The 57,671-nt window shown below is 72.1% G+C and carries 44 protein-coding genes (1 of these 44 running past the window's edge); 14 read left to right on the top strand and 30 right to left on the bottom strand.

Features of this window, described 5'->3' with window-relative positions; genetic code table 11:
• A protein-coding gene (locus K7G60_RS17690; protein WP_225801886.1) for a ParB/RepB/Spo0J family partition protein crosses the window boundary here: on the top strand, window positions 1-870 show its 3' portion. It extends 72 nt beyond the left edge of the window; 870 of the gene's 942 nt are visible here — the last part of the coding sequence; its start codon lies beyond the left edge, outside the window; it ends in the stop codon at window positions 868-870.
• Between the two features lie 46 nt (window positions 871-916).
• A complete protein-coding gene (locus K7G60_RS17685; protein ID WP_374115641.1) occupies window positions 917-1,747 on the top strand; it encodes a response regulator transcription factor in 831 nt (276 codons plus the stop codon).
• Between the two features lie 29 nt (window positions 1,748-1,776).
• On the opposite strand, the gene K7G60_RS17680 is transcribed toward K7G60_RS17685, so the two are convergent.
• From K7G60_RS17680 to K7G60_RS17665, 4 genes are all read right to left on the bottom strand, one after another.
• Window positions 1,777-2,781 (bottom strand): beta-ketoacyl-ACP synthase III, encoded by a 1,005-nt coding sequence (locus tag K7G60_RS17680; RefSeq protein WP_225801885.1) that lies wholly within the window; start codon window positions 2,779-2,781, stop codon window positions 1,777-1,779.
• A 314-nt stretch (window positions 2,782-3,095) separates the two neighbouring features.
• Complete coding sequence (locus tag K7G60_RS17675) at window positions 3,096-4,220, bottom strand: DegT/DnrJ/EryC1/StrS aminotransferase family protein (protein ID WP_225801884.1); 1,125 nt, start codon at window positions 4,218-4,220, stop codon at window positions 3,096-3,098.
• 72 nt (window positions 4,221-4,292) lie between these two features.
• Window positions 4,293-5,519, bottom strand: coding sequence for a 3-deoxy-7-phosphoheptulonate synthase (locus tag K7G60_RS17670; protein WP_225801883.1), 1,227 nt, complete (start codon window positions 5,517-5,519; stop codon window positions 4,293-4,295).
• 364 nt (window positions 5,520-5,883) lie between these two features.
• A complete protein-coding gene (locus K7G60_RS17665; protein ID WP_225801882.1) occupies window positions 5,884-7,482 on the bottom strand; it encodes an FAD-dependent monooxygenase in 1,599 nt (532 codons plus the stop codon).
• A gap of 198 nt (window positions 7,483-7,680) precedes the next feature.
• On the opposite strand from K7G60_RS17665, the gene K7G60_RS17660 reads away from it, so the two are divergent.
• Entirely contained in the window at window positions 7,681-8,439 is a 759-nt protein-coding gene (locus K7G60_RS17660; protein WP_225801881.1) for a DUF6081 family protein, read from the top strand.
• Here the strand turns inward: K7G60_RS17660 and K7G60_RS17655 are convergent.
• The 9 genes from K7G60_RS17655 to K7G60_RS17615 form a co-directional block, all read right to left on the bottom strand.
• Window positions 8,432-9,133 carry an SDR family oxidoreductase gene (locus tag K7G60_RS17655; RefSeq protein WP_225801880.1) on the bottom strand — a complete coding sequence of 234 codons (702 nt, stop codon included), beginning with the start codon at window positions 9,131-9,133 and terminating at the stop codon, window positions 8,432-8,434. The two genes, K7G60_RS17660 and K7G60_RS17655, sit on opposite strands and share 8 nt — an antisense overlap.
• Before the next feature lie 52 nt (window positions 9,134-9,185).
• A complete protein-coding gene (locus K7G60_RS17650) occupies window positions 9,186-9,824 on the bottom strand; it encodes an isochorismatase family protein (protein ID WP_308081408.1) in 639 nt (212 codons plus the stop codon).
• Window positions 9,825-9,858: 34 nt separating this feature from the next.
• Complete coding sequence (locus tag K7G60_RS17645) at window positions 9,859-10,644, bottom strand: 2,3-dihydro-2,3-dihydroxybenzoate dehydrogenase (protein ID WP_225801879.1); 786 nt, start codon at window positions 10,642-10,644, stop codon at window positions 9,859-9,861.
• Between the two features lie 2 nt (window positions 10,645-10,646).
• Window positions 10,647-11,834: an FAD-dependent monooxygenase gene (locus tag K7G60_RS17640; RefSeq protein WP_225801878.1), complete on the bottom strand. Its 1,188-nt coding sequence runs from the start codon at window positions 11,832-11,834 to the stop codon at window positions 10,647-10,649.
• 10 nt (window positions 11,835-11,844) lie between these two features.
• Window positions 11,845-13,161, bottom strand: coding sequence for a phenylacetate--CoA ligase family protein (locus K7G60_RS17635; protein ID WP_225801877.1), 1,317 nt, complete (start codon window positions 13,159-13,161; stop codon window positions 11,845-11,847).
• On the bottom strand, window positions 13,158-13,928 hold the full coding sequence (locus K7G60_RS17630) for an amidohydrolase family protein (protein WP_225801876.1): 771 nt from the start codon (window positions 13,926-13,928) through the stop codon (window positions 13,158-13,160). Before K7G60_RS17630 ends, K7G60_RS17635 begins: the two co-directional genes overlap by 4 nt.
• A gap of 26 nt (window positions 13,929-13,954) precedes the next feature.
• Window positions 13,955-15,058: a 3-dehydroquinate synthase II gene (locus K7G60_RS17625; protein ID WP_225801875.1), complete on the bottom strand. Its 1,104-nt coding sequence runs from the start codon at window positions 15,056-15,058 to the stop codon at window positions 13,955-13,957.
• Between the two features lie 89 nt (window positions 15,059-15,147).
• Window positions 15,148-15,933, bottom strand: a complete 786-nt coding sequence (locus K7G60_RS17620) for a 2-amino-3,7-dideoxy-D-threo-hept-6-ulosonate synthase (protein WP_308081403.1) — start codon at window positions 15,931-15,933, stop codon at window positions 15,148-15,150.
• Between the two features lie 54 nt (window positions 15,934-15,987).
• A complete protein-coding gene (locus tag K7G60_RS17615) occupies window positions 15,988-17,262 on the bottom strand; it encodes an aspartate kinase (RefSeq protein ID WP_225801873.1) in 1,275 nt (424 codons plus the stop codon).
• Between the two features lie 229 nt (window positions 17,263-17,491).
• On the opposite strand from K7G60_RS17615, the gene K7G60_RS17610 reads away from it, so the two are divergent.
• Both K7G60_RS17610 and K7G60_RS17605 read left to right on the top strand, forming a co-directional pair.
• Window positions 17,492-19,498, top strand: a complete 2,007-nt coding sequence (locus K7G60_RS17610) for an anthranilate synthase family protein (RefSeq protein ID WP_225801872.1) — start codon at window positions 17,492-17,494, stop codon at window positions 19,496-19,498.
• Window positions 19,495-19,899 (top strand): DoxX family protein, encoded by a 405-nt coding sequence (locus tag K7G60_RS17605; protein ID WP_225801871.1) that lies wholly within the window; start codon window positions 19,495-19,497, stop codon window positions 19,897-19,899. Before K7G60_RS17610 ends, K7G60_RS17605 begins: the two co-directional genes overlap by 4 nt.
• A 46-nt stretch (window positions 19,900-19,945) precedes the next feature.
• Here the strand turns inward: K7G60_RS17605 and K7G60_RS17600 are convergent, their stop codons facing one another.
• Window positions 19,946-21,937, bottom strand: coding sequence for a multicopper oxidase family protein (locus tag K7G60_RS17600; protein WP_225801870.1), 1,992 nt, complete (start codon window positions 21,935-21,937; stop codon window positions 19,946-19,948).
• On the bottom strand, window positions 21,934-22,371 hold the full coding sequence (locus K7G60_RS17595; protein ID WP_225801869.1) for a DUF6220 domain-containing protein: 438 nt from the start codon (window positions 22,369-22,371) through the stop codon (window positions 21,934-21,936). Before K7G60_RS17595 ends, K7G60_RS17600 begins: the two co-directional genes overlap by 4 nt.
• Window positions 22,372-22,660: 289 nt before the next feature.
• Here K7G60_RS17595 and K7G60_RS17590 point away from each other — a divergent pair, with 289 nt between their 5' ends.
• Entirely contained in the window at window positions 22,661-23,338 is a 678-nt protein-coding gene (locus K7G60_RS17590) for a response regulator transcription factor (protein ID WP_225801868.1), read from the top strand.
• A gap of 70 nt (window positions 23,339-23,408) precedes the next feature.
• Here K7G60_RS17590 and K7G60_RS17585 read toward each other — a convergent pair whose 3' ends face one another.
• Complete coding sequence (locus K7G60_RS17585; RefSeq protein WP_225801867.1) at window positions 23,409-25,112, bottom strand: cation acetate symporter; 1,704 nt, start codon at window positions 25,110-25,112, stop codon at window positions 23,409-23,411.
• Complete coding sequence (locus K7G60_RS17580; protein ID WP_225801866.1) at window positions 25,109-25,444, bottom strand: DUF485 domain-containing protein; 336 nt, start codon at window positions 25,442-25,444, stop codon at window positions 25,109-25,111. Before K7G60_RS17580 ends, K7G60_RS17585 begins: the two co-directional genes overlap by 4 nt.
• A 347-nt stretch (window positions 25,445-25,791) precedes the next feature.
• Between K7G60_RS17580 and K7G60_RS17575 the strand changes: the two genes are divergently transcribed.
• Complete coding sequence (locus K7G60_RS17575; RefSeq protein ID WP_225801865.1) at window positions 25,792-26,187, top strand: VOC family protein; 396 nt, start codon at window positions 25,792-25,794, stop codon at window positions 26,185-26,187.
• A gap of 78 nt (window positions 26,188-26,265) precedes the next feature.
• Here the strand turns inward: K7G60_RS17575 and K7G60_RS17570 are convergent, their stop codons facing one another.
• The gene (locus K7G60_RS17570; protein ID WP_225801864.1) at window positions 26,266-26,649 is read right to left on the bottom strand and encodes a DUF6223 family protein; all 384 of its coding nucleotides are present in this window, start codon (window positions 26,647-26,649) and stop codon (window positions 26,266-26,268) included.
• A 91-nt stretch (window positions 26,650-26,740) separates the two neighbouring features.
• Window positions 26,741-28,918, bottom strand: coding sequence for an MMPL family transporter (locus tag K7G60_RS17565; RefSeq protein WP_225801863.1), 2,178 nt, complete (start codon window positions 28,916-28,918; stop codon window positions 26,741-26,743).
• Between the two features lie 235 nt (window positions 28,919-29,153).
• Between K7G60_RS17565 and K7G60_RS17560 the strand changes: the two genes are divergently transcribed.
• Together K7G60_RS17560 and K7G60_RS17555 are read left to right on the top strand one after the other, a co-directional pair.
• Entirely contained in the window at window positions 29,154-30,392 is a 1,239-nt protein-coding gene (locus tag K7G60_RS17560) for a sensor histidine kinase (RefSeq protein WP_225801862.1), read from the top strand.
• Window positions 30,393-30,738: 346 nt separating this feature from the next.
• On the top strand, window positions 30,739-32,208 hold the full coding sequence (locus tag K7G60_RS17555) for a DUF6851 domain-containing protein (RefSeq protein ID WP_225801861.1): 1,470 nt from the start codon (window positions 30,739-30,741) through the stop codon (window positions 32,206-32,208).
• A 91-nt stretch (window positions 32,209-32,299) separates the two neighbouring features.
• Here the strand turns inward: K7G60_RS17555 and K7G60_RS17550 are convergent, their stop codons facing one another.
• The 9 genes from K7G60_RS17550 to K7G60_RS17510 form a co-directional block, all read right to left on the bottom strand.
• The gene (locus K7G60_RS17550; RefSeq protein ID WP_225801860.1) at window positions 32,300-33,949 is read right to left on the bottom strand and encodes a prenyltransferase/squalene oxidase repeat-containing protein; all 1,650 of its coding nucleotides are present in this window, start codon (window positions 33,947-33,949) and stop codon (window positions 32,300-32,302) included.
• A 140-nt stretch (window positions 33,950-34,089) separates the two neighbouring features.
• Entirely contained in the window at window positions 34,090-34,977 is an 888-nt protein-coding gene (locus tag K7G60_RS17545; protein ID WP_225801859.1) for an aromatic prenyltransferase, read from the bottom strand.
• Between the two features lie 9 nt (window positions 34,978-34,986).
• Window positions 34,987-36,162: a hydroxymethylglutaryl-CoA synthase gene (locus K7G60_RS17540; protein WP_225801858.1), complete on the bottom strand. Its 1,176-nt coding sequence runs from the start codon at window positions 36,160-36,162 to the stop codon at window positions 34,987-34,989.
• Window positions 36,163-36,164: 2 nt separating this feature from the next.
• Window positions 36,165-37,226 (bottom strand): hydroxymethylglutaryl-CoA reductase, encoded by a 1,062-nt coding sequence (locus tag K7G60_RS17535; protein ID WP_225801857.1) that lies wholly within the window; start codon window positions 37,224-37,226, stop codon window positions 36,165-36,167.
• The gene (gene fni / locus K7G60_RS17530) at window positions 37,223-38,341 is read right to left on the bottom strand and encodes a type 2 isopentenyl-diphosphate Delta-isomerase (RefSeq protein ID WP_225801856.1); all 1,119 of its coding nucleotides are present in this window, start codon (window positions 38,339-38,341) and stop codon (window positions 37,223-37,225) included. Before fni ends, K7G60_RS17535 begins: the two co-directional genes overlap by 4 nt.
• The gene (locus K7G60_RS17525; RefSeq protein WP_225801855.1) at window positions 38,338-39,444 is read right to left on the bottom strand and encodes a phosphomevalonate kinase; all 1,107 of its coding nucleotides are present in this window, start codon (window positions 39,442-39,444) and stop codon (window positions 38,338-38,340) included. The genes fni and K7G60_RS17525 overlap by 4 nt, the downstream gene beginning before the upstream one ends.
• Window positions 39,441-40,490, bottom strand: a complete 1,050-nt coding sequence (gene mvaD / locus K7G60_RS17520; RefSeq protein WP_225801854.1) for a diphosphomevalonate decarboxylase — start codon at window positions 40,488-40,490, stop codon at window positions 39,441-39,443. The genes K7G60_RS17525 and mvaD overlap by 4 nt, the downstream gene beginning before the upstream one ends.
• Window positions 40,480-41,577, bottom strand: coding sequence for a mevalonate kinase (gene mvk / locus K7G60_RS17515; protein WP_225801853.1), 1,098 nt, complete (start codon window positions 41,575-41,577; stop codon window positions 40,480-40,482). The genes mvaD and mvk overlap by 11 nt, the downstream gene beginning before the upstream one ends.
• Window positions 41,577-42,665, bottom strand: a complete 1,089-nt coding sequence (locus K7G60_RS17510) for a polyprenyl synthetase family protein (RefSeq protein ID WP_225801852.1) — start codon at window positions 42,663-42,665, stop codon at window positions 41,577-41,579. Before K7G60_RS17510 ends, mvk begins: the two co-directional genes overlap by 1 nt.
• Before the next feature lie 447 nt (window positions 42,666-43,112).
• On the opposite strand from K7G60_RS17510, the gene K7G60_RS17505 reads away from it, so the two are divergent.
• Complete coding sequence (locus K7G60_RS17505) at window positions 43,113-45,800, top strand: LuxR family transcriptional regulator (RefSeq protein WP_225801851.1); 2,688 nt, start codon at window positions 43,113-43,115, stop codon at window positions 45,798-45,800.
• Between the two features lie 205 nt (window positions 45,801-46,005).
• Here K7G60_RS17505 and K7G60_RS17500 read toward each other — a convergent pair whose 3' ends face one another.
• Together K7G60_RS17500 and K7G60_RS17495 are read right to left on the bottom strand one after the other, a co-directional pair.
• A complete protein-coding gene (locus K7G60_RS17500) occupies window positions 46,006-48,051 on the bottom strand; it encodes a LuxR C-terminal-related transcriptional regulator (RefSeq protein ID WP_225801850.1) in 2,046 nt (681 codons plus the stop codon).
• 833 nt (window positions 48,052-48,884) lie between these two features.
• The gene (locus tag K7G60_RS17495; protein WP_225801913.1) at window positions 48,885-50,426 is read right to left on the bottom strand and encodes a M4 family metallopeptidase; all 1,542 of its coding nucleotides are present in this window, start codon (window positions 50,424-50,426) and stop codon (window positions 48,885-48,887) included.
• 1,491 nt (window positions 50,427-51,917) lie between these two features.
• On the opposite strand from K7G60_RS17495, the gene K7G60_RS17490 reads away from it, so the two are divergent.
• The 4 genes from K7G60_RS17490 to K7G60_RS17475 form a co-directional block, all read left to right on the top strand.
• Window positions 51,918-54,011 carry a PBS lyase gene (locus tag K7G60_RS17490; protein ID WP_225801849.1) on the top strand — a complete coding sequence of 698 codons (2,094 nt, stop codon included), beginning with the start codon at window positions 51,918-51,920 and terminating at the stop codon, window positions 54,009-54,011.
• A gap of 304 nt (window positions 54,012-54,315) precedes the next feature.
• Entirely contained in the window at window positions 54,316-55,050 is a 735-nt protein-coding gene (locus tag K7G60_RS17485; protein ID WP_225801912.1) for a hypothetical protein, read from the top strand.
• The gene (locus tag K7G60_RS17480) at window positions 55,047-56,324 is read left to right on the top strand and encodes a HAMP domain-containing sensor histidine kinase (protein WP_225801848.1); all 1,278 of its coding nucleotides are present in this window, start codon (window positions 55,047-55,049) and stop codon (window positions 56,322-56,324) included. Before K7G60_RS17485 ends, K7G60_RS17480 begins: the two co-directional genes overlap by 4 nt.
• Window positions 56,325-56,474: 150 nt before the next feature.
• On the top strand, window positions 56,475-57,671 hold a 1,197-nt coding region (locus K7G60_RS17475), incomplete at its 3' end, for an FtsW/RodA/SpoVE family cell cycle protein (RefSeq protein ID WP_225801847.1).

Raw genomic sequence — 57,671 nt, 5'->3', positions numbered from 1 at the left:
GAGTTGCTGGCCGCGGCCCGGGGGCTTCCGCCGATTCTCGTGCAGCGGAGCACGATGCGGGTGATCGACGGCATGCACCGGGTGCGGGCCGCGCTGCTGCGGGGCGAGGAGAGCATCTCCGTCACGTTCTTCGAGGGGGACGACAGCGAGGCGTTCCTCCGAGCCGTCGAGGCCAACATCAAGCACGGGCTGCCGCTCTCCCTGGCGGACCGCGAGGCCGCGGCCGGCCGGATCCTCGTGAACCACCCGCAGTGGTCGGACCGGACCGTCGCCGCCGCCACCGGGCTGTCCCACACGACGGTGGGGGTGATCCGGCGTCGTTCCCGCGTCCCGGCCGCGCAGGAGATCAGCCGGGTGGGGAGGGACGGACGGGTCCGTCCGCTGGACGGTGCGGCGGGCAGGCGGCGGGCGAGCGAGGTCATCGCCATGAATCCCGACGCGCCGCTGCGGGCCATCGCCCGGGAGGCCGGCGTCTCGGTGGGGACGGCCCGGGACGTGCGGGAACGCCTGCGAGCGGGCCGGAGCCCGTTCCTGGGCGCGCGGCGCGGCGCCGACCAGGAGCCGGATCCGTCCGAGTCGCAGCGGCACGGCGCGGGCAGGGCCCCGGAGAGCGCGGACTGGCGCTCGGTGCTGGGCAGTCTGAGCAGGGATCCCGCGGTGCGGTACGCGGAGAACGGCCGCGCCTTCGTCCGGTGGGTCGACGGCCATGTGATCGAGCCGGTCGAGTGGGGCGAGCTGATCGATGCCGTGCCACCGCACTGGCGCGACTCCGTCGCCGAGTTGGCCCGGTCGTGCGCCGGGGCGTGGCTGGAGTTCGCACAGGAGCTGGAACAGCGGTCGGGGACGACACCCGAGCCGGGAGCGGCGTGAGCGGGTCCGCCGGATTCCCGCGCGGCAATCCCGACGAGGGGGAAGCGTGAACACTGTCGGCAATCGTCCACACCTGACGCTGACGGGCGACGGGCCCGAACGCCATCGGCCGGAGCAGCCGGAACACCCGTGGGCCTTCACCGCGGAGCACGTCGCACGGTCGGCCGTCGCCTGGCGCATCCTCGTGGTGGACGGCGACGCGGCGTGCGCGGACGCGCTGGTGAAGAACCTGCTGCGGCAGGGGCACGAGGCGGAGCGGGTCGCCACGGGCATGGCCGCCCTGGACTCGTACGGGCGCGCCCACATGGTCCTCATGGATCTCGACCTGCCCGATCTCGACGGTCTCGAGATCTGCCGGCGCATCCGCGCCGACAGCGCCGTCCCCCTCATCGCCGTCACCGGACGCGGCAGCGAACTCGACCGGGTCCTGGGCCTGCAGGCCGGAGCCGACGACTACCTCGTCAAGCCGTACGGCTTCCGCGAGCTCATGGCGCGCATCGAAGCCGTGATGCGCCGCAGCCGGGGCCACACGCCACCGGCGACCCCGTCGGTGATCTCGCACGGGCCCCTGCTCATCGACGTGTCCGCGCGTCAGGTCAGGCTGGACGGCCGCCCCGTCGACCTGACCCGCAAGGAGTTCGACCTGGTGCGCCTTCTCGCCTCGCAGCCCGACGCCGTCGTGCCGCGGAAGCGGATCATGCAGGAGGTGTGGGGCGGCGCTTGGTCTCGGCGGACCGTCGACACCCACATCAGCAGCATCCGCAGCAAGCTCGGCTCCCCCGGATGGATCATGACCGTGCGCGGCGTCGGCTTCCAGCTGGGCCGGTACGGCGCCGCGTACGCCGAACCGGAGTCCGGCGCCGCGTCGGAGGGTTGACGTCCCTGCTGCGCCGAGCGGCGGGCCGGCTACGGAAGGACGGCGACGGTCGCCGCGTAGCACAGGCCCGCCCCGTACCCCACGAGCAGGGCGAGGTCTCCGCTCCGGGCCTGCCCCGACGCCAGCACCGCTTCCAGGGCGAGCGGGATGGAGGCGCCCGAGGTGTTGCCGGCCGTCACGATGTCCTTGGCGACGACGGTGCTCTCCGGCAGGCCGATGCGCTTCGCGATCGTGTCGATGATGCGGACGTTCGCCTGGTGCGGAATGAAGACGTCCAGGTCGGACGCCGTCACTCCCGCGGCCGCCAGCGCCTGCTTCGAGACCTCCGCCATCTCGTAGGCGGCCCAGCGGAACACCCGCTGGCCCTCCTGCCGCAGATACGGGAACTCGTGCTCGTCGGCGCCGTTCCTGAGCGCGTCCCACGGAACGCTCTGCTCGATCGCGTCCGCCTGGGACCCGTCCGCGCCCCAGACCGCCGGACCGAAGCCGGGGGTCCGGGCGGGCCCGATCACGACGGCGCCGGCACCGTCCCCGAAGATGCAGGCGGTGGAGCGGTCGCGCAGGTTCAGCAGGTCCGTCATCCGCTCCACGCCGACGACCAGGACGTGTCCGCCGCGACTGCGGACGGAGTCGGCCGCGAGCACGACGCCGTGGACGAAACCGGCGCAGCCCGCCGACACGTCGAAGGCCGCCGCTCCCTTGGCGTCGATCCGATGGGCTATCTCCGTCGCGATCGCCGGCGTCTGCTTGAGGTGGGTGAAGGTGGCGGCGATGACGCAGGTGATGTCCGCGGGGCTGAGACCCGCGGCCGCGACGGCCTTGAGGGCGGCCTGCTCCGCCATCACCCCCAGGGTCTCGTCCGGACCCGCCCACCGCCGGGTGACGATCCCGGTGCGGGAACGCACCCACTCGTCCGAGGAATCGATGAGTCGGCATGCCTCCTCGTTGTCGACGATCCGACGCGGGCGATACGCGCCCACACCCATGATCTGTGCGTAGGGGGCGCCTTCGGATGCGCTCAGTTCTCGGTTCACCGTGCTCCTCCACGAACGGTTTACTGAAGTTCTTCTTCGCGGGCCGGCTTGTCTTTACATTCTCATTCGCATTTCTGAAGCGGGCAAGATTCGAACATTCAGGTCGAGGTCAGGGAACGTCACTTTTATGCGCGGCGCCCGACGAATATCCGGGAAATGTCAGAAGAGCGTCAACTCTTCGACAAGTCGCGCGCCGACGCGTAGCCTGGAAAACCACTCCGTGTACCCGCACCTCGGCGGTGTCGCCCTCCTTGGCGCGACATGGGAATTCCAGGGAAAAGTCCCCGGCCTCCGTATTTCCTGGCCATGCTTCTTCACCCGGAAGACGGGCGGGGCGGGTGGGCGCGCCCGTGGCCGCGCAGCGCCGTTCTCAGAGCGGCCGCGACGCGTTCGGCCTGGTCCGGGGTGAGTTCGGCGTGCATGGGGAGGGCGAGGTTGCGCCGGGAGAGGTCCGCCGAGACGGGGCAGGCGTGCTTCGTCTTCGCGTACACGGGCTGCAGATGGGTCGCCCACGCGCCGGGTCCGCAGCCGATGCCCCGCGCCCTCAGCTCGGCGGCGACCGCCGCGCGGTCCACACCGGGGTCCAGCGTCACCAGGTAGGACTGCCAGGCGTGGCAGCGGTTCTGCGGCACGTACGGCAGCGAGACGAGCTCGTCGTCCACGAGCAGGTCGGCGTAGCGCGCCGCGACGGCGCGCCGGCGCCGCAGCAGCTCGTTCGTCCGGGCCAGCTGTACCCGCAGGATCGCGGCGGCGACGTCGGACAGCGTGTGGTCGTGGCCGGTCCCGGTGAACTCCGGCTGGTCGGAGGGGTTCTCGATGCCGAGTGCCGCCCGGGTCCGCACGGTGGCGGCGAAGTCCGGATCGCACATGAGCAGTGCCCCCTGGTGGCCGTGGAAGGACAGGCGGGCCACCGGTGCGAGGGTGCCCGCTTCGCGTCCCTTGTAGCTCGCGCCCACCGCGCAGGCGGCGTCCTCGACGAGGAACAGACCGTGGCGGTCGGTGATCCACCTCAGCTCCGTGTAGTCGGCGGGCAGTCCGGCGGTGTCGGCCGCGATCACGCCCACCGTCCGGGGACCGATCAGATCCGCGACCGTCCACGGGTCCACGGTGGCCGTGTCGGAGCGTACGTCGGCGAAGACGGGGACGGCGCCGGCCCGGCGCACCGCGTGGGCGGGCACGGAGAACGCGTAGTCGGCGACGATCACTTCGTCGCCCGGCCCGACGCCGAGCCCGAGCAGGGCCAACCGGAGCGCATCCCCGCCGTCGTTCACCGCGACCGCCTCGCCGGTCCGGATCCGGAGGCGGCGGGCCAGCTCCGCCTCCAGCGCCCTTGCCTGCGGGCCCCGGCCCGCGGGTCGGCCGGAGGAGAACACCTCGGCGGCGGCGGCAAGTTCCCGCTCGCCCAGACTCGCGCACACCAGGGGAATCGATTCCGTCATCGCCGCCTCCTATGTCGAACGCGCTGCTTCCGGAGATGGATCCGGTCGGTGTGGCAACCCGGCGGGGCTCCTTCAGGAACGAACCGTCTCCGCTCCCTTGGCCCACGCCTCGATGAGCTCGGTGGCCTGGTCGGCGTTGAGCCTCGGATCGCACAGCGTGGTGTAGTGCCGCTGCAGTCCGTCCTCGTTCTCCACCGGTCCACCGATGCATTCCGTCACGTCGTCGGCCGCGACCTCGAGGTGGAGTCCGGCGGCGTGCTGCCCGAGCCCCTCGACGATGTCGCGGAACCTCAGCGCCTCGGTGATCACATCGGTGAGATGGCGTGTCTTGAGGCCGAAGCCGGTCTTCACCGTGTTGCCGTGCATGGGGTCGCTCAGCCACACCACCGGGTGCCCGGCGTTCGCCACCGCGCGGACGACGGGCGGCAGGGCCTGCTGGATGCGGTGATGGCCCATCCGCGGTATCAGGACGAGGCGGCCGGGCTCACGCCGCGGGTCGAGCGCCTCGCACACGCCCAGGACGTCGTCGATGCTCGCGGTCGGCCCGATCTTGCACCCCACGGGATTGACGACGGCGGAGAGCAGGGTGACGTGCGCCTGGTCCGGGCGGCGCGTCCGCTCCCCCACCCAGGGCAGATGGGTCGAGCCCAGGTACAGCTCGCCCGTGTCCGGGTCGCGGCGGACCAGCCGGGACTCGTAGTCGACGACCAGGGCCTCGTGGCTCGACCACGGTCCGTCGGTGGCCGGCGGCCGCCCGTCTCCCCGGCGGTGCGCCCGCATCGTCTGCTGCACGGCGGCGGCGGCCTCGTAGGCCCACACCATGCGCCGGGGGTCGGGCTGCCGCGTCTGCGGCACGGCGAGCTCGGAATTGATCATGTGCCCCCGGAACGAGGGGATCACCAGTTCGCCGTGGTTCTCGGTCGCCTGCGACCTGGGTTTGGCGAACTGTCCTCCCATCCGGCCGACCTGGATGACGCGCCGGCCGGTGAGCTCGCTGAACCGGCCTCCCAACCGGTCGATGACCTGGAGTTTCTGCGCCGTGTGTCGGGGCGTGCACTCGTAGAGGCTCTCCGCGCAGTCGCCCAGCTGGAGCAGGAGGGCGTCGGTCGTCAGCAGGTCCGCCAGCGACCACCGCAGCTGCCGGATCTCCGCGGCCGGCACCAGGGGCGGAGCCGATTCCAGGGTCCGGCAGGACGCGTCGTACGCGGCGTGGTCCCGCCACTCCGGTTGCTGTGCCGCCGGTCGGCCCTCCCACGGCCCGCCGTGGGTGACGTCCGCCGTAACGCCTGATGGCTGCATGTGTGCTCCTGTCGAGGATCAGCACCGCCCGGTGGAGGAGTGCGGATGGCGTGTCCCGGCGGCCGGCGCCCGCACATCACGTCTTCGCGCTGTGTGTGCGGGCGGCGAGGCCGGGTGAGGCAGGGCGACGGCGCGTGGTGAGCCGCCGTCGCCGGCGATCGTGTGTGCCGGGCGGGCCGGATCCGACGGCGATGGTCGGACAGGCCCTGGGCGTGCGTGCGGGCCGGGCGGGCCGGACCCGACGGGAACGGTCGGGCGGGCCCTGGGCGCGCGGACGGGTCCTAGGCGCGTCCGCGCGCCGTCGGGTCGCCGGCCGGAGGCCGGGGTGCGGCGCGGACGCGGGACGGGGCGGTGGTCGAAGGCCTCACCCGGCGCCCCTCACCCGCCGGATCACGGCGGCCGGGTCCGGGTGCGGCTCGTTCCCGCGCCAGGCCACGTGGTGGTCGGGCCGGAGGAGGACCAGGTCGCGTTCCCAGATCCGCCGGGCACCGGCGTCGGTGACCACGGTGTGGGCGACCGGCAGCCCCTGGGCGGCCGCCGCGTCGAGGAGGGGTCGCGCGCGGCCGTCGCCGGCGAAGTCGACCAGCGTGAAGGACGGTCCGAAGCGGTCGAGGATCGGCGTGCCGTCCTCGACGAGGAGACCGGGCGGGCGGCTTCCGGGCCAGGTCGTCGGCGTGTACTCCCGGGGGCTCCACGCGGGTTCGGGACCGTCCTCGTGGCAGATGACGGGCGAGTCGCGGTAGCGGTAGCCGAGTTCGATCCCCCGGTACTCGTTCTCGCCCCGCTCGGCGTCGAGGTGGGCGGCGACGGCTTCCGGCGGGGCGCCCTCGCGCAGGAGCGTTCCCGCCTTCAGGTGGACGCCGAGGTGCCGGTGCGAGGTGTGCATGTTGAGCAGGCCCACCGGGCGGCGTTCGTCGTGGTAGCTGTCCAGCAGCGCCGGGCCGCCGAAGCCCTTGACCAGGGCGGCGATCTTCCAGGCCGCGTCGATCGCGTCGCCGATGCCGGTGTTCATCCCATAGGCGCCGGTGGGGAACATGCGGTGGGCGGAGTCGCCGGCGAGGAGGACCCGTCCGGCGCGGTAGCGGTCCGCGATCATGAAGCCGGGTCGCCAGCGGGAGGTCAGCAGCACCTTGTCGATCTTCAGCTCGGTGCCCAGCGTCTCCAGCAGGAAGGCCTCCGGATCGGCCGGCGGGGTGTCGAACTCGGCCGGGTCCTGCCCGTTGACGTGGACCGTCCAGGTGTCCACCTCGTCCTGGGCGATGATGACGTACCGGAAGGCGAAGTAGTGCCAGAACCGGCCGTGCCGGTGCAGGGTGTCCAGGTCCCGGCTCTTGAAGTGCACCATGAAGGCGCCGGGCAGCCCGGGGACGTCGAAGCCCTCCTCGCCGATGCCCACGACGTCGCGGACCCGGCTCGACGCGCCGTCGCACCCGATCACGTACCGGGAGCGCAGCGGGACCTGCTCGTCGGTCATCGTGTCGACCAGGGTGCTGGTCACGCCCTCGTCGTCCTGGGTGAGCGTGTCGAACCGCAGGCCGCAGCGCAGCTCGACCAGGGGCTCGCGCCGGCAGTGCGCGCGCAGCACCGGCTCCAGCTCGATCTGGGAGATGCGCTGGCCCGGCTCGGCCGGCTGGGTGCCGTCGTTCCGCTCGGTGATGCGCCGCCGTTCCTCGGCCACCGAGGGAAGGTCCCAGGTGGTGATCGGCTCGCCGGCGAGGCCGGTCGACCAGATCACGTCGGCCCGGTGCTCGGGGGCGACGCCGGCCGCGCGGATGTCGTCGGCGATGCCGAGCCGGCGGAGGAACTCCATGCTGCGGCTGTTGACGTAGTCCAGCTTGGGATGGACGGAGGTCTCGACGCCCTGGTCGACGAGGACGCAGGGGACGCCCTGCCGGGCGAGCGCCAGGGCGGCGATCATCCCGATGGGGCCCGCGCCCACGATCAGTACCGGTACCGGCTCCACGATTGCCCCTCCAAGAGCGCTGGGTCGGTTCGAACCGCCCCACGTGGGGCGGTCAGTACGCAGTCTCGGTTCGAACTCCCGTACCGGCATGACCCATTCACGGGATTCCCGGGAGCGGTGAAGACATGGCGCGCGTCCCCGGCCGAACGGCGTGAACGGGTGATGGCCGGGGGCCGCGCCGGGAACGATGGTGGCGGCATGACGTCGCTGCCTCAGACCGAGTCACTGCCTCAGACCGATGCGTGGACGTACGACGACTTCACGCGCGCGGAACTCGACCCCGGCCGCTGGACGGTCATGTCGATCACCGGGGCCGACGGCGAACGGCACCAGTACCGGGACCGCAACGCCCGGATACGCACCGGAGACGGGCGACTGGAGCTGACCGTGAACCCGTTCACCCGGTTCCACGACAGGGACCCGCGGCAGAACAACGCCAAGCAGATGTACCGGTCGGTGCGGCGCTTCGCCGTGCCGCCGGCGGGCCGGCTGTCGTTCGAGGTCACGATGGGGGTGCGGACCTACGGTCAGGTCCCCTACGACCTGCTCGACGCCTTCGGCACCGTGAACGTCTTCGACATGGAGACCGGCGTCGTGCTCAACGCCGCCGCGACCAACGACACCGTGTACGCGGTGATCGAGCGCCTGGCGCTGCCGGGCGTGACCCAGCCGCACGAGCGCTTCATCCACCGGGTGGTGCTGGACGTGCCGACGGAGCCGGGACAGGAGCACCGGTACGCCATCGGCTACCGGGCCGACACGTCGGAGGCGGAGTTCCACGTCGACGGCCGGCTCGCCTACGGGACACGGCTTCCGGTAGCGGTGACGGGCTTCGAAGCCGGCATGGCCCTGTTCTCGGCCCGTGACCTCTCCCGCTACACGCGCGCGGAGCGGGAGCACGGACAGGGCGCGACCGGCTGGTGGGGGCCGTGGCGCGTCACGACCGACGTCAGATGAGCACTTCCCCGCCGTCGATGTTCAGGTTGATGCCGTTGATCGCCCGGTTCTCCAGCAGGAACCTGATCGCGTGGGTGCAGTCGCGCATCGTCACCGGCCGCTTGGAGAGCGCACGCGCCCCGGCGGCCTCGCGTGCGGCCGGCTTGTCGCTCCAGAACGGCGTGTCCGCGACGATGGCCGGGTGCAGGGCGTTGATCCGGATCGGCGAGAGTTCCACCGCCAGGGTCCGGACCAGCGCGCCGATGCCGCCGTTGGCGGTCGTCACGGACGTGGAGCCGGGGTAGGGCCGGTGGCTGGCCAGGCCGCCGATCAGGACGGCGGCGCTGTCGTCGGTCATCCGCGGGGCGAGGGCGTGCATCACCTCCGTGTAGCCGATGAGCTTCGCCGTCAGCAGCCGGATCGCGTCGGCCGGCCGGTACGCGCGCACCGTGTTGTGGTCCCGGTCGACCGCCGCGAGCACCAGCTGGTCGACGGGCCCCACGTCGGCCAGCGCGGCCGCGATCCCCTCCGGGTCGGCCAGCTCCAGGGCGATTCCGCGGGTCCGCCCGCCGATCTCGTGGGCGATGCTCTTGGTCCGCTCCTCCGAGCGGCCGGTGATGATCACGTCGTCACCCCGTTCGGCGCAGGACTGGGCGAAGTGCCGCCCGATTCCCGAGGTTCCGCCGATGACGACGACGTGCGTGCGGTCGGACATGCTGTGTTCCTCCATGGATGGGTGGGGGTCGGGCCGGGCCCGGGGGCCCGGCTCAGACCGTGAGCGCGGCCAGCGCGTCGGCCGCGGTCAGCGGCACCGCGCAGCGGTCCGCGGCGTAGCGGAGCGCCATGAGGTGGTCGTCGAGGGAGAGGTCGGCCAGGGCGTCCGCCACGAGGAACGGCTGGATGTCGCGGCTGAACGCGTCGCAGGCGGTGATGAGGCAGCCCATGTGCGCGTAGACGCCGCAGACGACGAGCTGGTCCCGTCCCGCGCTCCGCATCCGCTCCTCCAGATCGCTCCGGAAGAACGCGCTGTAGCGCCACTTGGTCAGCACCGTGTCGCCCTGTTCGGGGGCGACGTCGTCGACGATGCCGCGGTCGGCCTCGTCGGCCCCCATGCCGGGGCCCCAGAAGTCGTGCAGCAGCCCGCGGTCCCGGGGGCTCATCCCGCCGGGCTGCGCCGTGTACGTCACCGGCACTCCGGCCGTGCGGGCCGCGGCGAGCAGTTTGGCGACGTTGCCGACGAGTTCGGTCAGCGGCGACTGCCCGGCGGGGAACGGGCGGAGGAAGTACCGCTGCATGTCGTGCACCAGCACGACGGCGCGGTCCGGGTCCGGGCGCCAGGGCACCGCCGGGGTCGGCAGGTCGCCCTGGCCGGGCATGCGGTACGGCTTGATCGGGTTCATGGCCATGGTGGGTAGGTCTCCTGGGGTCCGTCGGCCGGCGTCACACGTGGAGGGCGGCGCCGCCGTCCACGTAGAGGTCGTGCATCGTCACGTGACCGGCCTGGTCGGACACGAGGTAGGCGACGGCCTCGGCCACGTCCTGCGGCCGGGCCAGCTTCCGCAGCGGGATGCCGACGCGGTACGCGCCCGGCGAGCCCTCGATCACCTGCCGGGTGTCGCCGCCCTCGCCGAGCATCGCGCGCAGCATGGGCGTGTCCGTCGAGCCGGGCGAGACGACGTTGCAGCGGATGCCGTGATCGGCGAGCTCCAGCCCCAGGCAGCGGGTGAACTGGGCGGACGCCGCCTTGGAGGCGGCGTAGGCGGACATCTCCGTGCGCGGCACGCCGGCGGCGTTGGACGCCACGGTCACGATCGCTCCGCGGCGGCGGCCGATCATCCGCCGGGCCACCGCGCGGGACATGTGGAACACCCCGCCGGCGTTGACCGAGAAGATCTCGTTCCACTGCCGGTCCGACAGGTCGACCACCCGGCCGGTGTGCAGCACGCCGGCCGCGTTGACGAGGATGCCGACGGGCCCCAGTTCGTCCTCGACGCGCCGCACGAGCGCGTCCACCGACTCGCTGTCGCACACGTCCGCCTCGTAGCCGCGGACGGTCGTGCCCTCGGCTTCGAGCTTGGTCACGACGGTGGTGAGCGCCTCGGGGTCGCGGTCCACGGCCGCGACACGGGCCCCCGCGCCCGCCAGGGTGGCCGCCACGGCGGCACCGATGCCTCGGGCCGCACCGGTGACCAGGGCGACCTTGGATTCGATTCCGGTCAGTTCCATCATCAACTCCTGCTGGTGGTGGCGGCCTGCTCGGCGTCGTATCCGAACAGCCACTCATGCCGCTCCAGACCCGAGGAGGTCTGTGCGGACGCGTCGCGACGGCGCTGTTCGGCTCCGTCGGTGAGGTGGAAGGTCGTCGCGTTGGCGCGGGACTGCTGCTGGATCCGGGCGGTGCGGGGCAGGCGGATCCGCTCGTAGCGGCGCAGGGCCGTGCCGAGGCCGCCCTTGCCCCCCTTCGCCAGGCAGACCGCGAGCACGACGGCGTCCTCGATCGCCTGGTTGGCGCCCTGCGCCTGGAAGGGCAGCATCGGATGCGCGGCGTCGCCGATGACGGTCACGCGTCCGGCGCTCAGCCGGTCGAGGCTCTCGCGGTCGTACAGCGCCCATCGGGTGACCGTCTCCGCCGCGCCGATCAGCCGGGTGACGTCCGGATGCCAGGCCTGGTACGCGGCGGCGAGCTCGGCGGGGTCGCCCTGCGTCGACCAGGACTCGTCGCGCCAGTCGGAGGCGGAGAGGGTGGCGCCGAAGCTCACCTGCCGGCCGGAGGACACCGGGTAGCTCACGCAGTGCTGGTCCGGTCCGAGCCACAGCCGCACCCGGGGGGCGGCGGTGAGGAAGGGCACCCGGTCGGCCGGGACCAGGCCCCGGAAGATCGTCTGCCCGGAGTACCGCGGCCGGTCGGCCATGATCTGCTCTCGGGTGACCGAGCGGATGCCGTCGGCCCCCACGACGAGTTCCGCCGTCACCGTCGTGCCGTCGGCCAGGTGCAGCCGTGCTTCCTCGGCGCTCTGCGTCACCGCGGTGATGCGGGCGCCGAGGTGCACCCGGTCGGGCGGGACGAGGGAGAGCAGGGCGTCGTGCAGATGGGCGCGGTGCACGGCGTAGTAAGGCGCCCCGAAGCGCCGGCGGACGAGGCCGCCCAGCTCCGTGTGCTGGAGCAGGCCGCCGTCGTCCCAGCGGCGCATCTCGATCGCCTGCGGCGCCACCGCGACGGTGCGCAGGCGGTCACGGAGCCCCAGCCGGTGCAGCAGCCTGGTGGCGTTGGGCGTGATCTGCACGCCCGCGCCCACCTCGGCCAGCTGCTCCGCCTGCTCGTAGAGGTGGCAGTCGATGCCGGCCCGGCGAAGGGCGAGGGCGAAGGCGAGGCCGGCGATTCCGGCCCCGGCCACGGCCACCCGTATCTGTGGCATGTCGTCCGCCTCAGTAGTAGAGGAGCGCTTTGCCCCAGTCCTCGTCGGGCCCGAACAGGCTGCGCGGTTTGACCACGTCGGGCATGGCCGTCAGCGCGTCGTGGGGGATCAGCGTGCCCGGGGGCAGGCCGGTGACCTCGCTGTCGACGCCGAAGGCGGCACGTATCGAGGCGGTCAGTTCCGCCACGGCGGCGGTCCGGTGCTCCTCGGCCACCTCGATCTCGACGCGCAGGGCCGCCGGTTCGGCCCGTGCCCGCCAGAACAGCACCCCGTAGGACTCCGGGAGGGAGAAGACGAGCTCCTCCAGCCGGTGCTGGGTGATCGTCGCGCCGCCGACCCGGTAGCCGAAGGCCGACCGGCCGAGCACCCGGACGGTGGGCAGGTTCCAGCCGCAGTCGCAGTCGTCGTAGGAGACCGACACGTTGTCCTCGAGGTTGTAGCGCAGCAGGGGCATCGCCTCGCGGAACAGCGGCGTGACCACGAGCTGGCCCTCGCCCTCCGTGCCGACCCCGCCGGTCTGCGGGTCGTACACCTCGAACAGCGCCCGGTCCGCCCACAGGTGCATCCGGCCGTTCGGGCACTCGCCGGCGAGGCTGCCGGTCTCGGTGGAGCCGTACTCCTCGATCACCGGCACCCCCCACAGCCGGCTGATGCGGCGGCGGCGGGCGTCGGTGAGCGGCTCGCCGCCGACGAACAGCGCGCGCAGCGAGGGGAAGTCGGTGTCCGGCCGGTGTCCGGCCGCGGTCGCCGCGACGGCCCAGATGAGGCATTCGGTGGGCACCGACCAGGTGAGCGTGACCCCGAGGTCGTGCATGGTGCGGACCACGCGGGCGTACGGCATGGCCAGCGACCGGTTGTCGCCGGGCACCACCGTGGCCCCGGTCAGCCGTCCCGCCGCGTGCGCGAGGTGCCCCGTCAGCAGCAGCGCGTACGGGGTGCGCACCAGGAAGACGTCCTCGTCGGACATCCCGATCCACTTGCGGGCGAAGCGCTCGGCGAGGTCGGTCCAGTCCTCCGCCGTGTAGTACGAGGGGGTCGGCCGGCCGGCGGTCCCGCTCGACTCGTGGTACGTGGCCAGGCGCGCCTTCGGGACGGCGAGCATCCCGAAGGGGTAGTTGTCCCGCAGGTCCTGCTTGGTCGTCAGCGGCAGGCCGGCGAGATCGGCGGCGGTGGCGGGCAGGGCCGCCGTGTCCAGCCGCCCGCGGTAGAACGGTGAGCGGGCGGCCCAGGACACCGTCTGCGACAGCTGCTTCTCCTGGATGCGCTGCAGCTCCTCCGGCCCGTGCCACTGGCCGAGCCGGGGCAGGCTCGAACTCGGGTCGTTCACGGTTTTCCCTCTCCTAGCAGTCGATGCGCGTTGTCCCAGGCGATCTGCCGCCACTGCTCGGGCGACAGCGGCAGCACCTGGAACTTGGCCAGCTCCACGGACGGGTGCTGGAGCGGGAACTCGGTGCCGAACACCACCCGTTCGGCGCCGAGGCGGCTCACCGCCGCCTCGGCCACGCACGTGTAGCCGCCCGAGGTCTCCAGCAGGATGTTGGGTTCGTCCCGGATCAGGGTGAGCGCGTGGAAGTCGATGTTGCCGATGCCGCTGTGCCCGAGGACGAAGCTCACCCGCGGGAACCGGCGTGCGAGGGCGACCAGGTCGGCCACCCCGGCACCGGGCCGGTCGATGCAGACCACGTACACCGGATGGTCGGACTCCGCCGCCACGGCGACGAGTCCGGCCACCCGGGCGTCGGCCAGGCCGACGCCGTGGACCGCGGGCGAGATCTCCAGGCCGCGGAATTCGGCGGCCCTGGCCCGGTACGCCTCGGGCGGGCGGTGCGGGTTGGCGAAGAAGAACGGCACCAGGCGCCCGTCGGTGCCCGCGCAGGCGGCCAGCACCGCGTCGTTGTCGGCGTCGGTCTCGACGTGTCCGCCCTCGACGAGCTGGCGGGACAGCCGGTCCAGGTCGATGGTGCCGCCCGCGCACACCACCGCCCGTGTCAGCCCGCACTCGTCGAGCGTCGCGAGGAGCCGCTCCGCGGCCCCGGGCCGGGGAGCGAGACGGACGTGGAAGTCCAGCACGGGCTGTGCGGCCGTCGCGGTCATCTCTCGCTCCCCTTCGTGCCCCTCGCTCACTTCTCGATGCAGAACTCGTCGATCGGGTAGCCGACGTGCCGCTGCTCGACCGGCAGGCAGCCGAGCACCTTCGTGCCCTCGGTCAGCTCCGTGACGTTCAGCACCTCGCCGCCCGGCCCGAGCACCCGGACGTGCCAGTCGTCCTGGACGATGAGGTTGACCTTCACGCCCGAGGGCGCGACCGCGTCGATCGCGAGCAGCGGCCGCGTCTCGATCTTGACCCGGCCCACGGTGACGATCCGGGACTTGCCCTTCGAGTCGACGGCCAGCACGCGGCCGCCGGAGCGGAGCTCGCTGAGGTAGTTGGTGCGCCCGTCGGCCGACAGCGTGTACGAGTGCAGCGCGCCGGCGTTGACCCGGAACGGCCGGGTCGGCATGTACGGGAGCGGGTGGGTCTCGCTGCAGCTCAGGATCATGCCGGTGGAGTGCGAGCCGACGAGGATGCCCTCGTCGAGCCGGAAGTTGGTGCAGGTGTCGACGCAGGCCCGCTCGCCCATCCCGACCCGGCGTATCCCGGTGACCGTCAGCTCCACCAGGTCGAGGTCGGCGGCCTGGCTGACCGCGGCGGCCTTCAGCTCGGTGGCCTCCCCCACCCGGCGCGGGGCGAGCATCACGCCCTCGGAGCCGTGCTCGAGGACGCCGAAGACGATCTCCGCCTCCTCGACGTCGGCCACCTGCGTGATGATGTTGCCGTCCGCCCCGGCCGCGGCGGCCAGCACGATCTCCAGCGGGATCTTGGTGGGGTCGCGGAAGTACAGCAGGCTCCACTTGTCGTGGCGCGCGGCGCGGCAGGCGTCCTCGAGGCTGTCGGCGTCCGTGATCTCCACGTAGCGGCCGAACTCCACGTCGGGGTACTGCTGGGCCAGCTCGGCGGGCTCCCCGTGCCGGGCGGGCTCGACGATGACGAGGTCGGCGGGCGCCAGCTTCTCGGGCAGCGGCTGGTTCTGCGGGAACAGGACCCTCTTCACCGTCGGGGGCAGCGTCTCCAGGTCCGCCGGATCGGCCGCCACGACGGCGTCCACCCGCTGGTGGACGGCCTCCTCGACGATGGCCTCCTTGGCCGCGGTGACGTTACGGATGTCCAGCCAGCACAGCTTCACAGATGTCTCCTCAGCGGAAGGTGGTGGAAAATCGCGGAAGTTCGCGGAAGTTCGCGGAAGTTCGCGGAAGTTCGCGGAAGTTCGGGGATTCAGGACAGGAGGGCGAGCCGGTCGTCGACGCCGTCCCGGTCCGGGAGGTGCGACGAGTCGTGGATCAGCCGCGCGATCGTGGCCGCCATCCAGCCGGGCCGGTCCGCCTGGAAGACGTTGCGTCCCATGGCCACGCCGACCGCGCCGCCGCGCAGGACGTCGGACACGTAGGACCGCACGGTGTCGGTGTCGGTCGAGCGCGGGCCGCCGGCCACGATGAGCGGGATCGGGCAGGCCCGGACCACTTCGGCCATCTGCTCGGGCGTTCCCGCGTAGTCGGTCTTGACGACGTCCGCGCCCAGGTCCGCGGCGAGCGTCGCGGCGTGCGCGACCAGATCCGGCGCCCGGGAGTCGCTGATGTGCGGTCCGCGGGCGTACACCATGGCCAGCAGGGGGACGTTCCAGCGTTCGCACTCCCCCGCCACGGCCGCCATGTCGGCGATCTGCCGTGCCTCCTGGGGCGACCCCATGTTGACGTGGACGCTGACCGCGTCGGCGCCCAGTCGCAGCGCCTCGTCCACCTCGGCGACGAGGTACTTCGCGTCCGGGTCGGGGGCGTGCCTGGTGCTCACGCTCAGGTGCACGATGAGCGCCATGTCTCGGAACCAGTCGTGGTTGATGTGGCGGAGGCTGCCCTTGTGCAGCACCACGGCGTCGACACCGGTGCCGGCTATCTCACCGAGCAGGGGGTCCAGATGGCCGTGGCGGAGCGGTCCGTCGGTGACGGAGTGATCGAGTGGTACGACGAACAGCCGCCCGTCGCCCTGTCGGAAGAGGCGCCGCAAGCGCAGACTCCGAGCGAACGGCGCGTTGTGTACAGCCACTGTGCCCTGCCTCTCTCAAGCGATCGCGGAATGACCGGGGCTCGTCGCGGACGTGACGTCCGCCGGCTCGGGTCGGTCGAGCTGGAACTCGCGGTGCAGGGTCTCGACGGCGTCGACGACGCGTTCCCGTGGCACGACCACGGAGAGCCGCGTCTGGCAGGTGGAGATCCAGCTCGTCGGAATCCCGGCGCCGGCCAGCGCGGACATCAGGCGGGCGGTGTACTCGGGACGGCTGAGCAGGCCCATCCCGACCACCGACACCTTGCCGACGTTCTCGTCGAAGTGCACGCCACCGCCGAAGGCGGCCGCCAGCTCGTGCAGTGCGTCCCGCACGGGTCCCGCCTGGCTGCGGCGGATCGTGAACCCCATGCGGAACTCGTTCTCGTGGGGTCCGGACCTGGCGACCAGGTCCACCACCGTGCCCTGGGCGGCCAGCGTCTCGAACACTTCGGGAGCCATGTCCCGGTGGGGGTCCCGGCAGTGCACGAGCACGCGGGCGACGTCGGTGTCGTGGGTCACCGCCACGACGGCCCGGCGGGTCTCCAGCGGCACGGCGTCCTGCCGCTCGACGACGATCGTTCCCGGCGCCTGCGTCGCCGCGTTGCGTACGTGCACTTCGACCCCTTCCATGGCGGCCAGTTCGATGCAACGGGTGTGCAGCACCCTCGCGCCCGCGAAGGCCATCTCCGCCATCACCTCGGGTGAGACCCACGGCAGGCGGCGGGCCGCGGGCAGGATGCGGGGATCGGCGCTGAAGACGCCGTCCACGTCCGTGTAGATCTCGCACACCGACGCGTCCAGCCGCGCCGCCAGGGCCACCGCCGTCGTGTCGGAACCGCCGCGGCCGAGCGTGGCGACGTCCCCGGTGCGGGCCACGCCCTGGAACCCGGTGACCACGGCGACCTTGCCGGCGTCCAGGGCCGACCGCACCCGGTCGGCCCCGATGCTCGTGATGAGCGCGTCGCCGTGCCGGTCGGTGGTCCGGACCCCGGCCTGGTGCCCGGTCAGCGAGACCGCCGGCACCCCCATCCCGTTGAGGGCGAGGGCCATCAGCGCCGCCGACTCGGACTCGCCCACGGACAGGAGCTGATCCAGCTCCCGGGACGGATCGGCGGCGCCGACGTCGGCCGCCAGCCGCAGCAGGTCATCGGTCCGGCTGCCGCGCGCCGAGACGACCACGGCCACCGCCGAACCCTTCTGCCGCGCCGCCGAGATGCGCAGTGCGGCGCGACGGACGCGGTCGAGCGTCTGGAGGGAAGTACCGCCGAATTTCTGGACCAGCACGTCCACGGTCGATTTCACCACCTCTCGCCGAACGTCGAATCGGAACGGGCTCGACAGTAGGCGGGCCGTCACGGCGGGGCCCACTACTCGCCCGAGTAGTGCCGTCTCATTCAGCAGTTCACGCCATGCCGCGGGCGTAACAGGAATCACGCGATGGCGGCTTCACGTCATGTCCGGCGCCTTCCGCCCCCGCAATATCCAGAGGTGATGTGATCTCACGCGATTGGGAGCGGATATGCACGGGACGGATTCGAGTACTGCCAACTCCCCAGGCGCTCCGGACGACCCCGGCGAGGCGCTGGCCGGCCTCGGTGCGGACGGGCGCCCCTTCGCCCTGCTCTACCGGCCCGGCTCGGTGCCGGACGCGCGTGTGGAGGTCCTGACCGGCGAGGTCCAGGCCGTGGGGAGCCTCGCCGAACTGCCCCTGCCCGAGGGGCCGGCGGGGGGCGCCCGGCACGACCTGCTCGTGGCGGTTCCGTACCGGCAGATCACCGAGCGGGGGTTCGCCTGCCGCGACGACCGGGCGCCCCTGCTCGCCATGCGGGTCGCCCGGCAGACCGCGCTCAGCCGTGACGAGGCGCTGGCCGGCCTGCCCGACCAGGACATACGCGTGTCCGATGCCGGCTTCGACATCAGCGACGAGGAGTACGCGGCGACCGTCAGACGGGTGCTGAGCGAGGAGATCGGTCAGGGCGCCGGTTCCAACTTCGTCATCAGGCGCTCCTTCACGGCACGGCTCGACGACTGCTCGGTGCGCACGGAACTCGCCGTTTTCCGGAGGCTGCTGACCGGCGAGCTCGGGTCGCACTGGACGTTCCTGTTCCACACCGGCGCGGGAACGTTCATCGGAGCGTCGCCGGAGGCGCACGTCGGCATGGCCGCGGGCACCGTCTCCATGAACCCCATCAGCGGGACCTACCGGCACCCCGCGACCGGTCCGGAGACGGCCGGGCTGCTGAAGTTCCTGAACGACCAGAAAGAAGCCAACGAGCTCTACATGGTCGTGGACGAAGAGCTGAAAATGATGGCGCGCATGTGCGCCACCGGCGGTCGGGTGCACGGCCCCTTCCTCAAGGAAATGGCGCGGCTGACCCACTCCGAATACATCCTGACGGGCGACAGCGACCACGATGTGCGCGACGTGCTGCGGGAGACCCTGCTCGCGCCGACCGTCACCGGCAGTCCCCTGGAGAACGCCTTCCGCGTCATCGCCCGCCACGAGACCACGGGCCGCGGACACTACGGCGGCGTCCTCGCCCTCATCGGCCGCGACGCGACGGACGACCGCACCCTCGACTCGGCGATCATGATCCGGACCGCCGAGATCGACGACGAGGGCCGTCTCCGCCTGGGCGTCGGCGCCACCCTGGTCCGCGACTCCGACCCCGAATCCGAGGTGGCCGAGACCCGGGCCAAGGCCGCGGGCATGCTCGAAGCGCTCGGCCTCGCCTCGCCCGGCGGCGCCGGCGGCCGGCCCGTCCCCGCGGGGGCGTACGCGTCACCCGCCGCCGACCCCCAGGTGCGCCGGGCCCTGTTGAACCGCAATGCCACGCTGTCGCGGTTCTGGCTCGCCGGTGCGCAGCGCGGCGGACCGGACCCGGCGCTGGACGGGCGGCGCGTGCTGCTCGTCGACAACGAGGACACCTTCATGGGGATGCTCGGCCACCAGCTGCGCGCCCTGGGCCTGACGACCACGATCACGCGCTTCGACCGTCCGCTGTCGCCGGAGGAGTACGACCTGGTCGTCGTCGGCCCCGGACCGGGCGACCCGCGGGACACGACCTCGCCCCGGCTGAACACGCTCCGCGCGCTCACCCGCGACCTGCTCGCCGGCTCCGTCCCGTTCCTCTCCATCTGCCTGGGCCACCAGGTGCTCGCCTCGGAGCTGGGCTTCGAGCTCGTCCGGCGCACGGTGCCCAACCAGGGCGTGCAGAAGCGGATCAACCTGTTCGGCCAGGACGAACTCGTGGGCTACTACAACACCTACACCGCCCGCTCGGAGTACGACTTCGTCGCGGGGACGGGGTGGCGCAAGCCCGTCGAGGTCAGCCGGCAGCCCGGCACCGGCGAGGTGCACGCCCTGCGCGGCACGGGGTTCCGCTCCGTGCAGTTCCACCTCGAGTCCGTCCTCACCCAGCACGGCCCGCGCATCCTGCGTGACCTGCTCGTCTCGCTGCTCGGCGAGGCGGGGGACACCGGCTTCGCGCGCGTCTACGCCCAGCACGTCGGAGGAGTGCGGTGAGCGGGCGCACGGCGTCTCCGGCGTCTCCGGGCGAGCGGAGCAGGGCCGCGAACGTGGCCCTGCTGGTGATCCAGGTGCTCCTGGTGCCGTTCTATCTGGCCGCGGGCTCCGCGAAGCTGGCCGGCGCGGAGCAGATGGTCGAGTTCTTCGACCAGATCGGCGCGGGCCAGTGGCTCAGGTACCTCACCGGCACGGTCGAGGTCCTCGGCGCCCTCGGCCTGCTGGTGCCGCGGCTGACGGGTGCGGCCGCGCTCGGGCTGACGGTCCTGATGACCGGCGCTGTGGTCACGAACCTCGTCGCCGGTACGCCCTCGGTCCTGGCGCTGGTCCTCCTCCCCCTCGTCGCCGTGCTCGCGTGGGGCCGGCGGGACCGTACCCTCGCGCTGCTGTCCGCGCGGTGACGGCGGCGGCACCGGTCACGGTGCCGCCGCCTCCGAACACCGGCTCCTACCCTCCGTGGCCGGCGTGCGCGCCGCCGAACGGGGTGGTGACCGAGTCGTAGGAGAGGAGCAGCATCATCCCCTGCTCCGCGTGGGGCAGGTTGTGGCAGTGGTTCATCCAGATGCCGGGGTTGTCCGCCTTGAAGGCCACCTCCCAGACCTCTCCCGCCCGCACGTCGAACGTGTCCACCCACAGGGGACTGCCGGACGAGGGCTTTCCGTCCCTGGACAGGATCAGCACGGGGTGGCCGTGCAGGTGCCAGGGGTGGGTCTCCAGGCTTCGGTTGACGACCTTGAACCGGACGACGTCGCCTTCGGTGACCAGCAGGTCCGGGATCGAGGGGTGTCCCCGTCCGTTGACCGTCTGCGCGTAGGCCGGGGCGCCGTCGACCATGGCGATCGCGCGGTCCAGGACGAGGGTGAAGTCCCGGTCGGCGGAGTCCGGATCGAAGGGGGCGCGGGCGGGCGTTCCGTAGGCCAGGAGGTCGAGCTCCGGCCAGTCGGAGGTGTCCTCGATCCGCGGCTCGCCGTCGACGGCCCCGTCCGGGCGCAGCAGCACCCCGGTGCCGGGGTCGTCGTCGAGCACCAGCGCGACGGCCGTGTCCGGCATGGTGAACACCAGGTCGTAGCGCCCGCCGGCGGGCATGCGCAGGCCCACGTCGCGGACCTGCCCGGGATGGTTGAGGTCCCGGCCGTCGACGGCCTCGATCCGGAACCGGGTCCCGGTGAGGGCGATCCGGTGCGGATCCGAGTCGGTGTTGATCAGGCGCAGCCGTACCGGCGCACCGGGTGCCGCGGTGTGCGTGGTGCGCCCGTCCCGGTTCCCCAGGACCGCGGTGCCGTCGAAGGTGTGGACGGGCAGCGTGAGGTCGACCTCCCGCGGGTCCGGGCCCTCACCGGCCGGGCGTCCGTCCCGCGGCCGGACGACGAGCGTCCCGTACAGCCCCTTGTGGACGGCCGGGTCCGACGACTCGTGGGTGTGGTACCAGTACGTGCCCGCCTGGTCGGCGCGGAACCGGTAGACGAACTCCCCGCCGGGCGTCACCGGACGCTGTGTCAGGCCCGGCACCCCGTCCTCGCCGCACGGCACGTCGTAGCCGTGCCAGTGGAGGGTGACCCCGTCCTCGATGTCGCCGTTGCGCAGCGTCACCTCGATCAGGTCGCCCTGGGTGGCGGTGATCGCCGGGCCCGGTACCTGGCCGTTGTACGTCCACGCGTCGATCTCGTGTCCGGACTCCAGCCGTACGGTGGCCTTCTTCGCGGTGAGCACGTGCCGGCGCGTGGCACCGCCGGGAGCCGGAGTGGTGAGGCCGCGCAGATCGGCCACCGACGTCGCCCGGTGGTGGGAGCCGGCCGGGTGGGCCGGGCCGCCTCCGGTGACGAAGGACTCGGGTGACCGGAAGAGCAGGCCGACGCCCGTGGCCCCCGCGCCCACGGCGACACCGGCTCCCACGGCGGAGCTGACGAACCGCCGCCGGGTGGGCGCGGCCTGGAGCTCCGTCTCCTCCCGCGTCCCCTCGCCGTCCGCCTCCCGCGCCATGACGCGGGAGGTCAGCACGGCGCCGGCCGACACCAGCGAGACCGCGATCAGCGCGGTCGACCAGGTGAGGGGGTATCCGGCGAGGAGGGGCACCAGGAGGGCGGCCAGCGCGGCGTAGGCGGCGGTGAGCAGCGCGACGACGCAGCGCGCCGGCAGGCGCTCGCCGTCGCCCTTGGCCGACGCCCGCAGCCGGGGCCCCGCGACGATCACCGCGGTCGCCCCGGCGACGCCGAGCAGCGGAAGTCCCAGCAGCACCTTGTCCGCGACGAACCACCAGCCGCGGCCGGCGAGGACCGAGACGGTGGCGACCCGGGCGAGCGTGACCAGGACGGCCGCGACGAGCAGGCCGAATCCGAGCCGGTGGCGCCGGAGGGCCGCCGTGACGCCCGCCCCGAACCACGACACGACGCCCAGCAGGGCGACGGCGTGGTCCAGGAGGATCAGCTGGGCGGTGGTCACTGCGCGGACCCCTGGGCGGGTCCGGTGGCCTGCGCGGCGGACGCCGGGGAGTTCGACAGCTCGCGCGCCGTGCGCTGGATCCTGACGGCCACGGCCACCATGGCCAGCGCGCCGACCGCGTGCAGGCCGAAGACGATGCGGCCCGCGCCCGAGGGGTCGTCGAACGCCTTGGCGACGACCGCGATCACGGGCTGGAGGATCCCCAGGCCGACGAGCGCACCGGCCATGCCGACGAGCCGGCCGGGCACGCGGGCCACCGCGGCGAGCACCGTCAGCACGAGCGAGAGGAGGACGATCAGATAGCCCAGCGACCGGTGCGGCTTGAAGGCCTCCTCGATGGGCGTTTCGGCGAACGCCCCACTGCCGGCCAGGTAGAACTGCACCGCGATCGCGAGCATGATGAATGCCGCCAGTCCGGCGATGGCTTTACGCATCGGAAAGCGCCTTTCGGGTTGGTGTGGTCACGGACGTGCCTGTTTCCGTCGGCGGAGTCTCGGAGGAATCGTCGCGTCGACGGACCCGCGGCGTCCTCCGGTGTCAGATGGCCGTCCGTACGCAAATCTGCGTACGGGGCCGGGGTTTGATTGCGCTCAGCGCCGTAGACGATCAGGGCCGGACGGGCACTCGCCGCCCCCGGCCCGGCAGTAGGATCTCGGGTATGCGACTCAGAGCCACGCCGTCGACGAGCACGCGATCTCCGGCGCAGACCCGAACGGCGCGGCCATGAACGCGCCGGGCGCAGCTCCCATCAGGGTCCTGCTCGCCGATGACGAGCGTCTCGTGCGATCCGGGTTCAAGGTCCTGATCGACGTCGAGGACGACATCGAGGTGGTGGGTGAGGCCACCGACGGTGCGGAGGCCGTCGAGCGGGCCCGTGCGACCCGCCCCGACGTCGTCCTCATGGACATCCGCATGCCGAAGGTCGACGGGATCCAGGCGACCGGTCAGATCGTCAGGACGCCGGGACTCCAGCAGGTCCGGGTCCTGATCCTCACCACGTACGAGACCGACGCGTACGTCTTCGAGGCGCTGCAGGCGGGTGCCAGCGGCTTCATGCTCAAGGACGCGGGACCGGCCGAACTCCTGCACGCCATCCGGGTCGTCGCCGCCGGAGACGCGCTGCTCGCCCCGCGGATCACGCGCCGGCTGATCGCCCAGTTCACCGCGCAGCGGGTCGCCACGCAGGCCGGCGAGGACCGGCTGGCGGTGCTGACCCAGCGCGAGCGCGAGGTGCTGGCTCTGGTGGGACAGGGCCTGAGCAACGACGAGATCGGCACCGCGCTGTGCCTGAGCCCGGCCACGGCGCGCACCCACGTCAGCCACGCGATGGTCAAACTGGGGGCGCGGGACCGCGCGCAGCTGGTCGTCATCGCCTACCGGACCGGGCTCGTCACGCCGTAGCCGTGACATCCGTGTGGAGTCCGGCGGCGAACCGCCGGACTCCACACGGGAGGTCGGGAGCCGTGGGGCCTCAGTGCACCGCGCCGGACGCCTGGCTCTCCCGGTGCTGCCCGTCCCCGGCGAGCGGGTCCTTGCGGGTGGGGAAGGTGATGCCCGTGAAGGCACGGACCTGCAGCTCGGCGAAGCCCGCGTCGTTGCGCTCCTTGCTGGTGACCGTTCCGACGTAGCCGAGCAGGAAGGCGATCGGCGTCGAGAGCAGTCCGGGCTCGATGTCGAAGAGCTTGAAGTCGAGGTCGGGGAACATGGCGGTGGTGGGGTCCCCGGAGATGCCGTTGGAGAAGACGACCATGAACATGGTCACCGCCATCCCGCCGTAGACCGTCCACTTCAGTCCCCGGGTGTTGAAGCGCCGCCAGTACAGCGAGTAGAGGATCGCCGGCAGGACCGTGGCGGCTCCCAGGTCGACCGCGGTCGGGATGAAGAGGTGGGTGAACAGCGGCACCATCGCCCCGCCCACGACGATCGAGACGATTCCGATCACCAGGACGTTGCGCCGGATCTCCTTCAGCTCGGCGGCCGGCGCCGGCTTGCGGCCACGCGCCGCGTTGATGTCCTTGGTGTAGGAGGTCACGCCGTTGATCAGCAGGCCCGCGAAGATCGCGGCGACCGAGATCAGGGCGAGCCCGCCGAAGATGCCGGACGCCCACTGACCGCCGAAGTAGTCCACGAGCTTGGGCAGGGTGATGTCGCGGTGCTCGGACCTCATGCCGTAGTTGCCCAGGCCGAGGATCGCGACGGCGCCGAGACCGAGGATGGCCATGCACTGGTAGAAGCCGACGGCGACGATCGACGCCCAGCCGGCCGCGCGCCGCGCGTTGCGTGCCGTGGTCGCCGCGTAGAAGCGCATGAAGACCCACGGCATGCCCATGCCGCCGACGGCGATGCAGAAGAGCTTCGACAGGTGGACCCACGGGTCCTGGGTCGACAGCGGGGTCGAGCCGTCGCCGAACTGGCGGCCCGGGCCGAGCAGGTCGAACCCGCGGCGGTCCGGCTTCGCGTTGGCCTGGGCGTCGTCGAGCAGGTCGAAGATGTTCAGCTTGTACTTGATCAGTACGGCCGCGGTCAGCAGCACCACGAAGACGCCCATCAGGATCGTCTTGAGCGCGAGCAGTCGGGTGACTCCGAGCATGCCGCCCATGTACACCCACGCGATGGCGACCGCGCCGACGACGGCGACCACGATCCCGCCGAAGGCCAGGTTCGGTTCGGCACTGGTGTCGAACATCCGGATGGCGACCTGGCCGATCGCGGCCAGCATGGAGACCATGAACATGGTGTAGGTCGTCAGGGTGATCACTGCCGACGCGATCCGCGCGGGACGCTCCTTGGCGCGCAGCACGAACAGGTCGCCCATCGTGTGCCCGCCCACGTTCCGCATCGGGCCGGCGTAGATCAGCACGCCGAGCACCGAGCCGATCGTGAAGGCCGTCATCATGAGGATCGCGTCGTAGCCGTTCAGCGCGATGTGCCCGGTGATGATGATGACGGTCGAGTACATGATGAACGCGCCGAGGTGCGCGAGGGTGTTCTGACCGGTCGGGACGTTCCGGTTCGCGAGGAGGAAGCCGTCCGGGGTGCGCGTGCTGCCGCGCGCCGATCCCACGAGGTAGAACACCACGGCCGCGAGGGCGATGGCGACCGCCGCGGCGATGCCGGGCGCCGCCCAGGTGTTCTCGACGGGGGGCAGGTGAGGGGCCGCGAGGACTCCGTTCATCGGAGGTCTCCTTCCAGGTCCGCCCGGATCCGGTCGGTCATGGGATCCAGCTGGGTACGGGCGTGTCGCAGGTACAGCGTGGAGACCGCCACCACCAGGTTGAGCGAGAGGAAGACGAAGAGCAGGCCCACGTTGATCGGGCCGACGATCTCCTCGCGGTAGAAGTCCGGAGCGAAGGCGGCGAGCAGGATGACGAGGAACCACCATCCGTAGAAGAGGCCGCTCACCCAGGAGGTGAAGGTATTCGATTTGCGTCGCAAGGCCCTGAACTGGGGGCTGTTGTGCAGTGCGACATAGCGATCACCATCCACGGATGGGTCGAGCGTGTCCATCACACCTCCGCTGTCGAGGTCGCCGGCATGACGACGTCGTCGTGTGTACGCGGTCAGCACTCTCGGCCATCCCGCCCCCGCGCACATGGCCCATTCACGGGATATCGGCACGCCCTGCCGGGATGGCGTGCCGTCCCGCTCCCGGCCACGGCGGAGCGGCGGCCCGGTCCGTACGCGGCCGCGACGTCCATCACGCGGCCGCGCCCTTTCGCGGCGGAGCGGCCGGGCGGCGACGTGGTGGGGGGAGACGGGGGCGGCCTACGCTTCGGCCGTCGACATCCGTGCGGCGCAAGGCCGTTCCGGTGCACCGCGCACGCGCCGGCCGCCGCGACGAGGAGGGATCCCGCATGACCGGGAACGAGAGCGAGGGCGCCCTGGCGAGCGTCCGCTACATCGTGGACGACGTCCGGGCCGCCATCGACTTCTACACCGTTCACCTCGGCTTCACGGTGCTCAACGCGTTTCCACCGGCGTTCGCCGATGTGGTGCGAGGGCCGCTGCGGCTGCTGCTCTCCGGCCCGCCGAGTTCCGGGGCGCGCGCCACGCCCGCGGACCTCGCCGGCAGCGGGCGCAACCGCATCCACCTCGTCGTCGACGACCTCGAGGCCGAGCGGGACCGGCTGCGCGAGGCCGGCGTAGTGCTCCGCAGCGACATCGTCTCGGGGCCCGGCGGGCGCCAGCTGCTGCTGGCCGACCCCGCGGGCAATCTCGTCGAGCTGTTCACCCCGGCGGTCCGCCGCTGAGCCCGGGACGGGAGAACACGGAGCCGGCCGCCACGTGCGTGGCGGCCGGCTACGGCGATCGGCGGATGTCCCGCCCGGTCAGGCGCTGCGGCGCGAGCGGCTGACCGCCAGGCCGCCGACGGCCATGGCGATCAGCGCGAGCACCAGGGAGACGATGGCCCCGCCCTGCCCGTTGCCGGTGCCGACCTCCGCGTCGGACAGCGCGAAGGCGCCGACGACGCCGCCGACCAGCCCGAGCGCCACGGAGGCGAAGGCCATGCCCGGCCCCCGGCCGGAGGAGCGCAGCGCCAGCACTCCGAGGACCACGCCGGCCAGCCCCAGCAGCAGGGCCACCATGGACACGCCCCGGCCACCGCCGCCGTCCTCCGCGGCGGTCGAGACCTGCGCGGCCGCCGGTGCGGCGAGTGCCATCACTCCGAGCAGGGCTGTCGGTGCGGCGATGAGCAAGCGACGGACGGACATGAGGTTCCTTTCGGATGCTTGGTACAGGGTGGGAGAGCGCGGAGGGACAGCCTGGATCCACCGTGACGGTGGATCCAGGCTGCGGGCGAGGTCAGACCTTGACCCCTTCCTCGACCTCGGCCGGGGGTGTTACCGAGGGCGTCTTGGGTGCCCGGCGTCCGGGCATCCACCAGTTGGCCTTGCCGAACAGCTCCATCACCGAGGGGACGAAGACCATCCGGACGATGGTGGCGTCGATGAGCACGGCGACGGCCATGCCCAGGCCGCCCTGCTTGACGGCGACGTCGGGGCCGAGCAGCGAGGTGGTGAAGACCGCGATCATGATGGCGGCCGCGGCCGTGATCACCTTGGCGCTCCGCGCCAGCCCGGTGGCGACGGCGGTGCGGGTGTCCCCGGTGCGCTCGTACTCCTCACGGACCCGCGAGATCAGGAACACCTGGTAGTCCATCGACAGGCCGAACAGGACCGGGAACATCATCATCGGGACCCAGGTCGTGACCGGCATGGTGGCGGGGAACCCGAGGGCCGGGCCGAACCAGCCCCACTGCACGACCGCCACCAGCACACCGTAGGAGGCGGCGATCGACAGCAGGTTCATCACGGCGGCCTGCAGGGCGATCGTGACCGACCGGACCAGCGCGATCAGCAGCACCATGGACATCGCGATGACGACCCCGATCATCAGGGGCAGGCGCGCGCCGGACTCCTCGGCCGTGTCGATGGTGCTGGCGTTCGGTCCGCCGACGAGGACCTTCTCGCCGCCGGCGGTCTTGGGCAGCACCTCGTCGCGGAGCTTGTGCACCAGGTCCGTGGTCGCCTCGTCCTGGTAGCCGGTCGTGGGGAAGGCGACGAAGGTGACGGCCTGCCCGTCCTCGCTGACCCGGGGCGGCGTGGCGTAGGCGACGCCCTCGGTCTTGCCGACCGCTCGGACGACGGACCCGAGATCGGCGTCCTTGGAGTCGACCTCGGCGGCGAAGACCAGGGGCGCTCCGTAGCCCGGGCCGAAGCCCTCGGAGAGGATCGTGTACGAGATGTAGCTGCTCCGGTCACGGGGCTGGACGCTGGCGTCGGGCTGGCCCAGCCGCATCGACAGCACGGGGGCGCCCAGCAGCAGCAGGATCCCGCCGGCGGCGAGTGCGGAGACCAGCGGCTTGCGCTGCACCGCGCCGGCCCAGCGCTCGGCGAACGTACGGCGCTCCTCGGCCGGCGCACCGGCCTCCTTGTCCCCGCGGGACGCGCGCCGGGGCAGGCGGAGCGAGTTGATCTTGTATCCGGTGAAGCCGAGGAAGGCGGGCAGCAGCGTCACCGCGGCGATCATGGTGATGAACACCGTGATCGAGGTGGCGACGGCCACGCCGGTCATCAGCCGCTGTCCCATGACGAACAGGCCCATCAGCGCGATCACCACGGTCGTACCGGCGAACAGCACCGCGCGACCCGCGGTGTCGATGGCCTTGACCGTGGCGCTCTCGGGGTCCTCGCCGTCCCGGAGGCCGTCCTTGTAACGGGTCACGATGAACAGCGCGTAGTCGATGCCGACGCCGAGCCCGATCATCGCGCCGAAGACCATGGTGAAGTCGGGCGCGGGGAAGACGTGCCCCATCAGCTTCGTCAGCGCGAGGCCGGCCACGATGGCCAGGAGGGCGGTCACGATCGGCAGACCCATGGCCACCAGCGACCCGAAGGCGATGAACAGGATCACCGCCGCGGCCAGGAGGCCCACGCTTTCGGCCGAACCCTGCGGGGGCGTCTCGGCCTTCTCCGCCATGTAGCCGCCCAGCGCGAGCGTGAGGCTGTCGTCGGAGGCGTTCTTGACCGTGTCCACCAAGGGCTTGACCTCGGCCTTGTCCACCTCCTTGGCGCTCAGCGGGATGGTCATGCGGGCGATGCGACGATCCTCCGTCACCAGCTTCTTGTCCTGGTACGGCGACGTCACCGGTCCCGTGACGGGCGAGGCGACGAGATCGGCGATGGCCTTCTCGATCTTCTGCTTGGTGGCGGGGTCGTCGATCCCCTTGTCAGCCTTGATCGCGAGGGTCAGCCTGTCCCCCTGCTCCTTGGGGAAGTGCTTCGCCATCAGCTGCTGCGCCTTGGCCGACTGCGAGTCTCCCCCGGAGAAGTCGTTGTCGGGGGCGGCGCCATAGCTGAAGCCGACGAACGCCACGGCGATCACACCGATGACCCAGGCCAGGAGCACCAGGCGGCGGCGGCGGAAACAGTAGCGACCCAGTCCCGCCAGAGCTCCGTTACGTGGAGTCTCGGTTGTCATCATCTGCTCCTCAGTGGTGGAGCCATGCGGCATGGCTCGCTACTCGGTACGGAAGAGGTTGATCGGTCACAGCGGCGATCGTCCCGTACGCGAGACGGTCCTGACCTCTGACGACGGATGGTGGTGCCTACGCAATCGGACGTAACCCGCCGCGCCGCACCACGCCCGTCGACGTAGCGTTTTCGCGCGCTTGAGCGGAGCGTGCTCCGGGGGCCCGAACAGTAGGATCGCGGTCATGAAACTCCGCCCCGGGTCGTTCTCGCTGCGGGTGCTGACCCAAGACGTGCTGCTCGCTCTCTTCGTCACCGTGATGCAGGTGCAGGGCACGGTCGCCCTCGCCGCCGCCAGGGGGACGGAACAGCGTTCGCTCACCGAATTCGGATACCTCGGATTCACGCTGCTGGTGGTGGGTGGCCTGGTCGTGGCCGTCCGCCGCTTGTGGCCGGTCCTGGTGCTCGTCACCACCGCGGTCGCCAGCCTGGTGTATTACGCCCTCGATCTCCCCGACGGCTACGGCTGGCTCGGACTCATGGTCGCCCTGTACACCGTCGCCGCCTACGGCGACGGGCGCAGATCCCTGACGATCGCCGGCGGGGGCACCGTGATCCTGGCCGCCGGGTGGCTGTTCGCGTCGGCCGACGTGCAGCCGCGCGAGGCCCTCGGCTGGGTGTTCTTCCGCATCGGTGTCGCGGTCATGAGCACGGCTCTCGGCGAGTCCGTCCGGTCCCGGCGGGTCATCGCGGCCGACGCCGAGGAGCGTGCGGAACTGGCGGAGCGGACCCGCGAGGAGGAGGCCCGTGCCCGGGTCGACGCCGAGCGCCTCCGGATCGCGCGCGAGGTGCACGACACCGTCGCCCACGCCATAGCGATCATCAACGTGCAGTCCGGGGTCACCGCGCACGTGCTCGACAAGCGACCGGAACAGGCACGCGAAGCCTTGCTGACCATCGAGCAGACGAGCTCCCGGACGCTGCAGGAGATGCGCGCCATCCTCGGCGTCCTCCGTGGCGACAGCGACGAACCCGTGCCGCACGCCAGCCTGGAGCAGATCGACGACCTCACGGCCGAGGCACGCGCCGCAGGACTCGACGTCACGCTCGAAGTGAACTCGCCCTCGGCGCCGTTGCCGAGCGCGGTGGACAGCGCCGCCTACCGGATCCTCCAGGAGTCGATCACCAACATCATCCGGCACACCGGCCCCACCCAGGTGACGGTCGCGGTGAACCCGGGGATCGACCATCTGGAGATCCGCGTCACCGACCGGGGCGGTGCCGGCTCCCGTGGCGTCCCCGCGCGGAAGCCGTCCGTCAACGGCACGGCCGCGGGCAGGCGGGACAAGCCCGGCCGCGGTCTCCTGGGCATGCGCGAGCGCTGCCAACTGCTGGGCGGGGACTTCAACGCCGAGCCCACTCCGGGCGGTGGGTTCGAGGTCATGGCACGGCTGCCCCTCGCACCGACCGGGTCGCTCCTCTGAACACGGCGCCCCGCGGCGGATCGAGACAATTCACCTGACGACGACAATGTGCCCTGGAAAGCGAGAAGCTTTCCAGGGCACATTGTCGTCGGCGGACCTCACGGCGGGCAACACCCGCTCCAGCCCCAGGGCGAGTAGTGTCGGCTACCCGTATGAGCAGTGGCCGCCCACCGGCGAACCAACTACTTTCAGTGCGACAGAGATCATATTACCGTGCGGTCACCCCTGCGCTCGAACAGAGCCTCACGCTTTCCGCCGGCGAACTCTGACGGCTCGACAGTCGACTGAAAGGAAGATTTCGGTGACGAATTCAAGGCGGCCGCTCAGCAGGCGTCTCAGGTATACGGTGGCCATCGCCACCGCGGCAGCCCTGACAGGATCACTGACCAGTGCCGTGGCGGCCTCCCCGGAGCAGACGGCGGCGGTCTTCGACCTCGATCACGGAAATGCCGTGACCCAGGTCGTCTATCCGAAGTTCAACACGGTGTCACGTATGACCAACACGGGCAGCAGTCCCGTGAACAGGGACGAAACCGTCCTGCTCGAGGTGCCGTGGTTCGACGCGATAGCTCCCTACCACCCGACGGCGGTGGGCGTGTTCTCGGATCTCGGCCGCCGGCCGGCAGCGGAACACACGACGCGGAACAAGAACATCGCCGTCATCTACTCCGCCTTCACATCGCTGAACGCGCTCTACCCGGAATACGCTTCCCGGTGGCGCGAGATGATGTACGCGGCGGGTCTCGATCCCGACAACACGGCGGAGGACCCCACCACGCCGAGCGGCATCGGCATTCTTGCCGCCAAGAACGCCTTCGCGGCGAGGAAGGACGACGGCACCAACCGGGAGGGAACGGCAGGCGGCCGTAAGTACAACCGGCAGCCGTACGCCGACTACACCGGGTACCGGCCGGTCAACAGCCCGCAGAAGCTCCGCGACCCGTCCCGCTGGCAGCCGAACACGTTCGACAAGGGCGGCGTCTTCACCGCCCAGAATTTCGCGACCCCGCAATTCGGCCGGGTGAAGCCGTTCACGTACGACAGTCCCACCCAGTTCAAGGTCGCGCCGCCGCGGGAGAGCAACTACTACCGCAACTACACGGCCTACAAGAACCAGGCGGACCAGGTGCTGAAGGCATCGGCGGACCTGGACGACCGCAAGAAGGTGGCCGCCGAGCTCTTCAACAACAACGTGGAGACCTTCGGCCCCGTCGGCGCCGTGCCGGTCATCGTCGGGGGCAACCTCGACCTCGACGGCACGGTTCGCTTCACCACCATCCGTGACATCGCGTTCTTCGACCTCTCCATCGCCACCTGGCACTTCAAGCGCAAGTACGACTCGGTGCGCCCGTTCAGCGCGATCCACCACCTGTACGGGAAGGAGAAGGTGACGGCGTGGGGCGGACCCGGAGCGGGCACCGTCGACGACATCACGGGAGGCGAGTGGCGGGCCTACCTGGACGCATGGCCGGTCAACCACCCCATCAAGGCACCCGACCACCCCGAGTACCCTTCCGCGGAAGCCGCGGAGTGCCTCGCCTACGCCGAACTGACACCGCTCTTCACCGGCACCGACAAGGCCGACATCAACTACCGCGCCGCCAAGGGCTCCTCCCTCATCGAGCCGGGCGTCACCCCCGCCCAGGACGTGACGCTGCACTGGAACAGCTGGAGCGAGTTCGCCGCGGAATGCGGTGAGAGCCGTCTCTGGGGCGGCGAGAACTTCCGCTCCGCCATCGAGGCCCCGTCCCAGTACGCACCGCAAATCGCCGCCCGAGCCTACGAGTTCGTCCAGAACAAGGTGAACGGCGGCTGATCCGCCCGACCGGCGAAAGCCGACTGCCGGCGAAGCCCTTCGGCTTCGCCGGCAGTCGGCTTTCCGGCCGGTGGACGGGTCGTGCCCGCCGCTACGCCACGTCCCGGAGCAGCGCCGCCGTGCCCTGCACCCGGTGGCGCACGTGGCCGAGGGCCAGGAGCACGGGGGCGTCGGTCAGGACGGGGATGCGGTACGGGAACGGGCGGGGGCCGACCATGTCGGGCACGCCGTCGTACCCGCCGTCCGCGTTCTGGTGGGCGAGCAGCCAGGAGAGGGCGCGCCCGACGGGCCGGGAGTCCGCCCCGTAGCACAGCGTGATCAGCCCGTAGGCGGTGCTGATGTCGTCGCTGGCGTCGCCGGGCTGCATGCCCCAGCCTCCGTCGGCGTTCTGCGTCTCGCGCACCGAGCGCTCGATCCGCTCGGCCATGCGGGCCGTGCGGTGGTCGTCCGGGGCCGCGGCGCAGGCGGCGAGACGCGCACGGAACATCGCGTGCAGACGGCTGCGGCTCCACCCCGGCTCGAATCCGCCGTCGTGCAGCTGGCTGTCGGCGAGGAACGCCAGGGCGCGCTCCCGGGCGGGCGCGGTGAAGGGGTGCGCGGCGAGCGCGTTGACGGCCGCGGCCGTCATGCACGGCTCGGAGGCGGCGCCGGCCACGTACGTGGGGAAGCCGCCGTCGTCGCCCTGGACGGCCAGCAGGCCCTCCACGCCGCGGCGCACGGTGCCGCCGTGGCCGACGGGGTCGACGGTCTGGAGGAACTCCAGGATGCACGAGGTGCAGTCGACGTCGTTCTGCGCCACGTGGGGGCCGATGGACCAGCCGCCCGCGAGGGGCGCGCCGCGGGAGAGCGACCGGCACAGGGAGCCCTGCTCCTCGTCGGTCTCGTGGGCGGCGAGCGTCTCCGCCATCGACCGCAGCACGGCCGGGTGGGCACCGGCCGCGGCGAGCGCGATTCCGGCGGTCGAGGTGCACCAGTGCTGCAGGTTCACCACGAACGGGAAGCCGCCGTCGTCGCGCTGGTGGCGCAGCAGCGTCTCCAGGCCGCTGCGCACGGTCTCCTCCTGTCCGGGGACGCCGGCGAGCGCGTGCAGCGACAGCAGGTGCAGCAGCACGTACCCCTCCCACACCGTCGTCGCCGGGCGTATGGCGGTCAGCGTCCGCAGCGCGGCGGCCGTGGCTCCGTTGCTGACGCCCGTGGCGGTGGCGAGGACCAGCGTGACCGCGGCCTGCTGGACGGCCGCCCAGGAGTGCGCGGGATCCGTGGGGGCGTCCTCGTCGGCCGCGGGGGCGGCGTCGGACGGCACCGGGCAGCCGAGCAGCGACAGCACGGCGTACAGCATCCGGCGGCGGCGGGCGGAGATGAACGACGGTGCGGCGCCGAGCAGCGCGTCGGTCAGTTTGCCGACGATGTCGGCGTCGCCGGCGGACGCCCTGCCGGTGGCCCGTCCGACCGCCAGCGTGGCGAGGACCCGGTCGAACTCCTGGGAGGCGTCGAGGTGCCCCTGGAGGTAGGCGAGCACGCGGTCCCTGGCGGGCGAGGCCGCTCCGGTGCGCGTCATCAGCGTCAGCGCGAGCGCGGACTCCAGCACCCGGCTGCGGCACTCCCCGATGATCGCGCCGCTGTCGTCGATCTGTCTGCTGACGTGCGTGACCAATCGGGAGGTGGCCTCGCGCACGTGTTCCGGCTCGACTCCCATGGGCCACGGGACGAGGGCCCTGTGCGATTCGTGAACTGGTTTCATGGACACTCCTGTCTGAATGCCTGGTGGTCGTGCTTTCGCCGCCCCGGAGCCCGAATTCCGTCCGTTTCAGGGCATGGCAAGCCGGCCGCGGATTCCTTGCCTGGCTCGACGACAGGACGAGGACCCGGGCCGGCGTCGACTCAGATAAAGGCCACGGTCCCGGGAGCCCACTTGTAGTGGGTCTCGAGCTTGTAGTACTCCCCGGCGGCTGTCGCAGCGACGCCGTAGACGAACTTGCGGCCGGCGCCCCCGTAGGGAACGCTCTGCGCGAATTTCTCGAGTTGCGGCTCGATGGGCACGGAAAGGTTCGACAGGTCCGTGGTCGTGACGCCGAAGCAGAACCGCTCGATCCCCGGAGAGTCCCAGCTCAGGGTGGTGTAAAGACCGAACGCCTGCTTGCCGAGTTCGAGCATCCGCTCGCTCGGCTCCGGCAGTCCGAGCTCACGGAGCATCAGCCGGATGCCCTCGGCCTCGAAACACGCCGGAGGCACGTCGTTGAAGTACACGTTCACCGTTCTGTGCAGGTAGTCGATCGCGACGAAGGCGATTTTGTCGTCCAGTCCGTGGCGGGCGAAGAAATCGACGTTGTCGGCGAGACCGCGCGGCATCGTCGGGATCTCGACGAGCTTCGTCAGCTTCTGGAGGTCCTCCGGCCTGAAGCCCGCGTAGACCTTCGTGAAGCCGCTCACCACTCCGAAGTCGATGCCGTAGCCGTCGATCGGGAATCGCTCCTCGATGTCCGAGAGCAATGTGCCGACGGGGTGGCTCGTCTTCGGGGTGAGTCCCTTCGACAGGGCCAGCGGATAGGGGTTCTGGCCCTTCGGGTGGGTGACGAATCGGCAGTCGACGTCACCCGCGTGCTGTGCGTCGGTCGCCGACCTGAAGGCCAGGGGCATGGCGTGCGTGAACGCCTCCCCGTACGTGGACAGGATCGCCTCGACCTTGTCGTGCGCGGGGGTGATCCCCATCAGTCTGGCTGTTTCCGTGACGGCCGAGTAGATCTCCGCCGTCTCAGGGTTCCCGGACATGAACGCTCCTCATCGCGACGCGTAGATGCGCTTGTGGCCGGAGAGCCCGACCAGGCGGTACGGGCCGGTGGTCTCCTCCGGCGTGGGGTGGTCTCCACCGTCGACCGGGAAGGACCGCTCGTGCAGCTCGCGGTACGTGGCGTAGTCGATCTCCTGGCGCCGGCCGATCGCCGCGCGGTGCGCGTCGGAGCGCAGGTGCGCGCGGTATCCCGGGACGACGGTGCCGGAGAAGAACTCGGCGACGCTGCCGGACCCGTAGCTGAGGAAGCCGATGGCCCGGTCGCCCAGGTCGTCGGCCCGGTCCAGCAGCGCGGCGAGACCGACGTACATCGACGCGGTGTAGCTGTTGCCGATCTCGGCGTTGTAGGCCGTGGTGTGCCCGATGCCGCCGGTGATCTCCGCCTCGCCGGAGGGCTGCCCGCAGTGCTGGAGCAGGTGCCGGTGCGCCTTGTGGGCCATCTTCGTGAACGGCTGGTGGTAGCAGAACGCGCTGAACTCGTCGACCGCCCGGCCGCCGCGCTCCGTGTAGTCCTTCCACGCGCCTTCCACCGCCTGGAGGTACGCGGAGATGGACTCGCGTCCGTCGACCAGGGCGGTGGTGAGGTAGTTCGGCCGCCAGAAGTCCATGATGTCGGCGGTGAACACCCCCGACGGCTCCTCGATCCGCACCAGCGCGGGGTCCGCGCCGACCAGCATCGCCACCGCGGCCGCGCCCTGGGTCGCTTCGCCCGGCGAGCCCAGCTCGTACCGCGACACGTCGCTGGCGATCACGAGGACCTGCTGCGACGGGTCGCGGTGCACGAGGCCGACCGCGAACTGCAGGGCCGCGGTGCCGCTGTAGCACGCCTGCTTGAGCTCCACGACCCGGGCGGCGGAGGGCAGCCCGAGCAGCGAGTGGACGTAGACCCCGGCGGCCTTCGACTGGTCGACGGACGTCTCCGTGGCGAAGACGACCGTCCGGATCCGGTCGGCGCCGTGCCGGGCGATGATTGGGGCGGCCGCGTCGGCGGCCATCGTCACGACGTCCTCGTCGGCGGCCGGCACGCTCATCGCGTACTGGCCGATGCCCCGGTGGTACTTGCCGACGTTGGAGCCGTTCTGGGCGGCCAGCGTCTCGTGCGTCAGGACGTAGTGCGCCGTGGCGAGGGACAGGTCGTGGATTCCGGCGGTGAGATCCCCGGGCATCGCTAGCCTCCGATCCTGGTGGTCGCGTTCTTGCGTTCCAGCTGGACGTGCGCCCGCATCAGCTCGCCGGGATTGGTCTGCGCCGCCATCAGGGAGAGTTCGCCGCACAGCACCGTCGCGGCGGCGATGACCGCGAGCCGGCGGGCGTTGTCGCCGGGTTCGCGCACCTCGCGGCAGCCCAGCCGGTCCAGGTTCTCCTCGACGAAGTCGAGGCCCTTGCCGTTGCCGACCGTTCCCACGATCAGGTTGGGCAGGGTGCAGGAGAAGTAGAGGTCGCCGTCCCGGTCCTCGGCCAGGGTCACGCCCTGGGAGCCCTCCACGATGTTCGCCGCGTCCTGGCCCGTCGCCAGGTAGAAGCCGAGCAGCATGTTCGCGTAGTGCGCGTTGGCCGAGCGGATTCCGCCGGCGAGCAGGGTGCCGATCAGGTTCTTGCCGACATTCAGGTCGGCCATCTCGGCGGCCGTGGTGCGCAGCGACTTGCGGACGATGTCGCGGGGCAGCAGAAGTTCGGCGATGACCTTCTTGCCGCGGCCGAGGATGCCGTTGACCGCGGTCGCCTTCTTGTCCGTGCAGTAGTTCCCCGAGATCGACCCGTAGGTGATTCCGGGTATGGACTTCAGGATGTGGGTGAGGAGCGCGTCGGCGGCCAGCGTCGCCATGTTGTGCCCGGACGCGTCGCCGGTGGTGAACTCGAAGCGGAGGAACAGCAGGTTGGCCGCGATCTCGTGGTGGAAGCCGATGAGCTCGACGAACCGGCCGCAGGTGCGGACGATCTCACGGAGTTCGTCGAGGCGCGCGTCGACCTCGAGGGCGGCCAGGTACGCCGTCTGCGCGTCCTCGGCCCTGACGAACACCGAGCGCGTCATCCGCTCGTCGACGAGAGTGGTGACGATGCCCTCCTCGACCATGGTGGAGAGCCTCGCGCCCCGGCCGACGGAGGGCCACAGCGGTGACTCGTAGGTGGCGAGCGGCACCTCCGTCTCGAGCTCGGCCACGTTCCCCGATATGCGCAGGGGTCCCACCCATTTCATGGGAACGCCGGCAACCGTGGTGGCGTCGGTCATCGAGTGCCTCCGATCGTCTCGTGATGCGTGCGGTAGGAAGAGGTGCTGTGGGAGCCGGTGCGGGACCGGGAGCGGGTGGCCGTCCATCCGGTCTCGATCCCCCGGTCGGCGCAGAACGCGCGCAGGTCGCCGTGGACGAGCACGTCGCATCCGGTCAGCTCGGCGGGGGTGCGCGCGCCCAGCGCGGTCATCAGGGCTTCGACCTGGTCGATCCACGAGGAGAGCAGCGAGATCAGTGCCGGAGCGCCGCCGTCGAGCACGGTCTTGAGGAACAGTCCGGACGCCCCGACGGCGGAGGCGCCGAGCGCCAGTGCGCGCACCACGTCGAGCGGATGGCGGACGCCGCCGGAAGCGAGCACCGGGATGCCGACGCCCCGGGCGTCGAGCAGGCAGGCGGGGGTGGACTGCCCCCAGCCGTTGAGGTACGCGTAGTCGGGTCGGTCGCGCCGGTCGTTCTCGATGCGTGCGAAGTCCGTGCCGCCGCTCCCGGAGACGTCGGCCACCCGCACGCCCATCTCCTGGAGCCGCAGCAGCGTCTCGCGGCTGAGCCCGAAGCCGACTTCCTTCACGATCACCGGGACGTCGACGCCGGCCGCGATCTCCTCGATCCGGGGGCCCCACGAGGCGAACGACCGGTCGCCCTCCGGCATCACCGTTTCCTGGATCACGTTGACGTGGATCTGCAGGGCGTCGGCCTTCAGCAGGTCGACGGCCCGGCGTGCCTTCTCGACCGTGGCGTTGGCGTTGACGTTCGCCAGGACGAATCCGTCCGGGTTCTCCCCGCGCAGCACGCTGAAGGTGTCCGCCGTCGACGCGTCGGCGAAGTACGGGCTCATGGAGCCCGACGCGATGGCGACCCCGGTCTCGCGGGCGGCGATCGCCAGGTCGCGGTTGATGACACCGGTCTTGGGGCTGCCGCCGGTCATCGCGTTGATGTAGAGCGGAACCCGCCACTCGATGCCGCCGAACCGGGTGGCGAGCGACACGTCGGAGCGGTCGATGCCGGCCAGCGCGTGGTGCACGAACGACACGTCGTCGAACTGGTTGTGCCCGCTGTGCCGGCGGTGCTGCTCGGTGGCGAACCGGACGTGAGCGTCCTTACGCTCGGCGATCATGCGGCGCTCGCTTTCGTCGGCTGGATGTGAAGGGGCAGGGGGAGCACTCCCGCGGCGGCCCACCGCTGGTGCAGTCGCGACACCTTCGGTGCCGCGGTGGCGTCCAGGAGCGCGATGCCGCAGTCGCCGCCCCCGGCGCCCGAGGGCTTCGCGGCGCCGCCGACGGACTCGGCGGCGTCGCACAGCGCGGTCAGCCCGGGGGTGAAGATGCCGAGGCGGACCGCGTCGTCGAGATCGGCGAGCATCGAGCGGGCGCCGCGGATCCTGTGCAGCAGTTCGTCGTCGTCTCCCCGTTCGAGCGCGTGGATCGCGGCCCGCACACAGGCGTCGCTGCGGGCGATGAAGTCCCGCCGTGCCGCGCTGCCGTGCCACTCCGGCGTCTCCAGGCGCCCCGCCAGCGAGGCGGTGCTGGCCGGTTCTCCCGTCCAGCCCACCTCCAGGGCGAGTCCGCGAGGGGGCGGCAGCCGGCGCAGTCCGAAACCCGGCCACGGCGCACGGAGGGTCTGTTCGATGCCCTCGCACCGCGCCATGTCGAGCACGGCCGCCCGGTCGGGCGCCTGGTACGCGATCCACCCGCCCCAGACGCTCGCGGCGAGGTCGCCGCCGGAGGAGCGGGGGTCGTGCCGGGCCGTGGCCAGCAGGGCGAGCCTGTACAGGTCGTCGGCCGGGAGTTCCATGCCGTGGTACGCGGCCAGGGCGTCCACCGTGGCGACGGTGACCGCGCCGCTGGACCCGAGGCCGAACTTGGTCCCGTCGCGGTGCAGGGTGCTCGCGATCGAGACGCGGACCGGCGACGTGGACCGTCCGCGCTCGGCCAGCAGGGCGTCGACCAGCTCGATCGCCGACACCACGGGGCCGAGGCGGTCCCGTGCCCCCGGCTCGTCGGCGACGAGCCCGCCGTCACCGCGCCGCAGGCGTGCTCCCCGGGGGACGAGGTCGGTCTCGATGACGACGTCGGCCTCGTCGGCCGCCGACACGGTGACGCCGATGTGGCGGTCGACCGCCACCAGGATCGCCGGACGGCCCGGCTCAAGGACCGCGTACTCGCCCGCGATGAACAGCTTGCCCGGGGCCTGCCGGGTGATCGCCGGGCCGGCGGTCACCGTTCGGCCTCCGTCCGCAGCCGGGCGCCCGGTCCGCGCCGCGCGGTGAGCACGGAGCAGCCGGGGGCGGCGTCGCGTACCGCGGCGGCCACCCGGCCGGCGTCCGCGCGGTGGCAGAGCACCTTGACGTTGGGTCCGGCGTCCATGGTCGCGTAGGCCGGGACGCCGTCCGCGCGCAGCCGCAGCACGCCGTCGAGCACGGCCACCGTGGCCGGCGACAGATAGCGCACCGCGGGTCGTGCGGCCAGCATCGTCGCGTGCATGCCGAGGGCGTTCCGCTCGGCGACCTCCCCCACCGCGTCGAGATCGCCCCGCAGCAGGGCCGCCCGCAGCTCGGCCAGGTCGGCCTTGCTGGAGGTCGCCCACGCCTGGTAGAGCGGCGAGGTGTCGAAGGTCCGCCGCATGGCGGCCCGGCTGGACACGGCCTTGGGGCCCGCGTCGACCAGCGCGATCACCATCGCCGGGTCGAAGTCCGGGGCCGGTACCGGCTCCGCGTAGGAGGCGAGGTCCGCGGCCGCGCCTTCGCCCTGGCCCGCGTGGCAGATCGCGAAGCCTCCGAACATCGACCGGGAGGCCGACGCGGAGCCCCGGCGGGCCAGCCGCGACAGCGCGGTGCGATCGAGGTCGAGACCGTACGCGGCGGCGCCGGACAGGGCCAGGGCGGCGAATCCACTCGCCGATGACGCCAGACCCGCCCCGGTGGGCACGGAGTTGTGGGTGTCGACGACGGCCCGCTCGGAGCGCCCGGACCTCTCCCGCAGCAGTTCCAGGAAGCCGACGACGCGCTGCCGTGCCTCGCCCTTCGCGGGCGAGCCGTCGAGCGTGACGCCGTCGGCCCGCGCCGAGGAGTCCAGCCGGACGGTGGTGGTCGTCGGGAAGACGTCCAGGGTCATCGACAGGCTGTCGACGTACGGGATCATGAGCCGCTCGTCGCGCTTGCCCCAGTACTTGATCAGCGCGATGTTCGGGTGGGCGACGGCGGTCACGCCGTCGCCGGAGGGGTCGGCGGCCGTCTCGGCCGGTTCCAGCTCGTGGTCAGTCCGCATGGTGCGCACGCCTTCCTGCCGGCACGGTCCAGGTCCGGGCGGCGCCGGTTTCCCGGAGGCGGTTCACGACCGCCTCCGCGTGGTCGGGCCCGTCGGCCAGCGCGATCATGCAGCCGCCCAGGCCGCCGCCGCTGATCTTGGCGCCCGGGCTGCCGGCGGCGAGCGCGGCCTCGACCAGGGCGTCGATTCGGTCCGTGCTGATCCCGATCTCGCGGAGCAGCCGGTGGTTCTCGGTCAGTCGCGCGCCGAAATCGCTCCACCGGCCGCGCTCGAGGTCGTCCAGGGCCGCGTACGTCAGGTCCGACACCTGGCCGACGAACGCCTCCAGCGTCTCCGGTGCGCGCTCGAACCCGCTGCGCAGCAGCTCCACCGCCTCCTTGGTGCCGCCGCTCGCTCCGCTGTCGGCGATGACGAACAGCGCGTCGAAACCCGGTGGGCGGCCGTCGGTGCCGCCGTCGGTCCGCCACGGGGCGTGCGAGGACCCGTTCCCCGCCGTCGGGAGCGGGAGCTCCCGGCCGGTGCCGGCGCGGAACAGCAGGGGGGAGGTCGCACCGGTGGCGAGCGCGTCGATGCCGCTCGCCCTGCCGTGCGCCACCTTCTCGGAGGCCTGTACGAGGTCGAACGTCGCCCCGGCGTCGAGGGAGCGGCCGAGGAGGTCCGCGAGCGCCAGGACCGCCGCCCGGGCGCACGCGGCGCTGGAGCCGAGCCCACGGCCCTGCGGGATCGCGGAGTCGATGACCACCTCCGCGGACAGGCCGTCGACGCCGGCCCATTTCTCGAACTCCGCCGCCAGGGTCCGCAGTCCGCTGGAGGAGAACGGCGTCTCCGAGACGAATCCCGGTCCCGCCAGCGCGAAGGTGACCTGGTCGGTGCCGTCGCCCGACGCCGGGCGCGGCGTCGCGGTGGCGGTGACCGTCAGCTGCGGAACCGGAATGGCCAGGGCCGGAGCGCCGTACACGACGGCGTGCTCTCCGAGCAGGATCGCCTTGCCGTGGGCATGGCCGACCCCCGTGCGCCGCCGGCCGGCGTCCGGCTCCGCCGCGAGCTCCGCGCGGTCGCCGACGGTGCGGGAATGCGTCGCCGCCATCAGTGGGCCCGCTGCGTCGCCTTGATCGCCATCGTGGCGAGCTGCTGCTTGGCGAAACCGGTGGCGCTGCTCGCTTCGAGGACCGCGATGGCCCGGTCGGCACGGCTCGCGATCTCCCGCTCGATGTGGTCCACGGCGCCGACGTCGGTGAGGACCGCGCGGACCCGGGCGAGGTCGTCGTCCTTGAGGTCGGTTCCGACGGTCGCCCTGAGGAACGCCGCCGCCTGCGGATCGCGCTCGTCCGCGCGCTGCAGCGCCGTCGCGAGCAGCACCGTCCGCTTGCCCTCGCGCAGGTCGTCCCCCGACGGCTTGCCCGTCACGGCCGGGTCCCCGAACACGCCCAGCAGGTCGTCCCGCAGCTGGAAGGCGATGCCGATGTCGGCGCCGAACGACCGGTAGGCCTCGACGAGCTCGGCGTCGGCTCCGGCGATCACGGCGCCGAACTGCAGGGGGCGCTCCACCGTGTACGAGGCCGTCTTGTACTGGTCGACCAGCAGCGCCGCGTAGACGTCCTCCGTCTCGCTCGCCTGGCTGATCAGGTCGAGCAGCTGGCCGTACATCACCTCGTAGCGCACCGCGGACCACACGGGTCCGAGCCGGGTCTGCGCGTCCTCCGGCAGCCCGGACGCGCGCACCATGACGTCGGCCCACACCAGGGCCAGGTCCCCGACCAGAATGGCGGCGCCCTCGCCGAAGGCGCCCGGGTCGCCGGAGAAGCGCCGCATCCGGTGCCGCTCGGCGAAGACCACGTGGGCGGCGGGCCGGCCGCGCCGGGTCTGGGACGCGTCGATGATGTCGTCGTGGATCAGCCCCGAGGCGTGCAGCAGCTCGAATCCCGCGCAGGCGCGCAGCACCGCCGCGGCGACCGGGTCGTCCGGGTCGCCGCCGGCGCCGATCCAGCCCAGCCAGGCGAAGACGGGCCGGACGCGCTTGCCGCCGCGGAGGATGTAGCTCTCCAGCGCGGCGACGGTGGCCGCGAAGTCCTCACCGAGCGAAGCAGTCTCGGCTCGGCGTTCCGCGAAGAAGTCACTGATCGCGGCATCGATGGCGGCCGGTTCCACGGCTGCGCCGAGATAACTGACGGTCATGCTTTCATCTCCCGGTCGAGGCGGCGTTCACTCTCACACTCGTGCATCTCGGACTCCGTGAATTCACTGCGATCGGTCGCATAGAGCCCGGAATGGTCCCGGCCCCCTTGCGAATACACATCGATCCGCAGGAAAACAAGGCGATATCGGGAACAGCGCGCCGAACTCTTCAGCCCTGCTCATCACCGAATCGGAACGACACGAACGGTAATGACGAAGGGTCCGCGTTGCCCACTACCCGGGTGAGTAGTGCGAATGTGACCAGGCATTCCTGCCGGGCCGGCGCTCATCCCCTATAACTGAACAGGCCACGCTGATCGATCGAATCGATCACTGGTGGACGCCGGGTGTTCAACTGGCCAGTCCGGACAGTTGCACACCGCGTTGCGCCTGACGGAACGCTGCTTGGACGGCTCTTCAGAGCAACACGGGGGAATCATGAATGCATTGGCAGGACGCGAGGACATCCTGGCTGCGCTGGACGCCCAGTTGGACGCCACCGCGCAGGGTTCGGGGAGCTGCGTCGTCCTCGAGGGCCCGTTCGGCATGGGGAAGACCCAGCTGTTGCAGGCCGCGGCCCTGGCAGCGGCCCAGCGCGGTCTGACCGCGGTCGTGGGGCGGACGGGCGGCGTCGACCAGCCGACCCCCATGCACCTGCTGATCAACTTCTTGTGGCGGGCGCTGCCAGACGCGGCCGGACTCGACGACCTGGCCCGCCCCGGCAGCAATCCCTTCGCGCTCATGGACCGGATCGGCGCCCTGGTCGAGGACGCGGCGCGCAGGCACCCCCTGGTGATCGTGCTGGACGACGTCCACCGGATCGACGACGTCAGCGCGCTGGCCCTGCGGGAGCTCGTCCGGTCGCTCGCCTCGTCTCCGGTGCTGTGGGTGCTCGCCCGCCGGCCGGTCCCGTCGTCGGTGCTCGCCCAGCACGCCCTCGACTGGCTGATCGACCACGCCGCCGTCCGGCTCCAGGTGGGGGCGCTGGACGACGAGGTGGTGCCCGAGGTGTGCACCGACGTCCTCGGTGCCCGGCCGGACGCGTCGGTGCTCCGCTGGGCGGCCCGCTGCGGGGGCAACCCCTGGTTGATGAAGAACGTCTTCCGCGCGCTCATGAAGGCCGGGCAGGTCGTCGTCCTGGACGGCACGGCCTCGGTGCTGGCCGAGCGCGTACCCGCCGGAGTCCGTACGGCGGTCGACAGGCTGCTCGACGGCCTGTCGCCCGGGGCCCGGCGGCTCGTCGAACACTGCGGCCGGTCCGACGGTCCGTACACGGTCGAGCAGCCGGCGGACCGGCTCGCGGAGCCGGCCGCCGATCTGTCCGCCTCCGTCGAGGAGGCGGTGCGGGCGGGCCTGCTGCGGAGGGAGGGCGCGGGACTGGAGTTCACCCACGGGGTGATCGCCGAAGCGCTTCGGTACGGCGCGGCCCCGGACGGCGAACCGGCCGGGCCCGCCGCCGTGTCTTCTCCCGCCGCGCCCTCCCCCGCCGTACGGCCTTCCCCGGCCGGCGCCGCGGAGTTCCGCCCCGATCGGCCGCGCCTCGTACCGCCGCTCGTCGGCCCCTCCGCGCCACCACGGCCGTCGTCGCCGAGAGCCAGGGACGACGCCATGACGGCGCGGGCCGTGTCGTCGCTGGCGCGCGACTGCGACGACGCACCGGCAGCGCTGACCCAGGTGCTGCGCCTGCTGGTTTCGGCGGGGCGGGACGCCGAGGCCTCCGGTCTCGTGGACGTCGCCGTGCGCCCCGGCCTCGACGCGGCGGCGGAGACGCGGTTCGTGCTGGAACTGGGGCGGGGGCTGCGGGACGCCGACTGCGACGACGTGTCCGCCGAGCTGCTGTGCCGGGCGCTGGCCCGGCAGGACGTCTGCGAGCTGGACCGCGCCAAGCTGAGCCGGGCGGTCGCGGAGACCGCGCCGCGTGCCGGGGTCGTGGAACGCGTGGGCGGCGAGCGGGGCACGGTGGCGGCACCGTGGCGCGGGCAGCCGGCGGCCGCGCCCCGCTCCGACGTGCTCGAACGCCCGTTGTGGACCTGGCTGGCCCGGGGCCTCGTCGCGGTCGACCGGTTCGACGCGGCGTCGACCGTCCTCGACTCCGTCAGGGAGGAGGCGGACGGGCTCGGCGAGCCCTGGCCCGAGACACTGTGGCACGGACACCGGGCCGAGCTGCTGGCGGCGGCGGGCCGGCTCGAGGAGGCACGCGCCGAAGCCGAGAGCGCGCTCCGCTCGGCGGAGCGGTCGGTGCCGGAACACTCGGTACCCGCGCGCCTGGTGCTGGCCCGCATCAGTACGCAGTGCGACGACCTCGCCACCGCCGGCGAGCAGCTGCGCATGGCCGAGCGACTGGTGTCCGGGGAGGGTGCCGCCGACCGGTCCCGCCTGGACTGGGCGCTCGCGCAGTTCCACGCGGCCGGCGGCCGTCCGGCGATGATGGTCCGGACGCTGATCGACGGCGAGGCCCGGATCGCACCCGACCCGCTGCTCTTCTCCGAGGCCCCGACGGCGGCCGCGACGCTGGTCCGCCAGGCCAGGCAGGCGGAGCTCGACGCGGAGGCCGAGCAGGCGGCCGCGCTCGCCCGGGACATCGCCGAGCGCAACCCGGGCGTGCGGTCCTTGAAGGGCGGGGCCGAGCACGCGGAGGGCGTGCTGTGCGGGAACGCGAGCGCGCTGCGTCGCGCCGCGGAGCTCCACCGGCTCGCCGGACGTCCTCTGGCGGCGGGCAACGCGCTGGAGGACGCGGCGCGGGTGGAGCAGAACCGGGGGGACAAGAGCCGAGCGGTGCAGCTGCTCGAGTCCGCCCTGGACCTCTATCTGGACTGCCGGGCGACGCGCGACACGGCACGCGTGCAGAAGAAGCTGCGTCTTCTGGGCGTGCACCACGTGCGCCGGCTCGCCGCCGAGCGGCCCAAGTCGGGCTGGGAGAGCCTCACGAGCGCGGAGCTGCGCGTCGTACGAGCCATCGTGGACGGCCGGACCAACCGTGAAGCGGCAAGCGTCCTGTTCCTGTCGCCGCACACGGTCGACAGCCACCTCCGGCGGGTGTTCTCCAAACTCGACATCAACAGTCGCGTCGAGCTGACCAGGCACTTCTTCGCGCACGAGGCCCCGTCTCCGGTTCCGGTCGGCGCGCATCCGTGAGAGTCCGCCGGCTGGTCCGGCCACGGTGCGGCGTGCGGGGGCCGGGTGCGTCCGCGACAGAACGAACGAGTCCCCGGGAGCCGGGGGCGGGACGACCGCGTCCCGCCCCCGGCTCCCGGGGACCTCGACCAACACATCCTGCGTCGCCCGATCACGACGCACGGATGAAACGTTCTCTCACATAAACATCATGCACAGGTGTCGTTCAGATGGCGTCCTGCTCCTCGCTTTCCATCGAGTAGACGGCGGCCCCGCTCGAATAGGTCGCCGCCTGGCGGGCCAGTTCGACGCGTGTGTTGATTCCCATCTTTCGATAGATCTTGCGGAGGTGGTAGTTCACCGTGTGCGCCGACAAGTGCACGCGCCTGGCTATCTGGCGGTTCGTCAGTCCCACGCTCACCAGATAGGAGATGCGCCGCTCCATTTCGGAGAGACGCGCCCAGCAGGAGGCGTTCTGCAGTGAGACGCCGTCCGCGGAGGACGGTGAAATCGACTGCCGCCACCGCGCCGGAGCCTCGGCCGCGTACATTTTGGCGAGCTCCTCCGTCGCCATGGCCACGGAGACGGGGTCCGGCGACTCCACGATGATGTGCGCCAGAGCGGCCGGGTCGCCGTCGGCCAACGCGTGGGCGTGCATGGCCGTGAGGCCCACGATCGACACGTCGGGGTTGTCGGCCATGAGACCGTCCACGGTGTCGAGGACGCCGTGCTTGAGGTCCTCGTCGCCGACGTCGCGTGCCAGGCGGATCAGGAACGCGGCGGCACTCGGGTCCTCGATGTAGAGGGAGCGCCGCGTCGGAAGGTGGCCGTACCTCTCGGACAGGAGCTCGGCAGCCGCCCGGGGCCCGTCCTGCTTGGCCGTGACGAGTACCTCCGTCCAGGCGTACTGCGCGGACTCCAGGACCGCCTGGCCGTTCGCCAGGTCGGCGTGCATCTGCCGCACGTGCCCGATCGCTCCGGGAAGGTCGCCCAGGTACAGGGCGATGGTGCCGAGTACGGAGGACGCCAGCGGCCGGAGCATGGGAACGGCCTCCCGTCCCGATGCGGCCGTCGCCGCCTCCGCCTGCCGGAGGGCCTCGCCCAGGCGTCCGGACTGGAGGGATATCCGGGCCCGCATGGTCGCGGGCGCGGCCGTCCAGACCGGCGCGAACCGACCTCGCAGGCCGGCGTCCGCCTCATCGATCAATAACTCCGCCTCTTTGAATTCACGAAGGTTCGCGAGTTTTCCGGCCAGCGCGAGCTGGAAATGCAGTCGCCATACGGGATCCACATCGCCGCCGTAACGCACCGCGGTACGGCCGAGACTGAGGCCCTCGGACAGCTCTCCGGCCCGCCAGCACACATTGGAGAGGGTGGCCAGCGCCATCAAGGCGGCTACATCACCCGACCGGGTGCCGCGCTCCCGCAGGATCTGCTCGGAGAGCTTGACCGCTTTCTCCTGGCCGAGCAGGAATGATCCCAGGATAACCGACGCTTCCGCATCGTGCTGTGCCGCCTGCGAAATGGCCGGATTTTCGAGAATGCTTTCCGCGACGTGTATGCCGGCTGCCGCGTCTCCGCCCATGATCAGGCCGTGCGCCCGGGAGAAACCTCCACCGCCCCCCTCTTCGACCTCGTAGCGCGCCTCGGTCGGACGTTCCGCCGCCCGGAAGCTCTCCTCGCTTCCCGGAATTCGCGGCCCGGGGATCCCCGTCGCCTCGCGCCGCAGAGCACCGCGCGCCGAAGCCGGGATGGATTCGAAAACCCCTCGGAAAAGGAAATCGCTCTGAAATGCGAGCCGGCACTCGGTCTCGACGACGAATCCGGAGAGCAGCGCCTCGTCCAGCGGAGCGAGCAGGCTGGCCGAGGACCGGTCCAGCATCCTGGACACGTCCTCCAGCTCGAAGGACCTGCCCAGCACCGCCGCCACTTTGAGGAACTGCTGACAGGCCGCGCTCAGCTCGCCCAGCTCGCGGCTCACGGCGGCCAGCACACGGCGCGGGATACGCCGCACCGTGAGCCGCGCCACGCCGTCGCGCTCCTCGACGAGACCTTCCTCGGCGAGCCCGAGCGCGAGTTCGGCAAGCAGGTGCGGATCACCATTGACGCCCGCCGCGAAATCGATCAGCTCACGGTCGACGTCGACCCCGAGGATATCCAGTAAAACTTGTCTTCGCGCGTCTTCGTCCAGCGACCCCGGTGGCCGCCCCTCGGTTCCGGAATCAGATATCACGTCCGACTTCAGGATACCTGTCGTCCGCTTCGGGAACATAACTCCACACCCCGATCACACTCATGCAACTGAAGAGAACTGTTGAACCCGCTCAACCGCAGCACACTGGGAGGCCATGCGGTTTTCCGACTTCAAACGGGAAGTCCATCAATTGACGGGGAGGACGCATGATCAGCGTCGGACCGGCTCAAGTTATGCCATCGTCTTCCATGATTCACCCCCGTGTAACGTCCGGCCCACCGGAACCGGACTCCCGCGCAGTCGGCTCATGGCGCTGTTCGACTGCCTGTCAATACCCGCAGACCGCGGTCTGCACCTTCTCGCTATAGCACACCCGGCGATCCAGAACCCCCGACTATAGCAACGACGTTGTCTTCCGGCCAGGAGCGTCTCATTTCCGGACCTATTGGATTCCCTTATGCCCAGGTAGCGGATATACCGGGCATGGAAATAGGCCGGATCCGAGCGCGGCCCGCACCCCGGCTGTTCCGCGGCTCCGGCATTCGCAACCGCTCTATGAAATGGCGCATATTCGACCCTGTCGAACTGGCGGGCAGCCCGGTGGAACGGCCATGGGGCGTGCGCGTGAGCGGGACCGGGAGACGTGCGCACGAGGGGCATGACCGGCCGCCACGGCCGGTCCTGGCGTCGCCGGCGACGGAGCGGCGGAACAGCGGGCGGCGGGACGCGCCCGCGAGGGGCACCCACGGCCCCTCCCGACACTGCGGAGGCGTCCGGCCCTGAGAGTAAAGAATCGGCCAAGCCCGTGCCTCCGAGGGGCCCACCGGCACCCCGACCCGTGCCCGTTCGGCACGCAGAGGCCCCGCCCCCGGCGGTGCCGGGGACGGGGCCTCCGTGTGGGAACGGCGGGGTTACTTGACGTTGATCGCGGTCCAGGCGGCGGCGACCGCGTTGTACTGGGTGCTGCCGGCGCCGTAGAGGTCGGCGGCGGCCGAGAGGGTGGCCGTGCGGGCGCCCGCGTAGCCGGTGGAGGAGGTCATGTAGGTGGAGAGGGCCTTGTACCAGATCTTGTACGCGGCCTGGCGGCCGATGCCCGTGACCGTGGAGCCGTCGTAGGTCGGCGAGTTGTAGGCGACGCCGTTGATGGTCTTGGCACCGCTGCCCTCGGAGAGCAGGTAGAAGAAGTGGTTGGCCGGGCCCGAGGAGTAGTGGACGTTCAGGCGGCCGACCGACTTCGACCAGTAGTCGGCGGACTTGCCGTCCTTGCTGGGCTTGTCCATGTAACGGAGCGGCGTGCCGTTGCCGTTGATGTCGATCTTCTCGCCGATGAGGTAGTCACCCGCGTCGGCGGAGTTGTTGGCGTACCACTCGACCGAGGTGCCGAGGATGTCGGAGGTCGCCTCGTTCAGGCCGCCGGACTCGCCGCTGTAGCGGAGGTTGGCGGTGGAGGAGGTCAGGCCGTGGGACATCTCGTGGCCGGCCACGTCGAGGGACGTGAGCGGGTGGGTGTTGTTGATGCCGTCGCCGTAGGTCATGCAGAAGCAGGAGTCGTCCCAGAACGCGTTGACGTACGCGTTGCCGTAGTGGACGCGGGAGTAGGCGGCGACGCCGTCACCGCGGATGCCGAGGCGGCCGAGCTCGTTCTTGTAGAAGTCCCACGTGACGGCCGCGCCGTAGTGGGCGTCGGCGCCGGCGGTCTCGCGGTTGGACGCGAGGCCGTTGCCCCAGATGTCGGTGGAGTTGGTGAAGAGGGTGCCCTGGCCGGAGGTGGCGCCCTTCAGGTCGTACGTCTTGTGGTTGCCGCGCGTGGCGTCGGTGAGGGTGTACGAACCCGAGGTGCCGAGCGTGACCTGGCCGGCGTACATGGTGTTGCCGACGCCGGTCTCGATCGTCTCGACGGAGAAGAGCTCCTTGCCGGTGGTGGCGTCGGTGACGACCTGGCGGCGGCTCGGGGTGCCGTCCTTCTGGACGCCGGTGACGGTGGTCTCCCAGGCGAGGACGGGCTTGCCGGTGGCCGCCCAGATCACCTTGCGGGCGGAGGAGACGGCCTCGTCCGCGTTCGCCGCGGAGGCGAGGGCGGTCTTGCCCGCGGCGGCGGAGGAGACGGCGGGCGTCGTGCCGGCCACGGATATGCGGGCCGAGGTCGCCTTGGTGGTGGAGCGGGCGCCCGACTTCTTCTGGTGGACGACGAGGTCGCCGCCGAGGACCGGGAGGCCCTCGTAGGTGCGCTCGTAGCGCGTGTGGACGGTGCCGTCCGCGTCCTTGACGACGTCGCGGACGACCAGCTTCTCCTGGGCCGACAGGCCGATGGCCCGGGCGGTGGCCGCGGCCTCGCCCTGCGCCTCGTGGATGGCGGCGGCGCGCTGGGGGCCGGTCAGCTGGATCGCCGTGGCACCGGCCTCGCGCTGGGCGTCGGCGTTGGCGGATCCGGTCTGGACACCGACGACGACCATGGCGGCCGACGCGATCAGCGCGGCGGCTCGGGCGGTGGTACGGCGGGACGAAGACTGCTGGCGGGTCACGCGGGCTCCTTCGCTGAAAAGCGTGGGGATCGTGGGGGTGGGGGTGTTGCGGCTGTGAGCGTGCCAGTGAAGTCGCCCGTTTGACAGGTCTGCAACAAGAATTTGACCATGTGTTGCCCGAAGGACGGTGAACTCTGTTCGCTATTCGGGGAGTTCGGGGGCATCGCGCCCCCCCTCTGCCCAGATTCGGGCAGCCTGAGGCCCCTCGGAGGGGCCACGGGGATCTTGGGGTCTCCTGGGGCTTTTGGGGGCCGTGACGGCTTCCGGGCAATTGGGCGGCACCTGACGCCCGACGACCCGGACCGCGCGCTCCACCCGGTCACCGGCACCACCGACGGCGGGCTCCGCCACTACCGCGCGGCCATCGGGGCCGTGGTCCTTCCGCACCTGTGCGACCGCACGGCGCCCTTCCCGCGCCACCCCTTCGGGGGGCCTGACGGTCCCGCCGCACCCGCCGCCCCATGGGCGACATCGCGCCACGTCTGGAGCGGCACGGAGACCTCGTGGCACCCCTCTTCGCGCCGGGGCGGGCGGGAACCGTCCCGTGAGCGGGCCCCCGGAGGCGGGTGAGGGAGGTGCGCACACGAACGGCGGGAGGCGGGGCCGGGGGCGGCGGGGAAGCGGAGCGTACGGGCAGCGAGGGTGCGGCGCCCGTGGCCGGTGGCGGCCGGAGGCGCGCCGACGGTGAGGACGGCGGACCTTCCGACGGCGACGGACGGGGCCGTGCCGGCGGCGAGAGGCACGAGCCTTCGCCCGGCCGACCTGGACCTCCGGCACTCGGCGGCCGACCTGGACCTCCGACACTCGGCGATCGGTCTGGACCTCCGGCGCTCGGCGGTCGACCCGGACCTCCGAACCTCCGGACCTCCACAGTCGGCCCGGTCCTCCGCCCCCCGATGACCGTGGCGCGGGCCGCCCCGCGGTCGCGCCGGCACCGCCCCCGCGTCGTGCGGCCCCGGCCCGCCGCCGAGATCCCCGCACGGGCGGAGCCGCCCGGGAGCTGCGGCACCCCCGCGAGCCGGACGGGTCCCGCGCCCGGCCTTGTTCCCGACCGCGAGCCGTGCGCCCACCGCGACGGCCGCCCGCGCTTCACCGATCCGCCGCGGTCGCGCGCCGGCCGGGCACGGACCGTGGCGCCCGTCCCGTACGTCGCCTCCGGCCCGCCGGCCGTCCCGGGGGCGACGTGCGCGAACTGCCGCTCCGCGACCGGCGGGGGCCGCCCGCCCGGGTCTCCCCCGTACGCATCGGCGTGCCACCCGCACGGACACCGACCGCAACTGCCTTGCTGCGCACCGTACATGGCGCAAAGAGGTCGCAACAGGCGCTCCGGGCAGGGCAGGTGTCGCCGGTTCGGTCTTGTTGTCCCTCCTGTGGTGCACACTTGCTGCCTGGCACAGCGCTCACGGGGAAGGCGGCCTGGCAATGCTGACGGGGATCGAGGAGGTCGACTGGGCCTCGCTGGGGCACGCGTACGGCCCCGCGGACGACGTGCCGGAGCTGCTCCGCGGACTCGCCTCCGCCGATCCCGCCGAGCGCGAGACCGCCCTCGACGGCATGTACGGCGCGGTGCACCACCAGGGCGACGTGTACGACTCGACGCTCGCCTGCATCCCCTTCCTCCTCGAACTCGTCGCCGATCCCGGCGTCCAGGACCGGGGCTGCATCGTCGAGCTGCTCACCAGCATCGGCGGGATCGAGCTCGACGACGACGAGGAACTGGACGAAATCGGCTCCGAGGACGAGGAGTTCATCCCGGCGGCCAACTACGCGATGGCCGCCGCCGCCATCGCCGCCGGGGCCGACGTCTTCCTCGGCCTCGTCTCGGACCCCGACCCCGAGGTGCGGCTGACCGCGCCGTGCGCGCTCGCCTCGCTCCACCCCGAGCCCGCCCGGGTGCTGACCCTGCTGCGGGAGCGGCTCACCGTCGAGCGGGACACCGAGGTGCGGCTCGCACTGGTGGCCGCCGTCGGACGGATCGCCCTGCGGCACGCCTCGCTGCGCGCCGAGACCGTCGACTGGCTCGACTGGCTCGCCCGCGCCGCGCAGGACCCCGGGCTCCGGCTCGCGGCCCTCGTGCAGCGGGCGCGCTGCGCGCCCGGTGACATCCCGGACGACGTGGTGCCGTGGGTGAAGGGCCTCCTGGAGGAGATCCGGACCTCGGCGGGCCGGCCGGCGGCCACCGGCACGGAGCGGGCCGCGTCGCCGACCCTCATCGGGCAGGTCCGCGAGCTCCTGGAGGAGCACGCCGCCGGCCGGCCGGCCCCGTGGACCGAGGAGCTGCTGCGGACCCTGCACGCCGCGCTCGACGACCGGGTCGACGACCGGATCGCGCTGATCGTCGCGCAGCTGCGCAGCCCGGACTGGGGGCAGCGCTCGGACGCGATCTGGCTGTGCGGCGGTTTGATACGGGTCTGGCGCGGGCGGTACGAGGAGGTCGTGCGGCTCGTCGGCGCGCAGCTCCAGGACCCCGAGCCCCGGCTCCGGGAAGCGGCCACGTCCTTCCTGGAGCGGCTCTTCGAGCTGGGCGCGCCCGCCGCCGACGCGCTCGCGTCCCGCCTCGCCGCGGGACCGGGCGCCTGGGGACCGGGCACCACGGGGCTGCCCAGGTCCGGGCGGGACGGAGCGCTGCTCGCGCTGGCCCGCGCCGGGGACGGCCGGGCGGTCCCGCTGCTCGCCCGCGCCCTGGAGGAGCCCGAGGTGCGGCGGGACCTGCTGTACGCCGTGGACGGGCTCGGACCCTCGGCGGCGATGCTCGCCCCGCTGCTCCGGCGCCGGCTCGCCGGGGTCGAGCTCGACGAGCAGCTGTACGACCGGGCGGCCCCGCTGCTGTACGCCCTGGCGGCCGTGCGGGGCGCCCAGGCCCTGCCGGAGGTGCTGCGGGTGCTGCGCGGGGCGCCGGCGAACCGGCGCGACTGGGTGCGGGAGGCCGCCCTGCGGACCCTGGCGGCCTTCGGGCCCGCCGCCCGGGAGGCCGTACCGGACATGCGAAGACTCCTGGCCGCCGACTCGTCCGCGGTGGCCGCGGCGGCGGCGCGGGCCCTGTGGGCGGCCGAAGGCGACCGGGGGGACGTGCTGCCGGCCCTGGAGCGGTTGCTGCGGCCCGGCGCGTCGGGCGCGGACTGGCGCGCCGCCGCGCAGGCCCTCGGCGAGATCGGCCCGGCGGCGGCCGCGGCGGCCCCGGCCCTGCGGCCCGGTCTGGCCTCGCGGGATCTGTGGGTGCGGGTCCGCAGCGCGGCGGCGCTGTGGCGGGTGTCCGGCGAGGCGTCGGCGTCGCTCCCGGTGCTGCTCGCCGCCTGGGAGGAGAACCGGCACGCGCGCGTGGAGATCGCGGAGTGTCTGGCGGAAATGGGCCCGGCGGCCTCGGAGGCGCAACTGCTCGTCCTCACCGAGCTGACCCGCAGGCGCCGCCACAACGCCCAGGAGGACGGCTCCGGCAGCCATGACATCCACGTCGACGAGAAGCTGCTGACCCTGTGCCGGGCGGCACTGGCCCGGATGGAGCGGGGAGCGTTCTAGGGCCGCGCGAGTCGAGGACGGCCCGGTGCTGGCCGAGGACGCCCCGGCGCGAGTCGAGGACGGCCCGAGGCACGTCGAGGACGGCCCGGTGACGAGACAAACCCGATGATGAGACAAAAAGGACTTCACTCCGCATAAGGTCTACGGGAAGCCCGACACCCCCACCGACCGACCGAGGAGCAGCGTGAGACCGCGCGGAGTGCGCCGTGTGAGACCACGCGGACGGCAGCGGACGAGCCCGCGTGAAGTCCGGAGCGCCGCGGAGGTCCGGAGCGCCGGCGGCCCCCGGAGCGCCGCCGCCGTCCTGTGCGTCCTCGGTCTCGGCCTCGCGCTCACCGGCTGCGCCGGCGGCGAGGGCGGCCTCGAGAGCGCCGGCCCCACGCCCACGGCCGTGGGACCCGTACGGCTCTGGCCCGACCTGCCGCCCGCCACGAACCCGCCGATCGACTACGGCGAGTCCGACATCCAGCGCGTCCCCGGCGTCGAGGTCGCCGACAACGACGTCCACTCCGTCGACCCGGTGGCGGTCGTCCGCGCCGAGGTGCGCGCGCACCCCGACACGTACACCGGCGCGGACGGTCTGTACGAGCGGACCGCCCGGGCGATCGAGGCCTGCGACACGGCGCCGGCCGCCTGTCCGGTCCTGCGGCCGTACTACCGCGACCTCACCGGCAACGGCCGGGACGAGCTGATCGTCGGGATCCGGATGCCGGACCAGCAGGTCGGGGTGCGGGTCTACCTCGCCGAGAACGGCGGCCTGACCCGGATCATGTCCACCGTCGACCAGGTCATCAGCGTGGAGCTGGCGGGCCGGGACCTGATCATTCGGGTCGGCTCGGCCGGCATCCCCGGTTACGAGTACCGGACCGCCTGGTCCTGGGACGAGCAGCAGGGCAGCATGCTGCCCGCCCGGGACGAGATCGTCCGGGTGAAGCCCTCCGGCACCGGGCCCTCCATGGTGCCCGCGCCCCACCTGGTGAGCCCCTCGCCGACGCCCGGCGGAACCCCGGCGCCCCTCCCCCCGGAGGCGACGCCGTGAGGGCGCCCCGGCGGCCCGCCTGGACCGCGACGCTCACCTGGAAGGCGGCGGTCTTCATCGCGGTCATGTGCTGCGCCCTCGCCGCGCTGCTCGGCGTCCTCGTCCACGTCTCGGTGGCCGGCCGGACCGTGAGCGACTCCCGGGAGAAGGCCCTGGCGCGGCTCACCGAGGTCGGCGGGCTCTACGAGGCGGGCGAGCCGCTCCCCCGGTTCGCGGGCGTCGACCCGCCCGGGCTCCCGGCCCCGCTGCGGGCGCTCGCCGTGCGCGGGGAGCGCGGCACGATGGTCGCGGAGCACGGGGGCCGGCCGACGATGTGGGCGGCGGGTCCGGCGGACGGCCGCGCCCTCGCCGTGCGCCTCGACTACACCCAGGGCGCCGAGACGATCGACGCGCTCGACCGCTCGATCCTCGGCTCCTCCGTCCTGGCCATCGGGGCGACCCTGCTCGTCGGCGCCTTCGCCGTCACCCGGGTCACCCGCCGGCTGCACCTCACCGCGCAGGTGGCCCGCCGGATCAGCGCCGGCGACCTCGACGCGCGCGTGGACGATCCCCGTACGAAGGACCCGACCCGGCCCCAGGACGAGGTGGCCACGGTCTCCGGGGCGCTCGACACCATGGCCTCCTCGCTCCAGCGCAAGCTGCAGAGCGAGCAGCGGTTCACCGCCGACGTGGCGCACGAGCTGCGGACCCCGCTGACCGGGCTCTCGGCCGCGGCCGAACTGCTGCCGGAGGGGCGGCCGTCGGAGCTCGTACGGGACCGGGTCCGGGCGATGCGGGGGCTGACCGAGGACCTCCTGGAGATCTCGCGGCTCGACGCCCGCACCGAGACCGTGGACCTGGCGGTGCACGAGCTCGGTCCGCTCGCCGAGCGGGTGGTGCGGGCCTCGGGCACGGACACGGAGGTGCGGGTGCTCCGGGACGCCACGGTGGAGACGGACCGGCGGCGGGTGGAGCGGGTGCTCGGCAACCTGGTGGCCAACGCGCACAAGCACGGGGCGCCGCCGGTGGTGGTGACGGTGGACGGCCCGGTGGTGTCCGTGCGGGACCACGGGCCGGGGTATCCCGGGTACCTGCTGGAGTCGGGGCCGCAGCGGTTCCGCACCGAGAGCGGGGGCAAGGGCCACGGGCTCGGGCTGACCATCGCGGTGGGGCAGGCGGAGGTGATCGGCGCCGAACTGGTCTTCGCCGCCGCCCCGGACGGGGGCGCCGAGGCCCGGCTGCGACTGCCGGAGTACGTGCGGTTCGACGCGCCGGGGCCCGAATCCGGGGAGTGAGGACCGCCCGGGCCGAAGGGGGCACGGCGGCCGGGCCGAGGAGGTCACGACCGCCCGGACCGAGGACGTCACGGCGATCCGGATCCGAGGAGTCACGGCACACCGTCACACAAAAGGGACATAGGGCATACCGCTTGCTACGTTGCGGCCATGACCGCACCCCCGCCCGGCATCCGCGTCCCGAAGCGGCGCGGCGTGGAGCTGTCGCTCCTGATCGGCGCGGTCCTGATCTCCGTCCTGGGCTACGCCGAGGTCGGCCTCGCCCGCAGCGGCGCCGTGCCGCCCGACGCCGCCCGCTACGGCGCCGGGCTCGGGCTGCTCGCGCTCGTCGCCCACCTCGCGGTCCGCTTCCGCGCCCCGTACGCCGACCCCCTGCTGCTGCCGATCGCGGTCCTGCTCAACGGCCTCGGACTGGTGCTGATCTACCGCCTCGACCTGGAGACGCCGAAGGACCAGGCGGCGACGACGCAGCTGGTCTGGTCGACGCTCGGGGTGGGGCTGTTCATCGTGGTCGTCCTGCTGCTGCGCGACCATCGCGCGCTCCAGGGGTACGCGTACGTCTCGGTGGCCGCCGCGCTCGCCCTGATGATCCTGCCGATCTTCTTCCCGGCGGTGAACGGCGCCAGGATCTGGATCAGGGTCGGCGGGCTCTCCTTCCAGCCGGGCGAGTTCGCCAAGATCCTGCTCGCGGTCTTCTTCGCCGCGTACCTCGCCGCCAACCGCAACGCGCTCGCGTACACCGGCCGCCGGATCTGGAAGTTCCAGTTCCCGACCTGGCGGGTGCTCGGGCCGATCGTGGCGATCTGGCTGCTCAGCGTCGGCGTCCTCGTCCTGGAACGGGACCTCGGCACCTCGCTGCTCTTCTTCGGCCTCTTCGTGATCATGCTGTACGTGGCGACCGGCCGGACCGGCTGGATCGCGGTCGGACTCGTCCTGGCCTCCGCCGGCGCCTTCCTCGTCGGCTCGCTCGAACCGCACGTCCACAGCAGGGTGCAGGACTGGCTCGACCCGTTCGCCTCGATCCGCGCGGGCGAGGGACCGGGGCAGCTCGCCCAGTCGCTCTTCGCCTTCGCGGCGGGCGGGATGCTCGGCACCGGGCTCGGTCTCGGCCATTCCGTCCTCATCGGCTTCGCCACCAAGTCGGACTTCATCCTGGCGACGGCCGGCGAGGAGCTGGGGCTCGTCGGCCTCACCGCGCTCTTCCTGCTGTACGCGCTGCTCGTCGCCCGCGGCTACCGCGCCGGCCTCTCGCTGCGCGACCCCTTCGGACGGCTGCTCGCGATCGGTCTCGCCTCGATCGTGGCGCTCCAGGTCTTCGTGATCGCGGGCGGGGTGATGGGGCTGATC

The organism is Streptomyces sp. NK15101 (assembly GCF_020400725.1).
Lineage (GTDB): Bacteria > Actinomycetota > Actinomycetes > Streptomycetales > Streptomycetaceae > Streptomyces.
The sequence above is the reverse complement of the archived record's forward strand: the minus strand, read 5'-3'. Positions and strand labels throughout refer to the sequence as shown.

Coding starts and splice junctions, on each gene's coding strand:
- K7G60_RS17675 (WP_225801884.1), bottom strand. CDS start 4,220: ATGACGGAATCGATTCCCCTGGTGTGCGCGAGTCTGGGCGAGCGGGAA.
- K7G60_RS17670 (WP_225801883.1), bottom strand. CDS start 5,519: ATGCAGCCATCAGGCGTTACGGCGGACGTCACCCACGGCGGGCCGTGG.
- K7G60_RS17660 (WP_225801881.1), top strand. CDS start 7,681: ATGACGTCGCTGCCTCAGACCGAGTCACTGCCTCAGACCGATGCGTGG.
- K7G60_RS17655 (WP_225801880.1), bottom strand. CDS start 9,133: ATGTCCGACCGCACGCACGTCGTCGTCATCGGCGGAACCTCGGGAATC.
- K7G60_RS17650 (WP_308081408.1), bottom strand. CDS start 9,824: ATGGCCATGAACCCGATCAAGCCGTACCGCATGCCCGGCCAGGGCGAC.
- K7G60_RS17645 (WP_225801879.1), bottom strand. CDS start 10,644: ATGGAACTGACCGGAATCGAATCCAAGGTCGCCCTGGTCACCGGTGCG.
- K7G60_RS17640 (WP_225801878.1), bottom strand. CDS start 11,834: ATGCCACAGATACGGGTGGCCGTGGCCGGGGCCGGAATCGCCGGCCTC.
- K7G60_RS17630 (WP_225801876.1), bottom strand. CDS start 13,928: ATGACCGCGACGGCCGCACAGCCCGTGCTGGACTTCCACGTCCGTCTC.
- K7G60_RS17610 (WP_225801872.1), top strand. CDS start 17,492: ATGCACGGGACGGATTCGAGTACTGCCAACTCCCCAGGCGCTCCGGAC.
- K7G60_RS17595 (WP_225801869.1), bottom strand. CDS start 22,371: ATGCGTAAAGCCATCGCCGGACTGGCGGCATTCATCATGCTCGCGATC.
- K7G60_RS17590 (WP_225801868.1), top strand. CDS start 22,661: ATGAACGCGCCGGGCGCAGCTCCCATCAGGGTCCTGCTCGCCGATGAC.
- K7G60_RS17585 (WP_225801867.1), bottom strand. CDS start 25,112: ATGAACGGAGTCCTCGCGGCCCCTCACCTGCCCCCCGTCGAGAACACC.
- K7G60_RS17580 (WP_225801866.1), bottom strand. CDS start 25,444: ATGGACACGCTCGACCCATCCGTGGATGGTGATCGCTATGTCGCACTG.
- K7G60_RS17575 (WP_225801865.1), top strand. CDS start 25,792: ATGACCGGGAACGAGAGCGAGGGCGCCCTGGCGAGCGTCCGCTACATC.
- K7G60_RS17570 (WP_225801864.1), bottom strand. CDS start 26,649: ATGTCCGTCCGTCGCTTGCTCATCGCCGCACCGACAGCCCTGCTCGGA.
- K7G60_RS17565 (WP_225801863.1), bottom strand. CDS start 28,918: ATGACAACCGAGACTCCACGTAACGGAGCTCTGGCGGGACTGGGTCGC.
- K7G60_RS17560 (WP_225801862.1), top strand. CDS start 29,154: ATGAAACTCCGCCCCGGGTCGTTCTCGCTGCGGGTGCTGACCCAAGAC.
- K7G60_RS17550 (WP_225801860.1), bottom strand. CDS start 33,949: ATGAAACCAGTTCACGAATCGCACAGGGCCCTCGTCCCGTGGCCCATG.
- K7G60_RS17545 (WP_225801859.1), bottom strand. CDS start 34,977: ATGTCCGGGAACCCTGAGACGGCGGAGATCTACTCGGCCGTCACGGAA.
- K7G60_RS17540 (WP_225801858.1), bottom strand. CDS start 36,162: ATGCCCGGGGATCTCACCGCCGGAATCCACGACCTGTCCCTCGCCACG.
- K7G60_RS17535 (WP_225801857.1), bottom strand. CDS start 37,226: ATGACCGACGCCACCACGGTTGCCGGCGTTCCCATGAAATGGGTGGGA.
- fni (WP_225801856.1), bottom strand. CDS start 38,341: ATGATCGCCGAGCGTAAGGACGCTCACGTCCGGTTCGCCACCGAGCAG.
- mvaD (WP_225801854.1), bottom strand. CDS start 40,490: ATGCGGACTGACCACGAGCTGGAACCGGCCGAGACGGCCGCCGACCCC.
- mvk (WP_225801853.1), bottom strand. CDS start 41,577: ATGGCGGCGACGCATTCCCGCACCGTCGGCGACCGCGCGGAGCTCGCG.
- K7G60_RS17510 (WP_225801852.1), bottom strand. CDS start 42,665: ATGACCGTCAGTTATCTCGGCGCAGCCGTGGAACCGGCCGCCATCGAT.
- K7G60_RS17500 (WP_225801850.1), bottom strand. CDS start 48,051: ATGTTCCCGAAGCGGACGACAGGTATCCTGAAGTCGGACGTGATATCT.
- K7G60_RS17495 (WP_225801913.1), bottom strand. CDS start 50,426: ATGGTCGTCGTCGGTGTCCAGACCGGATCCGCCAACGCCGACGCCCAG.
- K7G60_RS17490 (WP_225801849.1), top strand. CDS start 51,918: ATGCTGACGGGGATCGAGGAGGTCGACTGGGCCTCGCTGGGGCACGCG.